Origin of the sequence: Streptomyces sp. CB01201, from assembly GCF_002803085.1 — a bacterium.
In the GTDB taxonomy this organism is placed as follows: domain Bacteria; phylum Actinomycetota; class Actinomycetes; order Streptomycetales; family Streptomycetaceae; genus Streptomyces; species Streptomyces hundungensis.
The window spans coordinates 368,017-424,485 of record NZ_NNBJ01000005.1 but is presented as its reverse complement, the minus strand read 5'-3'; the positions used below and the strand labels follow the sequence as shown (position 1 = coordinate 424,485).

Genomic DNA, 56,469 nt, shown 5'->3' with positions numbered 1-56,469 from the left:
TCGTGCCGTCCGGCTTGGTCACCGCGCTGATGGCGACCGGGGCGCAGTACGTGCCGTGGTTGGCGAAGGTCGCGTACACATTGGCCATCTCCAGCGGGGTCAGGTCGTTGCTGCCCAGCGTGAGCGAGGGGACCACCTGGAGCTTGGTGCCGCCCGCCTGTGCCGTGATGCCGAGCGCGTTGGCCATCTTCGACACATCGCACAGCCCGGTGTCGGCCTCCAGTTGGGCGAAGTAGGTGTTGACCGACTGGGCCATGGCGTCCGGCATGGCGAAGGGCCCGGTCAGGGACTGGCTGTCGTTGTGGACCTCGCCGTTCTCCGGGTAGGTGTTGCCGGCGCAGTCGGACATGGCGGGCCAGGGCATCGAGTACGGCGCCGGGTACTGCTGGCCGGGGCTGGTGCCCTTCTCCAGGGCCGCGGCGGCGACGATCGGCTTGAACGTGGAGCCGGTGGGGAAGCCGAGGCCGCCCCCCATGTTCGTGCCGACGTTGAGGTTGATCTCCGTCTGGTGGTCACCCAGGCCGTAGTCGCGGCTCTGCCCCATCGCGACGATCTTGCCGGTGCCGGGCTGGACGAGGCTCATCACGGCGGCGGCGTCGTCCGTGGTGTACGCGTGCGAGGTGACCGAATCCTGTAGGGCCTTCTGCGCCTTGGGCGACAGGGTGGTGTGGATCTGGAGGCCGCCCCTGCTCCACAGCGCCCGCCGGTCGGTCGCCGTCCTGCCGAAGGCCGGGTCGGTCAGGACGATCCTGTGCACGTAGTCGCAGAAGAAGCCCTCGCCCTGGTGGGCGGTGATGCAGCCCTGGCGTGGCTTGCTGACCTTGAGCCTGATCGGTACGGCGATGGCCTGCTGGGCCTGTGCGGTGGTGATCGAACCGTACTGGGCCATCTTGTTCAGGACGGTGTCGCGGCGCTGTTTGGCAAGCCGGGCGTTGGTGACCGGGTCGTACATGGACGGCGACTGGACGAGCCCGGCGAGGAGGGCGGCCTGGGGCAGCGAGAGGTCCTTGGCGTGGACGCTGAAGTAGCGCTCGGCGGCGGCCTCGATGCCGTAGGCCTGCTCGCCGAAGAACGTGATGTTGAGGTAGTTGGTGAGGATCTGGTCCTTGGGCAGCGTCTGCTCCAGCTCGATCGCGTAGCGCAGTTCCTGGATCTTGCGCCCGATGGTCTGGCGCTGGGCTTCGAGCACCGCCTTCTGGTCACTGCCGGCCTGCTCGACGAAGACGTTCTTCACGTACTGCTGGGTGAGGGTGGACGCGCCCTGGGACACGGCACCGCTGGCCGCGTTCTTGTTGAGGGCGCGCAGCACGCCCTGGAGGTCGACGGCTCCGTGCTGGTAGAAGCGGTTGTCCTCGATGTCGACGAGCGCCTTGCGCATCACCGGGGCGATCTGTTCCGCGGGTATGACGGTGCGGTCGCGGTCGTAGACGGTGGCGATGAGCCCGCCGTCGGCGTCGTATATCTGGGACGCCTGGGACAGCGGGGGTGTCTTGAACTCATCGGGCAGGTTGTTGAAGCTCTCGGCCGCCGATTTGGCCCCCACGCCTAGCGCCCCCGCGACCGGCAGCGCGATCCCGGCGGCCATGCCGCCCGCCAGAGCGCTGACCCCGAGAAACTTGAGGACACGGGTGAACGGGGATGCGGGCGGGCGCGGGCGCGTGAAGGGCATACGGCGAAACATACTGACCAGACCTATGAATCGCGTCAAATAATCGTCTTTGAAGCGTGATTCCGGCCGCTCGCCGGCGGGCCGACGGCAGCGGGGCCGCACACGGCGGGGTCGGTCGCGGTGGCGCCGGTCGCGGTGGGGCCACGCGCGGCGGGTCGGTCGCGGTCCGGTCGGCCGCCGGGGCGCGGATGTCCCGGGCACCGGTGATTTACTGCGCGGTATGGATCGAGCACGCACGCCCACGCCCGGCTCGGACGTGCCGATCGCCGCCCGCACCGCACCCCCCTTGGACCCCGAACTGGGCCTGGCGCTCGCCGCGTTGGGGGCGGCGGCAAGGGAGCCGATCACCGCCGACAACCTCGCGGAACGGCAGCGCCTCGACGCCCGCGCCCGGCCCCGGCCGACGGCCGGCGACCTCGCCGCCGGCGGCCGCTTCGAGGTGCGCGAGCTGCGTGTGCCGGGGCAGTCGGGCGGGCCGGACGTGACGCTGGTCGGCGCGCGGCCCGCCGGGCTCGCCGGGCCGCTTCCGTTGCTCTACTACCTGCACGGCGGCGGCATGATCATGGGCAACGCCTGGTCCGTGCTTCCCCGGGTGCTGCGCGAGTGGGCCCTCCCGCTGGGCTTGGCCGTCGTCTCCGTCGAGTACCCGCTGGCGCCGCGGTCGCGGTATCCCGTCCCGGTCGAGGCCTGTCGCGCGGGGCTCGGGTGGGTGGCCGAGCACGCGGATGCGCTGGGCGTCGACGCGGGCCGGATCGTCCTCGCGGGCAAGAGTGCCGGCGGCGGCCTGGCCGCGGCGCTCGCGCTGCTCGCCCGCGACCGGGGCGGCCCCGAACCGGTCGGGCAGCTGCTCCTGTCCCCGATGCTCGACGACCGCGACGGCACCCTCTCCAGCCATCGGCCGGCCGGGTTCGACCCCTGGGACCGGACCTCCAACTCCACAGCCTGGCAGGCCCTGTTGGGCGATTTGTACGGAGCCGTCGACCTCTCGCCGTATGCGGCACCGGCGCGTGCGACCGATCTGTCGGGGCTGCCGCCGGCGTACCTCGACGTCGGGTCGGCCGAGACCTTACGGGACGAGGTCGTCGCCTACGCCCAGGGGATCTGGAGGGCAGGCGGCGAGGCCGAACTGCACGTGTGGCCCGGCGCGTTCCACGGCTTCGACACCGTCGCACCCCGGGCGGCGCTCAGCCGGGAGGCGCTGGGCGCCCGCACCCGCTGGCTCCGCCGCGTCCTCACCCGGCCCGCCCCGGGGGCCGGGGGCGCCTGAGCCGTCCCGGCGGGCCGGCGGGGACCGGCGGCCTCAGCCCGCCAGCGCCGAACCGCAGTTCCAGCAGAACCGCGCCGCGCGTTCGGTGGCCAGGCGGCCGCACTCGGGGCAGACCCGGTCGAGGAGGCAGGCGCTCTCGCCGTCCTCCACGCCCGGCGGCGCCCCGATGGCGAGCCCGGGCCTGCGCGGGTGCACGGAGAGGTAGCCCATGCCGTCGGCCCCGGCGGCGAGCGCCCGGCGCGAACCCTTGGGCAGCCAGAGCGCGGTCACCGGGCGCAGCGGCTGGGTGCCCGACTCCGTACGGAGTTCACCGCCGCCTTCGAGGACGACGAGCAGGACGTCGAGCCGGAGGTCGGTGTGCTCCTCGATGCCGCGCCCGGGCGGCAGTCGCAGCAGGTTGGCATCCAGGTCCCGCCCGCTCTCGGCGAGCCGCCACAGGGCGCCCCCCGTCTGCGGGGACGCCGCCGCGAGCGCCCGGCCGAGGTCGGCCACCAGCCGCGCGCCTTGTTGTTCCCTCACTCCGCCACCCTCCCACGGCCCAGGCCCGTCCCGTCGGCCACCCCCGTCGCCCGCGCCCCGTCGAGGACACCGCTCGGATCCTGCGGTGGGCCGGCCCGTCTCAGGACGTCTCCGGCCGCCGGCCGGGCGGCAGCGCGCAGGCCGGGGTGCCGCCCGGCAGGTGCTCGCGGTGGTCGGCGACGAGCCGGTAGAGGCCGTGGGCCGGCCGGCGGAAGGGCGGCAGGGTGAGCAGCGCCCCGGGTACGGGCCAGGCGCCGCGCGCGCTCAGCAGGAGTTGGGCGACGGCCTGCGCCCCACCATGGACCGCACCATCGGGCGTGATCCACAACAGCTCGTGCTCCGCCCGGCGTTGGGACGTACCCAGCGCGTCGAGATCCGCGAACTGCCACGGCGTGATCTCGCAGCGCGGCCGGACGCTCCGCTCGACGAAGCGGACGCAGGAGGTGCAGAACGCGCAGTCGCCGTCGTAGACGAGTACGGGACGGTTCCTCATGGTCGCCATCACCCCTTCCTGATTCTCGACAGCCGGCCTGCGCAGACGAGTTGGCGCGGGTCAGCCGCGTGCGGACAAGGCGTGGGAGAGCGCGCCCATGCTGATGTCGACGACCGTGCGGAGCTGCTTCTGGTCCGCCCCCGTCCTGCTCAGGACGGCCAGCGACTGGTTGACCGCCGCCAGGTGGACCGCGAAGTCGTCGGCGACGCCGTCGGCCAGTCGCCCGGCGCTCAGGGCGTTCCGCAACCGCGAGCGCTGCGAGCCCAGAGCCTCGCTCGCGCGCGCGGCGACGGCGGCGCTGAGCACCGGCGCCGCCATCGCGGTCTGGGCGACCAGACAGCCATCGGGCACGTCGGGGTCGGCGATGCGCCGCAGGGTGACCTCGAAGAACGCCCGTACCGCCTGGAGCGGATCCTGGGAGGCGCGGGAAAGCGCCTGGTCGTACCTGTCTCCGTACCGTGCGGCGTAGCGGTCGAGGCAGCGCAGGTAGAGCGCGTCCTTGTCCCCGAACGAGGAGTAGAGGGAACTGCGGTTCAACCCGGTCGCCCTGGAGAGGTCGTCGACAGACGTGTCGGCGTATCCGGCCCGCCAGAACTGGGCCATCGCCGCGTCGAGTGCGATGTCCACGTCGAACTGCTTCTTCCCGGCCATCACGCACGCACCTCGCTCTTGGACCAGCCGTTGCGGCCTTACCGTTCCGACCCTGCCATCTTATCTTGAACCAATCAGTCCAAGATGCCGTAGGGTCGAGCCATGACCGACGACGCCATAGCCCCGAACAGCTCCTGCGGCCAGAACCCGGTCCCCGGGCTGCCCCTCCATGACCTCGCGGGTTTCACCCACCGCTGGGTCGACGCGGAAGGAATCCGGCTTCACGCCGTGGAGGGCGGCCGACCGGAAGGGCCCACCGTCGTCCTGCTCGCCGGATTCCCGCAGACCTGGTGGGCCTGGCGCGAGGTGATGACCGGCCTTGCCGAGCGATTCCACGTGATCGCGGTCGACCTGCCGGGGCAGGGCCACTCCGAGCGCCCTCGCGGCAGCTACGACACGCACACCGTCGCCTCTCGCGTCCAGGCCGCGCTGACCGCGCTCGACGTGTCGACGTACTGGCTCGCCGCCCACGACATCGGTGCCTGGGTCGCCTTCTCGCTGGCCCTGACGTACGAAGAGCGTCTGCACGGTGTCGCTCTGCTCGACGCCGGCATTCCCGGAATCACCCTGCCGGACTCCATCCCGACGGATCCCGAACGGGCCTGGAAAACCTGGCACTTCGCCTTCCATCTGGTGCCCGAGCTGCCCGAGACACTGCTCACCGGCCGCGAACGCGACTACGTCGGCTGGTTCTTGAAGACCAAAGCCCTGTCCCCGGACACCTTCGACGACGCCGAGATCGGCCACTACGCCGCCGCCGTCGCGGCCGAGGGAGGCCTGACGGCGTCCCTCGCCTACTACCGCGACGCCGCCGAATCGGCGCGCAGGAATCATGAGGCTCTGGAACGGGGGCACTTGACCGTCCCGGTCCTGGGAATCTCCAGTTCCCACGGATCCATCCCCGACATGGCCGCCTCCATCGGCCCGTGGGCGCGGAACACGACCGGCGTCTCGATCCCACGGGCCGGACACTTCATTCCCGACGAGCAACCCGCCGCGACGGTGGACGCGTTGACCGCGTTCATCGATCGCGAGGGCGCCGAGTAGGGCCGGACGTCACCGTTCCCCGGCGAGGTCGAGATCTGCCTCGGGAGCGGCGACCACGGGGGCGGGCACGGGAGCGGGGCGGCGCCAAGGGCGCGCGACCGGTGCCGAGATCGCCCGCCACCAGGGGTCGGCCGGAACCGTCCCGGCAGGTTCGAACGGCTCGCCGGGCCGAGGCACCGCCACGGCCTGCCCGGCCTCCTCCGCCGCGTCCAGCGTCCACTCACCGGGCTCGGCCCAGGCGTGCGGCGCAAGGTTGAACGTGCCCCAGTGGATCGGCATGATCACGCCGTGCGCGGCGCCGCCCTGGAGGTCCAGGTGGGCGCGCAGACCCTCGGCGGGCGTCATGTGGATATCGGGCCAGAACTCGGAGTAGGCCCCGATCTGGATCATCGTCGCGTCGAACGGCCCGTGCTCCGCGCCGATGTCGCGGAAGCCGCCGAAGTAGCCCGTATCGCCGCTGTGGTAGATCCGGTGCCCGGCCCCGGCCACCACCCAGGACGCCCACAGGGTGTGCTGCTGGTTGCGCAGGCCGCGGCCGCAGAAGTGGCGGGCCGGGGTCGCGGTGAGCGTGAGGCCGTTGACCTTCGCGGACTCGTTCCAGTCCAGCTCGTGGATCCGCTCGGCGGGCACGCCCCAGTGCTCCAGGTGGGCACCGACGCCGAGCGGCACCGCGAACACCGTGCCGGTGCCGACGAGGTCGCGGATCGTGGGCATGTCGAGGTGGTCGTAGTGGTCGTGCGAGATGACGACCACGTCGACCGTGCCGAGCGCGGCCAGCGGCAGCGGGACGGGATGCAGCCGCTTGGGTCCCGCGAAGGGGAAGGGCGAGCAGCGCTCACCCCACACCGGATCGAAGAGGACCCGGCGCCCGTCGATCTCGGCGAGCACACTGGAATGCCCCATCCAGGTGAGCCGGAGTCCGGTGGCAGGCGGCTTCGCGATGTCCGCGAGGGTGGTGGGGTGGACCGGGATGGTGCCGGTGGGAGCGCGGCGCGCCCGCTGCTCCTTGGCGAGGAACTGCTTCGCGAACTCCACGGTCGAGCCCGAGGGCCGGGTCCGTGCGCCCTCCGGATTCTGGAACACGCCGTCCGCGAAGTTCGGCGAGCGGCGGATGCGTGCCATCCGCTCCCCCGCCGGGTCGGCGCCGAACGCGTCGGCGCGCAGCTCGCGGAGTCTGGCGCGAAGGGGAAGCAGAGATCCAGCGCCGCTCACGGCACCTCCTGGAGTTCGGGGTGTTTCCATTATGGGCAACCGTCCCGTTCGCACTCGTGCGGGGACGGTCGCACCGCCGCGCAGCCCGTCCGGGCCGTACGCGACGGGCAGCGGCGGCCTCAGGCCCCGCCCCGGCGCGGCTGTCCGTACGCCCGCTCCACCCGCAGCCGCAGGACGAGGCGCCGGTCACGGACCATGGCCGCGCGGAAGTCGTCCCAGTCGGGGTGTTCGCCCTGGACGTCCCGGAACAGGGTGATCAGCTCCTCGACCGTCGCGTCGTGCGGGTCGGCGGCGACCGGGGTGAGGTCGGCCGTGCCCTCCACGACCGTCCACGCCCAGCGGTCGTCACTGGTCACGTGGTAGCTCGCACGGGCATCGCGGCGCAGGTTCCTGGTCTTGGCCCGGTCGTCGGTGAGCGAGACCCTGATGACGCCCTCGGCCGGGTAGTAGTGGTGGTTCACATTGGAGAGCTGGGGCCGCCCGTCCCGTTTCAGGGTGACGAGCACTCCGCCGTCCTGCTCGCCGACCAGCTTCAGCAGATCTTCCTGAGACACCTCGATAGCCGTCATGGCTGGTGAACGCCCGACCGCGCGGCCGGATTCCCGGAGGCCGCCGAGGGCTGCTGCGATGATGCGGGGATGATCACTCCGATACCCCCCGTCGTCCCCGCGGGACGTATGGCCCAGCACCAGCAGCCGACCTTCGTTCTGCCCGGCGGGCGCGAGTTGCGCCCCTGGCGGGAGACCGACGCGGACGTTCTGGTGGCCTCGGGCCTCGACCCGGACATCGTCCAGTGGAACCGCGTCGAGCAACTGTCACCGGCCGCGGCCCGCGGGAAGATCGCCGACTGGGGCCGGCGCTGGACCGAGGAAGCCGCCGCGATCTGGGCGATCTCCCGGCGCGACGACGACCGGGCCGTCGGTCTGATGGGGATCGGCGACTTCGATCTCCGGGGCGGCAGCGCGGAGATCCTCTACTGGCTGCTCCCGGCCGGTCGCGGCGAGGGCGCCGCGCTCGACGCCACCGTACGGGTCAGCCGGTGGGCCCTTGAGGAACTCGGGCTGCACCGGCTGCGCCTCACGCACTCCGTGGGCAACCCGGCGTCCTGCCGGGTGGCACAGCGAGCCGGGTTCGCCCTGGAGGGCACGATGCGCAGCGCCCTGTTGCACGCGGACGGCTGGCACGACGAGCACCTGCACGCCCGGGTCGCGGGCGACCCGTGGCCGGCCGGGAGCTGACGCCGGCGAATTCGCGACCGGGCCATTCGCCCGCCGAGCCCCACCGAGCCCCACCGAGCCGCGACCGGGCCGGTCGGCCGCCGAGCCCCGCCGAGCCCCACCGAGCCGCGACCGGGCCGGTCGGCCGCCGAGCCCTGCCGAGCCCCACCGAGCCGCGACCGGGCCGGTCGGCCGCCGAGCCCTGCCGAGCCCCGCTGACCCGAGGCCGGACGAACACCGGCCCCGGCCACCCGGCGATTCGGCCACCCGGCCACTCGGCCACTCGGCCACCGGACCGCCCCACTATGCACTCCATGTATACACCTCGCGTATAGTCGGCCCGAGGTTCCCACCAGGGGATCTCTCGACGCACCCACCGCCGTGGAGAGCACCGCCATGCTCAAAAACACCGCACGCTCCATACGCACGCGGGCCGCCGCCGGATTGGTCACGGCCGCCGCGCTGACCCTGGCCCTAACCGGCTGCGGCCAGGACTCCACCTCCCCCGAGGAGGCCCGCGGCCAAGCCGTCGGCAAGACCGCGGCGAAGACGGCCGGAGCGGGCTCGCAGAGTTCGGTGGACTGTGCCACCGCGAAGTGCATCGCCCTGACCTTCGACGCGGGGCCGGGCCCGCACACACCTCAACTCCTGGACACCCTCAAGGAGAAGAAGGTGCACGCCACCTTCTTCCTGCTCGGCAAGCGGCACGTGGACACCTATCCGGACACCGTGCGCAGAGCCGCTGCCGAAGGCCACGAGATCGCCAACCACACCTGGACGCACCGGCGCCTCGACCAGCTCAAGCCGGACGAGATCCGCTCCGAGCTGGACCGCACCCAGCAGGCGGTCAAGGCCCTCACCGGCCGTGAACCCACGCTGATGCGACCGCCGCAGGGCCGCACCAACAACGACGTGAAGGCCGTCACCGAGGAACTCGGCCTCTCCCAGGTGCTGTGGAGCGCCACCGCCAAGGACTACGACACGACCGACAGCGCCCTGATCCAGCAGCGCATCCTGGACCAGGCCGGACGCGACGGCATCATCCTGCTGCACGACATCTACGACGGCACCGTGCCCGCCGTGCCCGGCATCATCGACGCATTGCGCAAGCGCGGGTACACCTTCGTGACCGTCCCGCAGTTGCTCGCGCCCGGCACGCCCCGGCCCGGCACGCTCTACCGGCCCTAGGGGCCGCCCCGCTCTCGCACCGGCCGCTCGATTACGCCCACAGCAGGCATCCGTTCCCGACGGCCCCCGCGCGGGGCAGAGTTGGGCCATGAGAGTGCTGATGCTGGGCGGGACCGAATTCGTCGGGCGGGCCGTCACCGCGGCCGCGCTCACCCGCGGCCACGAGGTGACGGTCTTCCACCGCGGGCGGCACGGGCCACCCGCCGGGGCGGCCTCGCTGCACGGCGACCGCACCGCCGAGGGCGGCCTCGCGGCGCTGGCCGACGGGGAGTGGGACCTCGTCGTGGACACCTGGTCGCACGCGCCGGCCGCGGTGCGGGACGCGGCCGCGCTGCTCGCCGGGCGGGCCGGACACTATGTGTACGTGTCGAGCCGCTCGGTCCACCCGCATCCGATGCCGGCCGGCGCCGACGAGTCCGCGCCGGTGGTGACGGGCTCCCCCGACGAGTCGGGCGAGGTGGAGTACGCGCACGCCAAGCGCGGCGGCGAACTGGCCGCGGTCCGTGAATTCGGCGCGGAGCGAACGCTGTTGGTGCGGGCGGGCCTCATCCTCGGCCCGTGGGAGAACATCGGGCGGCTGCCGTGGTGGCTGGGCCGGGCCGCACGCGGCGGCGAGATGCTGGCGCCGGGCCCGCGCGATCTGGGGATCCAGTACATCGACTGCCGCGACCTGGCGCGGTGGATCCTGGACGCCGCCGAGGCCCGGCTCAGCGGCCCGTACGGTCTCGTCGGTCCGGCGGGCCACGCCACGATGGGCGCGCTCATCGACGCCTGCGTACGGGTCACCGGCGGACGGGCGGTGCCGCGCTGGACGGACCCCGAGCGGATCCTCGCCGCCGGGATCGAGCCCTGGCAGCACCTGCCGGTATGGATCCCGCCGGGCGAGCTGCACGACACGATGCACCGCTCCGACGTGACGAAGGCACTGGCCACCGGGCTGCGCTGCCGTCCCGTCGAGGAGACGGTCGCCGACACCTGGGACTGGCTCCGTTCGATCGGCGGCACCGCGCCCCAGCGCCCGGACCGCCCACCGGTCGGCCTCGACCCGGCTCTTGAGGCGAAGGTGCTGGCCGCCTGACAGCCGGGACCGCCACCGCGCCGCCGCAGTTCTGACGATCCGTCAGAGAGGCAGCAGATCGGGGCGCTTGGCCGACACAGCGTCGCCCGAAGACTCGCCGCGCAGCCGCCGTCCGATCCACGGCACGAGGTACTCGCGCGCCCAGTGGATGTCGTCGCGCCGCACCTCCAGGGTGCCCCGCGGCGGCAGCGGCGGCCACGGCTGGTCCGGGTCGGCCGGGACCTCAAGGCCGAGCACCTGGGCGGCGCGCAGCGCGACCCGGGTGTGCCCCTCGGCGGAGAGGTGCAGCCGGTCGCCGTCCCAGGCCCGCCGGTCCTGAACGGACTTGAGCGACCAGAGGTCGAGCACGGGGCAGTCGTAGCGGTCCGCGATGGCCCGCACATGCCCGTTGTACGTGGCGATCTTGCCCCGCAGGTGGCGGAGCAGGGTGACCCCCCGGGTGTCGAAGCCCGTGGTCACCATGACGGTGCCGACGGCCGGCTTCAGATCGGCCAGGGCACGCTCGAAGCGCTCGGCCACCTCGTCCGGGTCGGTACCCGGACGGATGATGTCGTTGCCGCCCGCGCAGAAGCTCACCAGGTCGGGCGCGAGTTCCTTCGCCCTGGGCACCTGGTCCTCGACGATCTGGTCGAGGAGCTTGCCGCGGACGGCGAGGTTGGCGTAGCGGAACGTCCCCTCCGGCCGCTGGTCCGCGAGGAGCACCGCGAACCGGTCGGCCCAGCCGACGAACGTTCCGTCAGGTCCGGGATCGCCGACGCCCTCGGTGAAGCTGTCACCGATCGCCGCGTACGACCCGAATGTGCCGCTGCTGAATGATCTCGAATCGTCTGCCACGAGCACTTATCCTCCACCCCGGCAAGTGACCTACGCCACCGTAGGGAGGGGTTGACGGTGGGTGATATAGACCACCCGGTCAGTTTCCCGGGTTCGGGAATAGGGTCCCGGAAACCTCACAACCAGACCTCGCCACAGGCCTGTTGATGTCACCGACGCGGCCCTGTGGCCACCTCTTGACCTCAACCGGACTTCAGGTCGGAGGCTTGGCGGCATGAACAACGACAGCACGTCCACCCGGGTCCCCCTGTCCGACGCCGCGCTCGACGAGCTCGCCGGGAGCGTGGCCGGACCCGCGGTGATCGTCGGCATCGGAGGGTCCACCCGATTCTCGCGCGAGATCTCCGGGACGCAGGACCGGCTCCTGCGCCGCCTCGTCCTGCACCACGGCTTCCGGGCCCTCGCCGTGCAGGACGGCGCGGGAGCCGGCGCCGCGCTCGACCGGTATGTCAGCGGCGGCCCGGGCTCGGCCGCCGACGCGCTCGCCCATGCGTGGCGGCCCCAGCGCACCGAGGAGACGGCCGCCGCCCTGGAGTGGATCCGGGCCTTCAACCGGGAGCACCCGAACGATCCCGTACGCGTCTTCGGAGTCAAGCCCGCCCAGGCGGGGCGGGACGACTACGACGCCGTCCTCGCGTACGCGCACGCCTCGGCGCCGCCGGAGCAACTGGCAGCGATGGAAGCCCACTTGGGGCCCATCCGCTCCGCCCATGACATCGACGAACACGTACAGCGGGCCCGGGGCACCCATCCCGGACGCCCCTTCGCCGAGCACGCCCGGGACGCGCTCGCACTCGTCCGCTCGCTGCCACGGACCGGCGCGTACGACGCCGTCGTGGCCCGCATGCGGCTGATCGTGGACTTCCACGAGCACAGCGTGGCCGGCCGGGGCGACTACGGGGGCGAGGCCGCGGTGTGGTCGGGCGTCATCGGGGACTTCCGGCAGCGGACCGGCGCGCGCGTGGTCTATTGGGACGGCATCGCCCACACCTCGGCCGCCGAGACGGTCCTGGGCATGGCCCCGGAGCGCGGCGCGCAGGCCACCGTCGGCAGCGTGCTGCGCGAGCGCTTCGGGGCGCGGTACGTGTCCGTCGCCGTGGGCTTCCACCACGGCGACCTCGGATCCGTCGTGGTCCCGGAGCCGGGCGCCGATCTGATCGACGCCCGGCTCGGCGCGCAGGAGGCGCCCGCCCACTGGCTGGACCTGCGGGCCGAGGATGTACGCCGCCACTGGGACGGCCCGGCGAAGGCCCGGGTCATCAGCGGGGTCTACGACCCGGGCCAGGACGCGACCGGGTACATCGGCGTCCCCTCCCCGGCCGAGGCCTTCGACGTCCTCGTGCACATCCGCCGGGTGTCGCCGGTGCGTTGGCTGCCCTGACCCGGCCCCGGACGCGGCGAAGGGGGCCGCCGCGGTGCGACGGCCCCCTCGGTGGGGGAATCAGCCGGTGAAGGCCGCGGTGCCGTTCGGGGTGCCGAGGCCGGTCGGGCCGTCGTAGCCCGCGCCCGCCTGGCACAGGTAGTCGCTACAGCTGCCGTTGGCGCCGGAGGTGACGTCGTTCAGGGAGCCGGTGTGGGCGTAGGGGAAGGAGGACGGGGTGGAGCCCCCGGCCGGGGCGCCGGCCAGCGCGTACACGCCGGCGATGATCGGCGAGGAGGCGCTGGTGCCGCCGTACACGTTCCAGCCGTTCGCCTGGTAACTGTCGTACACCGCGAGGCCGGTGGCCGGGTCCGCGACCGCGGACACGTCCGCCACGGCCCGCTTCGCGCAGCCGGTGTCGTTCTGCCAGGACGGCTTCGGGTCGTACGCCGAGCAGCCGGAGCCCGCGCCCTCGCCGCCGGCGCTGGATCCCCAGACCGACTCGGACCAGCCGCGGGTGCTGCTGTCCTGCTTCAGCGAAGTGCCGCCGACGGCCGTGACGTACTGGGAGGCGGCCGGGAACTCGACGCCGTAGCCGCTGTCACCGGAGGAGACGGTGATGGCGACGCCCGGGTGGTTGAAGTACTGGCTGTCGGCCGTGGTGTCGGAGGCGTCCTCGCTGCCGCCGTAGCTGTTGGACACGAACTTGGCTCCCATGGTCACCGCGCGGTTCACCGCGGCACCGAGGTCGTCCATGTTCGCCGACTTCGCCTCGACGAGCAGGATGTGGCACTGCGGGCACACAGCGCTGACCATGTCCACGTCGAGGGAGATCTCACCGGCCCAACCGGCGTCCGCGGTCGGGTAGTTGGAGCCGCCGTCCTGGTCGACCTTCTGGAAGCAGCCGTTCGCGGTGGTGCAGGCGGGCAGCCCGTACTGCGAGCGGTAGGTACCCAGGTCCTGCTCGGCGTTGGGATCGTCCTGCGCGTCGACGATCGCCACGGTCTGGCCCGAACCACCGCCGGCCGGAAGGTTGTAGGCCTTCTGGAGGTCGGCGGGGCCGAAGCCGGAGGGGGCGGCGTCGGCGGTGATGCCTCTGTGCTGCTTGACGTCCGTGCGCTCCAGCGCGAGGCAGTGCATGGTGCCGGCGGCCCGCGAGGCGCACAGCTGCTTGACGTTGGACGCCGGGTCACCGGCCTGCTGGGCGGCGGCGGACGGCGCCGCGGCCAGCAGGCCGCCCGTGACGAGCGCGAGAAGGGAGAGCAGCGCGGAGGCACCGCCCGATCGTTGCCCGAACCTGGTGGTCCGTATGTGTTGCACGGTTCTTCCTCCATGGGGGGATCGTCCGGGCCTGGGGCGGCCCGGACGCGAAGAAACGTCGGGTGCATGACAAATTGACGTTCGGAGACTGCCACCACGCGAAGTGGGGGCAGTCATGAACGTACCTACCTGCCCCACTGGTTGACAGGCGCCCCATGGCAAAGGCTTTCTCTCGACTATGAGGAGGCGTGTGTCGGGCATGGTGGAGCCGTGAAGAGGTCAGGGCGGAACGGGTAACCCTCTTGCGGGCAGGGCGGGTTGGAGGCAAGGGGGATTCGCGTGCTACTCCTTGCGCAGGCGGAACACCTGCGCGTCCAGATCGCCGCGCAGACCGGTGACGAGCCCCCGGTGGAGGAGCACGGCCCCGCTGTGGACGGCCCCGGTCTCGCGGCAGGCGTAGGAGGCGGCCGGGTCGAGTCCGCGCAGCCGGACGGCGGGCGGCGGCTCCCCGTGGTGCTGGGCCTGGAGCCAGACCAGGACGACGCTGTCGTCCCCCCGGGTGTACTGCACCGCGCTCAGGCCTCCTTCGGGTGCCCGCAACCGGTACTGGGCCCCGAGCTGCACGACGGGCCGGATCTCCTTGTAGAGCGCCACCCAGTCGCGCGCCTCGGCGCGTTCGGCGGGGCTCCAGCGGGTCAGATCGCCGCCGACGCCGAGCACCCCGGCCATGGCGCTCACGAAGCGGAACCGCAGGCTGCTGACGCGGCCGTTGAGCTGGGTGTTGGGGCTGTCGGTCACCCAGGCGGCCATGACCCGGGCCGGGTGCAGCTGACTGAAGCCGTACTGGATGGCAAGCCGGTCCAGCGGGTCGGTGTTGTCGGAGGCCCACACCTGATCGGTGCGCGAGAGCACCCCGAGGTCGACGCGGCCGCCCCCGCCCGAACAGGACTCGAAGGCGACGTGGGGGTGGGCGGCGCGCAGCCGGTCGAGCAGGGCGTAGAAGGCGTGCACGTGCTCGGTCCACAGCCGTTGCGGATAGGGCTCCCCCGGCCAACCGGCCTCCGTGAAACAGCGGTTGAAGTCCCACTTGACGTAGTCGACGGGCGCACTGGAGAGCAGGGTGTCGAGCCGCTGCCAGAGATGGTCCCGCACGTCCCGGCGCGCCAGGTTCAGGACGAGCTGGTTGCGGAACTCGGTTCGCTCGCGGCCGGGTTGGAACTGCACCCAGTCGGGATGGGCGCGGTACAGCTCGCTGTCGGGGTTGACCATTTCGGGCTCGACCCAGATCCCGAACCGCATCCCCAGGCCGTGCACTTCATCGGCCAGCGGCTTCAACCCATCGGGAAAACGTGCCGGATTGGGGGTCCAGTCGCCGAGGCCTGCGGCATCGTGGGTGCGGGCGCCGAACCAGCCGTCGTCGACGACGAACAGCTCCACGCCGAGGTCGGCCGCCCGGTGGGCGAGGGTGCGCTGCTGTTCCTCCGAGATGTCGAAGAGGGTGGCCTCCCAGGAGTTGTAGAGCACCGGCCGCGGCTCCGCGGCCCTCGGTACGACATGGGCCAGTTGCCAGGCGTGCCACTCCCGGCTCGCCCCGCCGAAGCCCTGCGCGCTCCACAGCCCGGCGAACACCGGCGAGGTGTACGCCTCGCCCGGGCCGAGCAGCACCAGGCCCGAATCGTCGTACCCCGCCCCGCCGTTGATCTGGACCCGGCCGTCGGGCAGGTGCTGTACGACGATGCGCCAGGACCCCGACCAGGCGAGCGCGCACCCGTACACCTCGCCGCTCTCCTCGGTCGCTGCGCCCTCGGCGTCCAGCGCGACCCAGGGCAGGTGCTGGTGTCCGGTGTGCCCGCGCCGGCTGCCGAGCACCTTCTCCCCCGGGGTGAGGTCCCCCCGTACCAGACGGGACTCGGCCGCCCAGCGGCCGTGCAGCTGGGAGAGCCGCCAGCCGTCGCGCTCGGGCAGCGTCCAGGTCGCGGCGTCCGCGCGCAGCAACTCCACTTCTCCTGCGGCCCCTTGATGGCTCGCGGTCGTCCAGCGTTCCACGATGTCGAAGGCATCGCGCATCCGGTGGTGCAGGACGATCGCGAGACCGTTCACCGGGTCGGTGAAGCCGAGTCGCAGTTCGTCCCCGGCGATCTCCGAGCCGGTGAAGTCCCAGGCGGTGCCGCGTTCCTGCCCGGTGCGCACCGACAGCGCGGGGCGCACGAATCGGGGCCCGCCCTCGACCGGGTACTCCTCGCGCCCGTCCAGACGCGACTCGAAGGGCCAGTGGGGCGGCAGCGGCTCGCGGGCCAGGGCTTCCGCGGCGGCGGCGGTGATCCGGGGGCCCCAGTGCAGGTGGAGGAGTTCATCGCGGTCCGTGAGATGCAGTGCGTAGCTGCTCGACCGCCCGGAAAGCAGCCAGAGGCGTCCGTTGTCACCGGTCTCGATCATCGCGCCCCCCAGATCCGCACACGTACGCACAGGATCGGGGGCGCGGTGTCCCCGCGGCAACGGTCCTGTCGGTGCCGACCGGAGATGGTTGCCTCAGGAATGCATGTCGTATCGTCGACAGACGCGCAGGACGCGCCACCCAGGATCGACGTCAGGAGTCCCCGTGACCCAGCAGATTCCGCAGGTTCCCGCGGCAGAGCCCGAGCTCTCGGGGGTGCGCAATTTCCGTGACGTGGGCGGGTTGCCGACCGTGGACGGGCTGCGGGTGCGCGGCGGGCGGCTCTTCCGCAGCGGGCACCTGGCGCACGCCACCGAGGCGGACGCGGCCTTCCTCGCCACGCTGGGCCTGCACACCGTCTTCGACTTCCGCAACGCCGGGGACCAGAAGCTGGAGGGGCCCGACATCGCGCTGCCGGGCGTGCGCAATGTGAACATCCCGCTGACGGACCCGGCCGACGGGGCCGAGTTCTGGAAGATGGTCCGCGACGGCGACCTCGACGAGCTGCGCTCGCTGCTGGGGGGCACCAAGGGCGCGGACCGGATGATCCACTCGTACCGCGAGATCATCACGCAGCGCACCGCCGAGCACAGCCGGGTGCTGCACGCCCTGGCCGAGGACAGTGTGCCCGCGCTCATGCACTGCGCCGCAGGCAAGGACCGGGCGGGCCTGTCCATCGCGGTGGCGCTGCTCGCGGTCGGCGTGGAACGGGACGCCATCGAGGCGGACTACCTCAAGTCCAACGACCCGCACCGCCGCTACAAGGTGCGCCGCACCAGTACGTCGGCGGACGCGATGTCCCCCGAGGTGATGGAACTCCTCAGCCCCCTCTTCGACGCCCGCGCCGGCTATCTGCACGCCGCGTTCGACACCATCGAGGCGACCTGGGGCACCACCGACCGCTACTTCTCCGAGGGCCTCGGACTCTCCCCCGAGACCCGTGAGCGCCTGCGCGACCGCCTCCTGGACGCCGCGGTCTGAGAGCGCTTACTTCCCGCCCACCTCGAAGAGCAGGTAGAGGAAGCCCGCGAAGATGTGCCCGGCGACGAGGTAGGCGAAGAGCCGCACGACCAGGCCGCGGGGGAACTTGGTCTCCGCGGTCTCCTCGATGCTCTTGCGCGGCGCCGGCGCCGGCGCAGGTTCCTCGGCGGGCGCGGCGTCGTGCTCGGACATCCCGGTCCCGTTCTCCATGGCGTGCCGTCCTCTCAGCTGTGCGGGTGGTGCGGATGCGGATCGGGGCTCTGCAACAGGGTGTGCACGAAGAGGAACTCCGCTCCCCCGCGCGAGGCGGCGGAGATCCGGTGCGGGGTCAGCGAGTCGAAGTGCGCGCTGTCGCCGGGGTCGAGTTCATGGGTGGCGTCCCCCAGGCTGAGCCGGAGCCGGCCGGTCAGGACGTAGAGCCACTCCTCGCCGGGGTGGACCCGCACGAGTTCGCCCTGGGTGCCGTACGGGACCTCGACGCGCAGCGCCTGCATCGCGCGGCCGGAGGCGCCGGTCTGGTGGTAGGTCCAGCCGTCGGCCTCGCGCGGTGCGGCGCGGCCGGCCCGGATGACGGGCTCGCGCTCGGGGGGCATCTCGCCGAGCAGCTCCGAGACCGTCGTACCGTAGATGCGGGCGAGCCCGAGCAGCATCGGCAGCGAGGGCTGGCGGCCACCCGTCTCCAGGCGGGAGAGGTGGGCGGGCGAGAGGCCGGCCCGCTGGGCGGCGGCCTCCAGGGTGAGGCCGCGGCGGCGGCGCAGTTCGCGCAGCCGGGGCGCGACGCCCGGAAGAGCCGCGACGTCGTCGTCGGCAGGAATGCTCATGCACTCCATTCAGGCAGGCCGTTGCCTCAGAGGCAAACTTTTTGCCTCTGAGGCAAAAGCGCGTGGCTCAGCGGTTGGCGACCGCCTGCTTCACCAGGGTCCGGCCGAAGTCCCACATCAGCCCGCCGCCGCCGTGCGCGTCGTCCATGACGGCGGTGAAGGCCGCCACGAACCGGTCCACCTCGCGTTCGGTGATGGTCAGGGGCGGGATCAGCTTGATGACTTCCAGATGGTCGCCGGAGACCTGGGTGAGGATGCGGTGCTTCTGGAGCAGCGGCACGACGACCATCTGCGCGAAGAGCCCCTTGCGGGCGGCCTGGAGCATGGTCCAGCGGCTGCGCAGCTTGAGCGAGGACGGCCGGCCGAACTCGATGCCGATCATGAGCCCGCGGCCCCGTACGTCCGAGAGCAGCTCGTAGCGGTCGATCAGGGCGGCGAGCCGGGTGCGCAGCAGGTCGCCGGTGGCGCGGGCGTTGGCGACGACACCCTCGTCCTCCATGACCGAGAGCACCGCGAGCCCGGCCGCCATCGCCTGGGCGTTGGAGCCGAAGCTCGCCGAGTGGACCAGGACGCGGTCCATCGACGAGTAGACCTTCTTGAAGATCCACTCCTTGCCGAGGGTCGCGCCGACCGGCACATAGCCCCCTGAGAGCGCTTTCGCGACGCACACCAGGTCCGGCTCCACGCCCTCGTCGTGCTGGTAGGCGTAGAAGTCGCCGGTGCGCCCGAGGCCGGTCTGCACCTCGTCGGCGATGAGCAGCGCCTTGTGCCGGTGCAGCAGCTCCTGCGCGGCGCGCAGATAGCCGGGCGGCGACGCGTGGACGCCCTTGCCCTGGATCGGCTCGACGATGAGGGCCGCCACGTCGCCGCGCTTCAACTCCCTTTCCAGCACAGCCAGATCACCGAGCGGCAGCGCGGTGTCGGGCAGCAGCGGGGCGAAGCCGTCGCGGAATCCGGACTCGCCGTTGACCGAGAGCGAGCCGGTCGTCAGGCCGTGGAAGGCGTGCGAGCAGTACAGGACGCGGGGCTTCCCGGTGGCGTACCGGGCGAACTTGAGAGCGGTCTCCACCGCCTCCGTGCCGCTGTTGCCGAAGAACACCCGGTCCAGATGCGGGCTGTGCGCGAGCAGCCTCTCGGCGAGCAGACCGGGCAGCGGCTGGCAGTCGAAGCGGGTCAGGTCGGCGAGCGAGGCGTCGAGGACGTCGTGCAGGGCCTTGCGCACGACGGGGTGGTGCCGCCCGAGGCCCATCACCCCGAAGCCCGCGAGCATGTCGAGGTAGTCGTTGCCCTCGGAGTCCCAGAAGTACGCGCCCTCGGCCCGCTCGTAGACCCGGTCGAAGCCGATGGTGTGCAGCATGCGCGGAAGCTGGTGGTTGAGGTACTTGGTGTGCAGTTCGTAGCGCTCGGCCCCGCGCTCGGCCAGGAGCCGCGCCAGGTCGAAGCCCTTGCCCTGCGGGGGGTGGGGGTCCGGCCCCTCGAAAGCGCTCCCCCCGGGTGCGCCGGCGGCAGGTCCCGCGGCCCCTTCGTCCTGCGGGGCCGGAGCGCCGGGTGCCCCGGGGTCCTCGACCCCGGGCGGCTCGGCACCCGGGGTCGGCAGCTCCTCGCCCCGCAGGGCCCCGGCGCCGGGTGCCGGAAAGGTCTTCGGGTCGCCGTCGGTCATGCGTCGCTCTCCTTCTCGGCCGCCGCGGCGGCTTCCTCCGTGGCCGCGAGCGCGGCGCCGATCCGTCCCGCGATCTCCACCGGGGTGAGTCCGATGTCGGCCAGTACCTCCCCGCGCTTGGCATGCGCGAGGAACTGTTCGGGAATGCCGAAGCCGCGCAGCGGCACATCCACCCCGGCGTCCCGCAGGGCCTGTCCCACGGCCCAACCGACGCCCCCCGTACGGACGTTGTCCTCCGCCACCGCGACCAGGCGGTGCCGCGCGGCGAGCGGGGGGAGCTGTTCGTCGACGGGTTTGACCCAGCGCGGGTCGACCACCGTGCAGGTGATGCCGCGCCCGGCGAGGAGCTCGGCCGCCTGGAGGCAGACGGGCGCGAGCACACCGACCGCCACGAGCAGCACATCGGCGTCCTCGTCCCGGCGCAGTACGTCCATGCCGCCGAGCCGGGCGAGCGCGGGGACATCGGGCCCGACGGACTCCTTCGGGAAGCGCACCACCGTCGGCGCGTCGGCCACGTCCACGGCCTCGCGCAGCTGGGCCCGCAGCTGGGCCGCGTCACGCGGTGCGGCGATCCTGAGGCCGGGCACGACCTGGAGCATCGACAGGTCCCACATGCCGTTGTGGGAGGCGCCGTCGGCCCCGGTCACCCCGGCCCGGTCGAGCACGAAGGTCACCCCGCACCGGTGCAGGGCCACGTCCATGAGCACCTGGTCGAAGGCGCGGTTGAGGAAGGTCGCGTACACGGCGACGACGGGGTGCAGTCCGCCGGTGGCGAGACCGGCCGCCGAGACGGCCGCGTGCTGCTCCGCGATGCCGACGTCCCACACCCGCTCGGGGAAGCGCTCGGCGAACCTGGTCAGTCCGGTGGGGTGCAGCATGGCGGCGGTCAGAGCCACGATGTCCGGCCGCTCGGCGCCGAGTTGAGCGAGTTCGTCACCGAACACGGCAGTCCAGGACGGGCCGTTGGAGGGCGTCAGCGGTTCGCATGTGAGGGGGTCCATCGCGCCGACGGTGTGGAAGCGGTCGGCCTCGTCGTCGAGGGCGGGCTGATAGCCGCGGCCCTTCTCGGTGAGGCAGTGCACGAGGACCGGCCCGTGGAAGCGCTGGGCCCGCCGCAGCGCCGACTCGACGGCCTCCGTGTCGTGCCCGTCGATCGGACCGACGTACTTCAGGCCGAGGTCCTCGAACATGCCCTGCGGGGCGAACGCGTCCTTGAAGCCCTTCTTCGCACCGTGCAGCGACTCGTACAGCGGCTGCCCGACGACGGGGGTGCTCTGCAACACGTCCTTGCCCCAGGCCAGGACCCGCTCGTAGCCGTCGGTGGTGCGCAGCGTGGCGAGGTGGCCCGCGAGGCCGCCGATGGTGGGCCCGTAGGAGCGCTCGTTGTCGTTGACGACGATGATCAGCGGACGGTCCCGGGCGGCGGCGATGTTGTTGAGCGCCTCCCAGGCCATGCCGCCGGTGAGCGCGCCGTCGCCGATGACGGCGACGACATGACCCTCCCGGCCGAGCACCTCGTTGGCCTTGGCCAGGCCGTCCGCCCAGCCGAGGACGGTGGAGGCGTGGCTGTTCTCGATGACGTCGTGCTCGGACTCGGCGCGCGAGGGATAGCCCGACAGGCCTCCCTTGGTGCGCAGCTTCGAGAAGTCCTGCCGCCCGGTGAGCAGCTTGTGCACATAGCTCTGGTGTCCGGTGTCCCACAGGATGCGGTCGACCGGTGACTCGAAGGCCCGGTGCAGGGCGATGGAGAGTTCGACCACCCCCAGGTTGGGCCCGAGGTGGCCGCCGGTGCGCGCCACCGCCGGGATCAGGAACTCCCTTATCTCCTGGGCGAGTTCACCGAGTTCCGCCTGGTCAAGTGCTTGCAGGTCCTGCGGCCCCCGGATGTTCTCCAAGATCGTCACGTTCGGGCCCCCACTTTCTGCTGCTGTTCAGCTCACGATCGACCTCGGGTTCGGCTCAGCCGGCTGCGCGGAGACGGGTGTGCCCCCGCCGAGCGCCGCCGGCCCGACCCGGGCGCGCCGCGCGGGGCGGCACACCGGCGACGGGCGGGCCGGCGGCGCGGTGAGCCCCGGGGAGACCGGCTCCCCGGGGCTCATCACCTCAGCCGCGGTTGCCCTGGACGGTCTCGCGGACCGCCCGCAGCGACTCCTTGAGCGACCCCATGGTCGCGAGCACGGCGGTCGGCTCGTAGCCGCAGTGCGCCATGCAGTTGGCGCACCGCTCGTCGCGGCCGCGTCCGTACTTGCTCCAGTCGGTCTCCTCGACCAGCTCCCGGTACGTCGGCACGTACCCGTCGCTCATCAGGTAGCAGGGGCGCTGCCAGCCGAAGAGCGAGTAGTTGGGGATCGCCCACGCGGTGCACGGGAAGTCGGCCTTGCCCTCCAGGAAGTCCAGGAAGAGCGGGGAGTGGTTGAGCCGCCAGCGCGCCCGGTTGCCACCGGAGAACGCCTTCTTGAAGAGCTCCCGGGTCTGCTCGACGCCCAGGAAGTGCTCCTGGTCGGGGGCCTTCTCGTAGGCGTACGCGGGCGAGATCATCATCTCGTCGACCTTGAGGTCGTCATTGAGGAAGTTGAGCACCTCGATGATGGTCTGCGGGGTGTCGGTGTTGAAGAAGGTCGAGTTGGTGGTGACCCGGAAGCCCTGCCGCTTGGCCTCCTTGATCGCCTCCACCGCCTCGTCGAACACGCCCTCCTTCGCCACCGACTCGTCGTGCCGCTCGCGCAGCCCGTCGATGTGCACGGCGAAGGCGAAGTACGGCGACGGGGTGAACTTCTCCAGCTTCTTGCGCATCAGGAGCGCGTTGGTGCACAGGAAGACGTACTTCCGCTTGGCCACCAACTGCCGCACGATCTCATCGATCTGAGGGTGCATCAGGGGCTCGCCGCCGGCGATGGAGACCATCGGCGCGCCGGATTCCAGTACCGCTCCGACGGCCTGGGCCACCGGCATGCGCTGCTTCAGGATCCCGGCCGGATGCTGGATCTTTCCGCAGCCCTCGCATTTCAGGTTGCACGCGAAGAGCGGTTCCAGCTCGACGATCAGCGGGAACTTCTCACGCTTGCGCAACTTCTGTTCAAAGAGATAGGTCCCGACCCTGATGGACTGGCGAAGCGGCATGGCCATCTGGCTCACCTCCTGGGGAGCAGCAAAGAACGGTGCCATTCAAAGAAAGCGGGAAGGACGGCACGAAGAACGCGGAAGGCTGATATTCCACCGCGCACCGTGCCAATCCGGACGAGTTCATGTTCTGGAGCGTCCACGACCACCCGTACGGCCGCAACCGGACGCGATCCGGCCTGCCGGGCGGCCCGCAGCGTGGCGGCGGACTCCATGTCCACCGCGATCGCCCCGGTCGCCCGCAGACCGGCCCGTTCCGGGCCGCGTACGACGTGGTCCGACCCGGTGAGCGGGCCGGTGTGGACCGTGCGGCCCGGCAGCGCTTCGGTGAGCGCCTTGGCGAGCACCTCGGCGCCGGTGCACACCGTGGTGCCGTCCGGGCCGCGGGTTTCCTCGGCGACGACCAGGTCCCCGGGATGCATCCCGGGGACGAGGCCGGCGCAGAAGCCTGAGGCGATGACCGCCGCGTCACGCATCCCGGCCGTGCCGAGGGTGCGGACCATCGCGCGTTCGGCGGCCGCGGGTCCCATGCCGCTGCGCAGCACGGTGACCGGGCCGGCCGCGCCGCCGTGGGCGCCGCGCAGCGCGAGCCGCTCGATGGTGAGCGCGCAGGCGATCACCAGCGGCACGGGCCGCGGGCCCTGGGGGGAGTCCATCAGCTCCCCTTGGCGGCGTTGGGGGAGAACGGTTCTCCATGGACGTACCGGCCGAGCGCGGTCAGCGGGAAGACCTGCCGGTAGAGGTGGTAGTTGATCGAGAAGTCCCAGGGGAACCCGGTACCCGTGAAGTACGGCTCGTCCCAGGAGCCGTCCTCGCGCTGGTTCTCCGCGAGCCAGGCGATGCCGCGCTCGGTGGCCTTCTCGTCCCGCTCCCCCGCGGCCAGCAGCGCGAGCAGCGCCCAGGCGGTCTGCGAGGCGGTGGAGGGGCCGCGGCCCCTCCATTCGGTCTCGCCGTAGGAGCGCAGATCCTCGCCCCAGCCGCCGTCGTCGTTCTGCACGGACTCCAGCCAGCCGACCGCCCGGCGGATCGCGGGGTGCGCGGCCGGGATTCCGGCGGCGACGAGCGCGGGCACCACCGACCCTGTCCCGTATACGTAGTTGACGCCCCAGCGGCCGAACCAGGCTCCGTTGGCCTCCTGTTCGGCCAGCAGCCACTCGATGCCGCGCCGGGTCCGCGGGTCGTGCGCCTTGCCCTCGTAGGCGAGCATCTCCACGACGTGCGCGGTGACATCGGCCGAGGGAGGGTCGATGACCTCGCCGAAGTCGCAGAACGGCAGCCGGTTGGGGAAGGCGCTGGTGTTGTCGGCGTCGAACGCCCCCCAGGCGCCGTTCTTCGACTGCATCCCGAGGTTCCAGCGCACCCCGCGGGCGATGGCCGCCTCGACCTTCTCCTGCTGGGGGTGCTTGACCCGGCGCAGCGCCAGGATCACTTCGGCGGTGTCGTCGATGTCGGGGTAGTTGTCGTTGTGGAACTCGAATGCCCAGCCGCCCGGCTGGAGTCGGGGTCGGCGCACGGCCCAGTCGCCGGGCCGGGTGATCTCCTCCTCCAGCATCCAGTCGGCCGCCCTGACGAGCGCTGGGTGGTCGCCCGGCACGCCCGCGTCGGCGAGGGCGATGGCCGCGAGGCAGGTGTCCCACACCGGGGACTGGCAGGCCTCGATCATCCGGGCGCCGTCCGCGCGCCACACCGCGAACCGGTCCAGGGACTCCAACCCGGCCCGCATCACGGGATGTTGGAGGTCGTAGCCGAGCAGATGCAGGGCGATCACCGAGTACACGGCCGGGGGCTGGATGCCGCCCCAGCAGCCGTCGTTCTCCTGGCGCTCGACGATCCAGCGGGCGGCGCTGCGCATCGCGGCCCGGCGCAGCTTGCGCGGCGCCACCTTGTGGTAGACGTGCAGCGCCTTGTCGAGCCGCTGGAACGCCCCGTCCCAACTCGCCACCGGGGCAAGGGGTTTGGCCGGATTGGGGTGACGGGCGTCGGTGTGCAGCTCGTCGAGCGCGAAGGGCGCGGGGCGCACCGGGCGCTTCGCCGAGACCACCGTCAGCGGCACGATGGTCTGCCGGGCCCAGCAGCCGAAGTCGTAGATGTTGAGCGGTACCCACGTGGGCAGGAAGATCAGCTCGGGCGGCAGCTCGGGCAGGTCGTCCCACTTCCACCAGCCGAACAGGGCCAGCCAGATGCGGGTGAAGACCCGGCTCGCGGCGATGCCGCCCTTGGCTCTGATCCAGGCCGCGGCGCGGGCCATGTGGGCGTCCTCGGGCCGGTCGCCGGCCAGCCTGAGCGCGACGTACGCCTCGACGGTGGTGGAGAGTTCACCGGGTCCGCCGTAGAAGGTGGCCCAGGTCCCGTCGTCGCGCTGCTCGCCCCGGATGAAGAGGGCGGCGGCGTGCAGGGTCTTCTCGTCCTGGATCCCGAGGAACTGACGCAGCAGCAGATCCTCGGCGTCCATGGTGACGTTGGTCTCCAGGTCGCCCTTCCACCAGCCCTGGGCGTCCTGCCGCGCCAGCAGGTGCTCGACGCCGCGCCCGGCGGCCTGCCGGGCGGCTTCGAGCACCGCGTCCGCGCCGGGGGTGGTCCCGGTTGTTGCACTGGCCGCGGCGGCCCGGGGCCGCGGGGCCCCGGTGCTTCCGTCGGTCGTCGCTGTCATGGCTTCCCCTTCGTGCAGTAGCTACTTCTGCTGTGCTGGGGTCTCCGTCGGAGGCGGCCCGGTCTCCCGGGCCGCTCCGGCGACTGCGAGTCATATGCGAATAGTGATCATCTCTTTCGGACGACGACGAAGTCCGCGAGCGCGGTGAGCTGGGTGCGGACCTTTTCCGGCATGTCGACGGCGTCGAGCGCCTGGATCGCGATGGTGTGCTGCCGGCGGGCCTCCTGCGAGGTCCACTCGCGGCCGCCGGCCTCCTCGATCAGGGCCGCGCGGGTGGCGAACTCCGCCTCGGAGAAGCTGTCGAAGTCGTTGCTCTTGGCGTCGGCGGCGAGCAGTTCGCCCAGCCGCGTGGAGGCCGGGCCGCCCGCGGCGAGCGCGGCGACGACCGGCAGCGACTTCTTGCGCTGGCGCAGATCGCTCCAGGTCTGCTTGCCCGTGGCGTCCGGGTCGCCCCAGATGCCGAGCAGGTCGTCGACGGCCTGGAAGGCGAGGCCGAGGTGGTAGCCGTACGCCTCCAGCGTGTCGGCCATGTGGTCGTCGGCGCCGCCGAGGACGGCACCGATGGAGACGGCACAGGCGAGCAGCGCGCCCGTCTTGTTGCCCTCCATCTCCAGGCACTCCTCGACGGTGACCCGCTCGCGGTGCTCGTAGGAGATGTCCTGGGCCTGACCGTCGATCAACTTCCTTGTGGCGGTGGTGAGTCGGCGGGTCGCGCGACCCGCCTCCACCGTGCCGAGTTCAAGGAGGACCTCGTTGGCGAGGGCGAACAGGGCGTCGCCGACGAGGATCGCCTGGGCGGGCCCGTGCACCTTCCACACCGTGTCGCGGTGGCGGCGCTGCTCGTCGCCGTCCATGAGGTCGTCGTGCAGCAGCGAGAAGTTGTGCACGAGTTCCACCGCGACCGCTCCCGGCACACCGACCTCGGCGGCGGCGCCGGCCGCCTCCGCGGAGAGCAGCGCGAGGGCCGGCCGTACGGCCTTGCCCCCGTCTCCGTCCGCCGGACGCCCCTCGGCGTCGATCCACCCGAAGTGGTAGGCGGCGACGGTGTCCATGGGAGCCGCGAGCCGGTCGACGGCCGCGCGCAGCTCCGGAGTCGACAGCGCGCGCCCCCGCTCCAGCAGGGCGGTGACGTCCACGGTGTCCACAGCCGGATTCGCCGAAGCCGAAGGCACAGTCGGCACAGTCTCTCCTCTTGTTCCAGTACTGCTAACAGTCATGCCGCCTCCTGAAGCGGATGAACATGGGGGCGGCCGAGGGCGGACAGGGCGGCGCCGGCGGCACTGAATCCGCTGCGCACGGCGCCCTCCATGGTCGCGGGCCAGCCGGTCGCGGTCCACGCGCCGGCCAGGTACAGGCCGTCCGCACGGGTCCGCGCCGACGGCCGCAGCCGTCCGACGCCGGGGGTGGGGGCGAACGTCGCCGTGCGCTCCCGGGTGACGAAGAAGTCGAGGATCTCCGCACCGCGCGCCGCGGGCAACAGCTTTTCCAGCTCCGGCAGATAGCGGGCGCGCAGTTCGGCCACGGGAAGCTCGATCTCGTCCCCGGCGTCCGACTGGGAGACGGCCAGATACTGCCCCGCGCCCTTGAGGCCCGAGGAGTCCGTCCGGTCGAAGACCCACTGCACCGGGGAGCCGAGCGCGGCGAAGAAGGGCTGCTTGAGCACCTTGCGGTCGTAGACGACGTGCACGTTGAGAATCGGCGCGGTGCCGATGCCGAGGAGCTTGTCCGGCTCGTCGAGGGCGCCCTCGGGCAGCAGGTCGTGGGTCTCCTTCTGCGGCACCGCGAGCACGACGACCTCGGCGTCCAGCGTCTCGTCGGCCAGCTCGACCCGCCAACTGCCCTTCTCCACACGGGAGACGGACTCGGCCTTGGTGCGCGTTTCGACGCGTACGCCCGCCGAGGCCAGGGCCTTGCGCGCGAGCGTGTCGTGCAGCTCGCCGAGCGGCACCCGGGCCCAGCCGATGTCGGCGGCGCCCGCCTCGGAGAGCAGCCCGGTCTTGAAGACCATGGCGGCAAGGCCCAGGGAGGCGAGCGGCGCGGTGGCGTTGAGGGTCGCCACGCCGACCAGGTCCCACAGGGCTTCGATGGTCCGGTCGGACTGGCCGTGCCGCCCGAGCCAGGTCGCGAAGTCCACGTCGTCCAGGGCCGGGTCGGCCGGGTCGAGCTTCTTGAGCGCGAGCGCGGCGCGCCCGACCGAGGCGCGCTCGGCGAGCGAGAGGTGCGGGTAGCCGGCGAGGCTGCGGGCGAGGTGCAGCGGCACCGGCAGCGGGTCGCGGCGCAGCCGGCCGAGCCGGGGCCCCCTGGGGTGCCCGACATCGAGGACGGGGACGTCCAACCGGGCCTGGACGGGGGCGAGTTGGGCCCCGCCGACCCGGTCGAGGAACCAGCGGTAGGCGGTGCAGCAGCGCAGATAGACGTGCTGGCCGTTGTCCACGGTGAGGTCGCCGCGCCGGAAGGAGAACGCGAGGCCGCCGAGCCGCGGGCGGCCCTCGACCAGGGTCACGCCGAGGCCCGCGTCGGCGAGTTCGAGCGCGGCGGTGATGCCGGCGAGCCCGCCGCCGATCACCACCGCGCGCTGGGGCCGCGTGTCGTTCATGCCGTCTCCCCCCGGGCCGCGCCGGTGCCCCGCACGCGACGGGCCGACGCAGTCGAGGACGCATCGCCGCACGGTGAAGTTGCACGTCGGGCCCGTGTCGTCGTCCTTGGCCCTTCGTCCGGGTGCGCGTGGTGCATCAGACGCGCCTCCTGGCGGTCTGCCGGGAGACGTACCGGGTGTCGAGACCGGAGAGTCCGCGTACCGCGACGTACGCCTTCTCCCGTCCGGGCAGCGATACGCGCCCGCGCAGCACCGCCTCCGGGTCGCGCTCGATGCGGTCGAGCAGCCTGCGGTAGATCCCGGCCATGGCGGCGACACAGGCGCCGCTGCGCCGGTCCAGCATGGGGAGCAGCCGGTAGCCCTCGGCGAACAGGGCCCGGGCGCGCCGGACTTCGAAGTGGACGAGCCCGGCGAAGTCGGAGCCGGGCGGCGGGACGGGCCGGTCGAAGCCCGCCGAGCAGCCGAACTTGGCGAGGTCGTCGGAGGGCAGATACGTCCGTCCGTTGCTGGCGTCCTCACGAACGTCCCTGAGGATGTTGGTGAGTTGGAGAGCGAGCCCCAGCGTGTCGGCGTACTCCGGGGCGCGTTCGATGCCCGGCGCGCCGGGCTGGGTGCCGAACACGCCGAGTGAGAGCCGGCCGATCGCGCCCGCGACACACCGGCAGTACGTCTTCAGGTCGTCCCAGGTCTCGTAGCTCTCGCCGTGCACATCCATCAGGACGCCGTCGATGAGCTCGTCGAGGCCGTCGAGCGGGATCGGGAACCGGCGTGCCGCGTCCGCGAGCGCCACCGCCACCGGGTCGGTGTCGTCCTCGTCGACGGCGCCGTCGCGGATGCGCCCGAGCAGCGCCCGGGTCTCCTCAAGGCGCGTTCCCTTGGCGTCGTTGGCCAGCGTTCCGTCACCGATGTCGTCGACCCGGCGCGAGAACGCGTACAGCGCGGACATCGCCTGCCGTTTGTCGGCCGGCAGCAGCCTGATGCCGTACGCGAAATTGCGCGCCTGCTGCCCGGTCACCGCCTCGCAATAGCTGTATGCGGCCTGTACCGGTGCTGACACGGGTGCCTGTGCCTCCACGGTCCGGCTCACCCCTCTCTACGCGCTCTTCGCAAGACGGCTCCCACCTCGCGCATCAGCCTTGCCCTGGTGGGCTTGGGCGGCCCCGGGAGTACGTCGTGGCCGGCGGCAGCGACCGCGTCGAGCGCGGCGCGTCCTCCGGCCACGAATCCGGCCAGCAGCAGCTTGAGTCTGCCGTGGACGCTACCCACCAGGGGGGTACCTTCATTCAGCAACGACCCGGCGCGTTCCGCCTCGAACGCGACCAGGGCGCGCACCGAAGCGCTCCCCGTGGGGGCGGCCAGATCGGCCTGTGTGACATGGAAACGGGACATGTCCTCGGCCGGCAGATAGATCCGGTCCCGCCCGAGGTCCTCCTTCACGTCCTGGAGGTGTTCGACGATCTGCAACGCCGTGCAGATCGCGTCGGAGCGACGGACGCGCTCCGGGCTCGTGGTGCCGGTGATGGCGAGGACGAGCCTTCCCACGGGGTTGGCGGAGAGCTCGCAGTAGGCGAGCAGCTCCTCATATGTCTCGTAGCGCCGGACCCGCTGATCCTGGCGGTTGGCCGCGATCAGGCCGAGGAACGGCTCGGGGGTGAGCGCGCGGCGCCGCACGGTGGGTTGCAGGCCCACGAGGAGCGGGTGGCGGGGCGTGCCGTCGAAGACGCGGCGCAGATCCGCCTCGAACGCGTCGAGCATGACGAGCCGGTCGTCGGCGTCGGCCGGGGCCACGCCGAGGCGGCGGGCGTCGGCGCCGCCGGGGGCGAGGTCGCCGTCACCGATGTCGTCGACGAGCCGGGCGAAGCCGTACACGGCCATCAGGTCGTCGCGCCAGGCGCGCGGCAGGAAGAAGGGGGCCACCGGGAAGTTCTCGTCCGCGGCCTTGTCGAGCGTGGCGCGCGAGGGGGTGCCGGTGCGCACGTCCCGGACTCGGGTCACCGGGTACCGCCCGGGGCGGGAACGGCGGCCGTCCCTTGGAGCTGGAGATCTTCCGTAGCCATGGCCGTCACATCTCCCGTTCTACACCGCCGACCCAAAACATCCTATTTCGGACACGCCGCCTGACCTCCCCGGACGGGGTGACCCGTCGTGCGAGGAGCCGGGGGCGTATTACCCCACTTGCCGCGAATCAGCACCGGTACAGCTTACGTTGTACAACGGCCGACAACACGTCGGGGTGTGGAGAGCATTACAAGAACACTCCAATCCGGCTCAACCTTCCCCGCATACTGGCAACTTGACGGGATCTTGACTGTCCGACCACACCTTAGGACGCGAAAGCCCCTGCCGGGGTTGATCGACAGGGGCTTCGGTCTGCGAGTCCGCCGGATGACGGTGCGTCAGCGGCCGGACTCCTTCTGGTAGGCCTTGACGACCTCGTCGGTCGGCCCGTCCATGAGCAGCTCGCCGCGCTCCAGCCAGAGCACGCGGTCGCAGGTGTCCCGGATGGAGCCGATGCTGTGGCTCACCAGGAAGACGGTTCCGGCGTGCTTGCGCAGCTCCCGGATGCGCTCCTCGGAGCGGATCTGGAACTGGCGGTCACCGGTGGCGAGGGCCTCGTCGATCATGAGGACGTCGTGGTCCTTGGCCGCGGCGATGGAGAACCGCAGCCGGGCCGCCATGCCGGAGGAGTAGGTGCGCATCGGCAGGGAGATGAAGTCGCCCTTGTCGTTGATGCCGGAGAAGTCGACGATCTCCTCGTAGCGCTCCCTGACCTCCTCGCGGGACATCCCCATGGCCAGGCCGCCGAGGATGACGTTGCGCTCGCCGGTCAGGTCGTTCATCAGGGCAGCGTTCACACCGAGCAGCGAGGGCTGCCCGTCGGTGTAGACCCGGCCGCTCTCGGGCGGCAGCAGACCGGCGATGGCCCGCAGCAGCGTCGACTTGCCCGAGCCGTTGGAGCCGATCAGGCCGATGGCCTCGCCCCGGTACGCGGTGAACGACACGCCCTTGACCGCGTGCACCCGGCGCATGCCCCGGGAGGCGCCGCCGGTCTTGTCCCTCTTCACTATGCGGCTCAGGGCGGCGGTGGCGCTGCCCTTCCCGCCGCCGCCGCCGTTGACGGTGTACACGATGTGCACGTCGTCGCAGATGACGGTGGGAATCCGCGCGTCCTCGACCGCGACGCGGTCCCTGATGTCCTCAGCCACGGCCATATCGCTCCTCAGCCTTCCAGAAGTACACGAATCCGAGGGCGCCCACGACGACGGCCCAGCCGACCGCGAGTGCCCAGACGTGCGGGGGCAGGGACCCGCCGCCATAGCCGTCCAGCAGTGCGTAGCGGGCCAGGTCCATGTAGACGGCGGCCGGGTTGACCTGGAGGACGTCCTTGAGCCAGCCCGGCTTGTCCTTCAGCACGGCGGTGATGCTGAACATCACGCCGGACGAGTACATCCAGGTCCGCATGATGAACGGCATCAGCTGCGCGAGGTCCGGCGTCTTGGCGCCGAGCCGGGCGAAGATCAGCGCGAGTCCGGTGTTGAAGACGAACTGGAGCGCGAGGACCGGGACGATCAGGATCCAGGTCATGCCCGGCATGAAGCCGGAGGCGACCACCACGATCATCAGGACGATCATCGAGAAGAGCAGCTGCTGGAGCTGCTGGAGCGCGAAGGAGATCGGCAGCGAGGCGCGCGGGAAGTGCAGCGCCCGCACCAGGCCCAGGTTGCCAGAGATCGCCCGTACGCCGGCCATCAGCGAGTTCTGCGTGAAGGTGAACAGGAACACGCCGGTCACCAGGAACGGGATGAAGACATCGTTGGGGATGCCCTTCCTCGTTCCCATGAGCACGCCGAAGATGAAGTAGTAGACCAGCGCGTTCAGCAGGGGCGTAGCCACCTGCCAGATCTGGCCGAGCTTCGCCTCGCTGTACTGGGCGGTCAGCTTGGCCGACGAGAACGACAGGATGAAGTGGCGCCGACCCCACAGCTGCTTGATGTAAGCGGTCAGCCCGGGTCGGGCACCGCTCACCGACAGCCCGTGCTTGGCGGCGAGGTCCGCCGGGGACAGGGTTGTGTCACTCACAAGTGGAAACTTTCGTGTTCAAGAAGTACGCCCGATGGTCTCAGAGCCCGAGACTCTCAGATGACGGGGGGACGGCCCAGCCGGGTGAGCTTGAAGACCGTACGCCACTTCATGGGACGGCGCGGTCCGCAGGGCGTCGTCCACCCCTCCTTGAACCCGCCGAACCAGGCCTTGAGCGCCGGGCCCGAGGGCTTGCGAGCCAGGGTCAGGAGCAGCCAGACCCCCAGGTAGACCGGGACCAGCGGGGCGGGCAGGTTGCGCCGGGCCAGCCAGACCCGGTTGCGGGCCACCATCCGGTGGTAGACCGCGTGCCGGGACGGGGCGGTCGTCGGGTGGTGCAGGACCATGTCCGCGCGGTAGTCGATCATCCAGCCGGCGTCCAGCGCCCGCCAGGCGAGGTCGGTCTCCTCGTGCGCGTAGAAGAACTCGTCCGGCAGCCCGCCGACCTCCGCGAACACCTGGGTGCGCACGGCGTTGGCGCCGCCGAGGAAGGTCGTCACGCGTGAGGAGCGCATCGGGTCGGCGGCACGCAGCCTCGGCACGTGGCGGCGCTGGGTGACACCGGTCTCCGGGTCGGCGATCCGGAAGCTGATGATGCCGAGCTCCGGGTCGGCCGCGAAGGCCTGGCGGCACAGCTCGGCGGTGTCCTGGTGGGGCAGCAGGCCGTCGTCGTCGAGGAAGAGCAGCACGTCCATCTCGGCGCCCGCGGGGCCGAACGCCTCGATGCCGACGTTGCGGCCGCCCGGGATGCCCAGGTTCTCCGGCAGCTCGACGGTGCGTACGCCCTCGGGGACGTCCGGGACCGGGGCACCGTTGCCGACCACCACGACCTCGACGCGGTCGCCGTCCTGCTTGGCGACCGAGTCCAGCAGGGCGCGCAGTTCGGCGGGGCGGTTGCCCATCGTGATGACGACGGCGCCGACCTTCAGGGGAGCGTTCACTTGAGCCTGCTCGACGCGAGGATGGACACGAGGTGCAGCACCGTCTGGAGCAGCGCGATGCCGGCCAGCACCGCGACGCCCAGGCGGGAGAAGTACAGGTCGCCGCGGACCTGGTCCACGATCGCGAGGACCAGGATCAGCAGGGACGCCTCGATGCCGAGGACGAGCCGGTGGAACTTCAGCGCGGCCGCGGCCCGGCGGGCCAGCGCCACACCGGAGGAGCGCGGGGTGGCCGCCGCGTCCTTGACCAGCGGCAGACCGCCCTGGTGGCGGGCCACGCCGACGAGGTCGGTCTCCGCCTTGATCAGGATCGCGCCGAGGGCCGCGAGCGTGCCGAGGAAGGCCCACAGCCAGTCGATGCGGCCGGGGCCCCACAGGTCGGCGGCGCGCAGGCCGAAGCCGACCAGGACCGCCGCGTCGCACAGATAGGCACCGACGCGGTCCAGGTAGACGCCGGACAGCGAGAACTGCTTCTTCCAGCGGGCGACTTCGCCGTCCACGCAGTCGAGCAGCAGATAGCCCTGGACGGCGACGACACCGAGCACGGCGCCCCAGACGCCCGGCACCAGCAGGGCCGGGGCGGCGAGGACCCCGCTCAGGGTCATCAGATAGGTCAGCTGGTTCGGCGTGACCTTGGTGGTGACCAGGACGCGGGTGATGCGCAGCGAGATCTCGCGCATGTACAGACGGCCGCCCCAGTGTTCGCCACTGACCCGGTCCTTCACACCCGCCGGGTGCACGACCGGGCGGAGCTCAGCTACGGATGGTCTTGGCATAGTCGGCGTACGCGTCCCTGATCTGGTCGGTGGACAGGTCGAGGTGCTCGATGATGGTGTAGCGGCCGGGCCGGGTCTGCGGGGCGAACTCCACGGCCTGGACGAACTCGTCGGCGGTGAAGCCGATTTCCTCCGCCGTGACCGGCAGGGCGTGCCTGCGCAGCACCTCGGTCATGAGGCCGGACTCGGCCTTCGCGCCCCGCAGGTGCATGGCGAACGCGGCGCCGAGGCCGCACTGTTCGCCGTGGCTGGCCGCGCGCTGCGGGAAGAGCAGGTCGAAGGCGTGGCTGATCTCGTGGCAGGCGCCGGACGAGGGCCGGGTGTCGCCGCTGATCGACATGGCGATGCCGGACATGACCAGGCCCTCGGAGAGCGTGACCAGGAAGTCGTCGTCGCCGACGGTGCCCGGGTGGCGCAGGACCGCCTCGCCGGCGCTGCGCGCCATGGCGGCGGCCAGGCCGTCGACCGGCTCACCGGTCTCGCGGTGCGAGAGCTCCCAGTCCGCGATGGCGGACAGGTTGGAGATCGCGTCACCGATGCCCGAGCGCACGAAGCGCGGGGGCGCGTCCCGGATCACGGCGAGGTCGATCAGGATGGCGATCGGGGTGGGCACGCCGTAGGAGCCGCGCCCGTTGTCGTTGTCCAGGGTGGAGACCGGCGAGCAGATGCCGTCGTGCGAGAGGTTCGTGGCGACGGCGACCATCGGCAGGCCGACGCGGGCCGCCGCGTACTTCGTCACGTCGATGATCTTGCCGCCGCCGAGCGCCACGACCGCGTCGTAGCGCTTGCCGCGCATCGCGTCGGCGAGCTTGACCGCCGCGTCGATGGTGCCGCCGTCGACCGGGTACCACTCGGCACCCGGCAGCAGGGGGCCGAACTGCTCGCGCAGTTTGAGCCCCGAGCCGCCGCTGATCGCGATCGCCAGCTTGCCGTTGGCGGAGATGCGCTGGTCGGCGAGGACGACCGCGAGGTCGTCCAGCGCCCCGCGCCGGATGTCGACGACAACCGGCGAGGGGATGAGCCGAGTCAGTACTGGCACGCGATCTCACGGCCCTTCGCCAGGTCGTCGTGGTTGTCGATCTCGACCCACGACACCTCGCCGATGGGGGCCACGTCGACGGTGAAGCCGCGGTTGACGAGCTCCTGGTAGCCGTCCTCGTAGTAGAGGTCGGGGTCGCGCTCGAAGGTGGCCTTCAGGGCGTCGGCGAGCTCCTCGGCAGCCTCGGGCTCGATGAGCGTGACGCCGATGTACTCGCCGGTGGCACTCGCCGGGTCCATCAGCTTGGTGATGCGCTGGACGCCCTTGCCCTCGGCGGTGATGACCTTCATCTCCTCGTCGGCGAGGTTCTTCACCGTGTCGAGGGCGAGGATGATCTTCTGGCCCTGGCCGCGCGCGGCCAGCAGGGTCTTCTCGACCGAGACGGGGTGGACCGTGTCGCCGTTGGCGAGGATCACACCGCGCTTGAGGACCTCACGGGCGCACCACAGGGAGTAGGCGTTGTTCCACTCCTCGGCCTTGTCGTTGTCGATCAGCGTGATCGCGACGCCGTACTTGGCCTCCAGGGCCTCCTTGCGGGCGTAGACGGCTTCCTTGCGGTAGCCGACGACGATGGCGACCTCGGTCAGGCCGACCTCGGCGAAGTTCTTCAGCGCGATGTCCAGGACGGTGGTGTCACCGTCGACAGGCACGAGGGCCTTCGGGAGCGTGTCGGTGTAGGGGCGCAGACGGCGTCCGGCACCGGCTGCCAGTACGAGGCCAATCATGCTGTTTCTCCTTCGTCATGTACGGCAGGTGCTCCGGAGGACACCCAGAAGCGGATGGACTCCACGAGCACCACGAGCGCGATGACCGCCGCGAGGGCGGTGAGCGCCAGGGTGAAGTCTGTGTCTCGCGTGGCGAGGACGGCGGCGAGCACCGTCACCAGGAGCGTGCGGCCCTCGTGGCCGCCGATCACCCGCACCAGCCACTGCGGCGGCGCGCCGGACCCGCCCTTGATGCGGTAGACCGTGTCGTAGTGATGGTAGGCGACCGCCGCGACGAGCCCGAAGGCCGCGGGAAGCGCCCCGGCCACGTCCGAGCGGGCCGCCAGGATCAGGACCGTGCAGTACTCGGCCACCCGCAAGAGCGGCGGTACGAGCCAGTCGAGGGGGCCCTTGAGGGGCCGGGCGACGGCAAGTCCGGACAGCACCGCGTAGAGCGCGGCGGCGCCGATCACCGGGCCGCTGCCGACGGGCAGCGTGAGGGAGGCGGCCACGACCAGCAGGGCGCCGACCGCCGCGAGGACCGGGGCGCCGGGGATCCGGGGCGCCTTCGCCGCGACCAGCTGTGCGAGCGGGCCGCTGTCGGCGAGCTCGGCGAGGGCCTGGGCGGCCCGGTCGGTGCGGGGGGCGCGGCGGCTCACGGAGCGCAGGACGCGTCCCGCGGTGGTGTAGCAGGCGGCGAAGGCACAGCCGATGAGCAGCGCGTAGAAGACGATGCGGGGCGTGGTGACGGCGGTCAGGACGGCGATCATCGCCCAGCGCTCGCCGATCGGCAGCACGATCATGCGCCGCGCCCACACCGTCCAGCCGACCGAGTCGAGCCGGTCGGAGAGGGCCGCGGTGGGGCTGGTGTTGGCGGTGCCGTCCGTGCCTGCGACGTGTGCCTCGTTGAACGAGAAGTCCACGACGTGGCGGCAGGTCTGGAGCACCATGGCGCCGAGCGCGAGCGCCCATACGTCGTCACCGCCGCGGGCCGCGCCGAGCGCGAGGCCGGCGTAGTAGGCGTACTCCTTGGCACGGTCGAAGGTGGCGTCGAGCCAGGCCCCCATCGTCGAGTACTGGAGCGAGTAGCGGGCGAGCTGCCCGTCGGTGCAGTCCAGGACGAAGGAGAGGATCAGCAGCACCCCGGCCGCGACGTACCCGCCGCGGGTCCCGGTCGCCGCGCAGCCGGCCGCGATCAGGGCGGTGAGCAGCGAGGCGGTGGTGACCTGGTTGGGGGTGAGTCCCCGGCGGGCGCACCAGCGGGCGAGGTAGCGGGAGTACGGGCTGATGCAGTGGGTGGTGAAGAACCCGTCGCGGGACTTCACGGCGTTGCGCAGCCGCACGGCCTCGTCGTCGACCGCGGCGACGGCCCGGCTCGCCTCGGCCGCGGCGACCTCGTCGGCGGGGACGGTCGCGACGAGCGAGCCGAGCTCCGGGTGGTGCACGGCGGTGCCGTCGGCCTCGATGGCGGCCGCGATGTCGTCGGTGAGCACCGAGGTCGTCCGCACCTGGGCAGCGGGCGCCGAAGGGCCGCCGGACAGGGCGCGGGCGAGCGCCGGGCGGGCCGCGGCCTGCACGGCGAGGGCGCCCGGGACCGAGGCGGCCGGGAAGCGCGGGTCGGTCAGGGCGAGGCGCAGCGCGTGGACGTGGCCGAGGAAGCGCGGGTCGACCAGGGCGACACGTTCACCGGCCGGCACCTCGGCGAGCAGACGGGGCAGGTCGTCGGGGAGGAAGGCGTTCTGCACGTCGAAACCCAGCGTGCGCAGATCGGGTCCGAGCTGCGATCCGGGCACCGGCGGACCGGTAAGGATGGCGGTCGACAGACGAATTCACTCCTTGCGACTGACATGGCGGAAGTCACGGCCCGGCCCGGCACGGGGGCGGGCGGCACGTCGGCAGAGGCTATCGGATGCTCGGAACCGGGAATTCACTGGCCGTTTACGGCCGATGAGGCCCGGGACCGCCCGTTGCGCGGGCGCCGCGATCATCATGGTCGATCAAGGGCGCAGCCCACAAACCGCGTTCGAACACCGCCGCGGAGCCCGGGCCGCGAACCCTGCGACCAGGCCCGCGAATTGATCACCCCAACCCTCTGACCTGCAAGCATTTCCGCAGGTCAGAGCACATGACAACGGTGTTCAGTGCCGTGTTGCACATACCCCCTACCCGTAGTTCACTGACCCCTCGTACAGAGACATCGGGATTGATCGGCGACGGATCCGGGAGGGCCTTCATGGGGGCTGGGCACGACCACGGACACACACACGGCGGGCCGCCGCCGACCGGCACCGCGGCCGCCGCCTACAAGGGAAGGCTACGGATCGCGCTCGGCATCACACTGACCGTGATGGTGGTGGAGATCGTCGGCGGTCTGCTCGCGGACTCCCTCGCACTCGTCGCGGACGCGGCGCACATGGCGACGGACGGCCTGGGGCTCGCGATGGCGCTGCTCGCCATCCACTTCGCCAACCGCCCCGCCGAAGGCAACCGCACCTACGGGTACGCCCGCGCCGAGATCCTCGCCGCGCTCGCCAACTGTCTGCTGCTGCTCGGGGTGGGCGGCTACGTCCTGTTCGAGGCGGTCACGCGGTTCGTCGAGCCGGCCGACACCGCGGGCGGCACGGCCGTGGTCTTCGGCCTGATCGGTCTGGTCGCCAACTCGGTCTCCCTCTCGCTCCTCATGAAGGGGCAGCAGGACAGCCTCAACGTGCGCGGCGCCTTCCTGGAGGTCCTCTCGGACGCGCTCGGCTCGGCGGCCGTGGTGGTGGCCGGTCTCGTCATCATGACCACGGGCTGGCAGGCGGCCGACCCGATCGCCTCGCTGGTGATCGGCCTGATGATCGTGCCGAGGACCGTCAAGCTGCTGCGTGAGACCCTCAACGTGCTCCTGGAGTCGGCCCCCAAGGGGGTCGACATGGCGGAGGTGCGGGCCCACATCGTGGAACTGCCGGGCGTGGAGGACGTACACGACCTGCACGCCTGGACGATCACCTCGGGGATGCCGGTGCTCTCGGCGCACGTGGTGGTCAGCCAGGAGGTTCTCGACTCCGTGGGGCACGAGAAGCTGCTGCACGAGTTGCAGGGGTGCCTGGGCGACCACTTCGACGTGGAGCACTGCACGTTCCAGCTGGAGCCCGGCGGCCACGCCGAGCACGAGGCGAAGCTCTGCCACTGAACGCGCGGTTCCGGCGGCCTCGCGTGGGGCAGGACATGCGGATGCCGGTCAATGGCGGACACGCCGCTTTTGTACGGCAGACTGAGCAGCCGAGGACCGAAGCGAAGGATGGTTATGCCGAGCACACCAGCCACCACGGCGAACAACTCGTCGAACGGGACCACGGGCGCCACCGCACCAGAGATCATGCTCGAACTCGTCGACGAGAGCGGCAGCACCATCGGAACCGCGGAGAAGCTCTCCGCCCACCAGGCGCCCGGGCAGCTGCACCGGGCGTTCTCCGTTTTCCTCTTCGACCCCGCGGGCCGGCTGCTCCTCCAGCGGCGGGCGCTCGGCAAGTACCACTCCCCCGGCGTCTGGTCCAACACCTGCTGCGGCCACCCCTACCCCGGTGAGTCCCCGTTCGCGGCGGCCGCCCGGCGGACCTACGAGGAGCTGGGCATCGCCCCGTCGCTGCTCGCCGAGGCGGGCACCGTGCGCTACAACCACCCGGACCCGGAGTCCGGCCTGGTGGAGCAGGAGTTCAACCACCTCTTCGTGGGCCTGGTGCAGTCGCCGCTGCGGCCGGACCCGGAGGAGGTCGGCGAGACCGTGTTCGTGACGCCCGAGGAGCTCACCGAGCGGCACGCGCGCGACACGTTCTCGGCGTGGTTCATGACCGTGCTGGACGCGGCGCGGCCCGCGGTCAAGGAGCTCACGGGGCCCGACGCGGGCTGGTGATCCCCGGCAGGGGGGCCAGCGGGAGTGCGGCCCAGACGATCTTTCCGCCGCTCGCGGTCTGCTCGACGTCGCACACCCCGCCGGCCTCCTCGGTGATCTCGCGGACCAGGAGCAGGCCCCGGCCGCCGGTCTGCGCGTAGTCGGCCTCCAGGGCCTTGGGCCGGTAGGGATGGTTGTCCTCGACGGACACCCTGATCCACTCGGCGCCGATGGCCACCTCGACGGCGACCTGCGGCGAGAGCAGGGCCGCGTGTCTGACCGCGTTGGTGACCAGCTCCGACACGATCAGGAGCAGGCCCTGGATGAGGTCCTCGTGGGCCGGTACGCCCTGGCGGCGCAGCAGGTCGCGCACCGCGTGCCGGGCCTGCGGCACGGAGGCGTCGACGGCGGGCGCGGTGAACCGCCACACGCCCTCGTACGCCTGCTGCCGCGCCGGGGCCGCGGGTTCGGGCGGCAGGCTCCCGCGGATCTCCATGTTTCCGGCACCACCCTCGCGGCTCGACTGCACACCCGTCTGCTGAAGAGTGTCGGGAGTGCGTTGGTCCGGACCGAGGGACTGAACAGAAGTCAGCGTCTATCGACGCTTTTTGATCCCCGATGGCGCAGAAGGTCATCTCTCGGGCTGGTTCCGACCCTCGTCTGACGGCTTTGCCATGGCTTGCGGGGGTGTCGGAGACATCGGAGGGGTGCCCTTGCCGCCCTCTTCCGTGGCCACCGCGTCACTCACGAGAGTGACGATTCTGCGTCCGCCCACTCCGATCGCGATCAGCCCCAGCCCGTCGAACAACAGGGCCAGCGAGAAGAAACAGCCGATGACGTACCGGCTGTTGCTCGGCCAGTTCGCCAGCACCAGGATGCCCAGGAGGACGCCGAACGCGCCCTGCACCAGCGTCCAGCCGAACTGCGGCCCGCGCACCACCACACTGCCCGCGAGGCGGAAGACGCCGCCGGTCAGGAACAGCAGGGCGGCGAACATCGTGAGGGCCTCTGCACTGCCCTCGGGACGGCGGATGATCACCACGCCCGCGGCGAGGTTCAGGGCGGCGACCACCACGGCCAGCCAGAAGAAGCCCGAGCCGCGCGACTGGATCGCGTGCGCCAGGCCGATCACGCCTCCGATCAGCAACAGCCAGCCGAAGAGCAGCATCGTGGTGAGGGTGGCGAACTCGGTGTAGGCGAGGCCCACCAGGCCGGCCACCACCAGGATCGCCCCGAGCAGGGCGAGCAGTCCGAAGCTGCGGCTGAGCTTGCGGCCCTCGCGCCCGACGTTCCGGCGGGATTCCCCATGGGGCTCGGGTCCGTCGTTCTGCCTGGGTCCGGCCATCAGCGTCTCCTAGTCGATCCGCGTGCGACCCCCTTGTGATCATAGGTTTCGGCAGCCCGGATAGCATCCGGCGCATGCAGCCGCAGCTGGAGCAGAGCCTCTCCGAGGGCGTCGCCACCGTCGTGATCAGCCATCCCGCCAAGCGCAACGCGATGACCTCCGCGATGTGGCGGGCGCTGCCGCCGCTGCTCGAAGCCCTGGCCGCGGATCCACGGGTGGGGGCGCTGGTGCTCACCGGGGCCGGGGACACGTTCTGCGCGGGCGCGGACATCTCCACGCTGCGCGAGCCCGGCGAGGACCCGAAGGCGCTCGCGGTACGGGCCGAGGAGGCGCTGGCGGCCTTCCCCAAGCCGACACTCGCCGCCGTGCGCGGGCACTGCGTGGGCGGCGGCAGCCAGCTCGCGGCCGCCTGCGATCTGCGGTTCGCGCAGGAGGGGGCGCTGTTCGGTGTCACCCCGGCGAAGCTCGGCATCGTCTACCCGGCGTCGGCGACCCGCCGGCTCACCGCGCTCGTCGGGCCGGCGACCGCCAAGTACCTTTTGTTCTCAGGGGAGTTGATCGACAGCACCCGGGCGCTGCGCACCGGTCTGGTGGACGAGGTACTGGCGGCCGGCGAGCTGGACGAGCGGGTGGCCGCGTTCACCCGGATCCTGGTGTCGCGCTCGCGGCTCACCCAGGCGGCGGCGAAGGAGTTCGCGGACGGCAGGACCGACCGGGACGCGTACTGGGCCGCCCAGGAGCACGGCTGCGGCGACACCGCCGAGGGCATCGCCGCGTTCCTGGAGCGCCGGGCCCCGCGCTTCGGCTGGCAGCCTCAGCCCTGAGGGACGCCCCTGGCCCTGAGCTGTTCGACCAGGTCGGCGGGCGCCTTGTGCGGCGAGCCCGCGTCGTAGGGCGGCTGCGGGTCGTACTCGATGAGGAGCTGCACGGACTCGGCGTGCCGGTCCCCGGCGATCTCGCCGAGCAGGGTGAGGCCCATGTCGATGCCGGCGGACACCCCGGCCGCGGTGACGTACTTGTGGTCGAGGACCACCCGCTCCTCCGTCGCCCTCGCGCCGAACCCGCGCAGCTCGTCCAGGGCGAGCCAGTGCGAGGTGGCACGCCGGCCGCTGAGGAGCCCGGCCGCGCCGAGCAGCAGCGAGCCCGTGCACACCGATGTCGTCCACGTCGTCATGACGTCCACCCTGCGCAGCCAGTCCAGGACCGGCCCGCCCTCCAGGTGCGGCGCGACGGCCTCGGGCGGGCCGCCCGGCACGACCACGATGTCCGGCCCGACCACCTCCGCGAGCGACTTCCCGGCGACCAGGGTGAGGCTCCCGCTGTCGTTGCGCACCGGCCCGGCCCGCTCGGCGACGAACACCGTCTCGGCGCCCGGCAGCCGGCTGAGCGTCTCGTACGGGCCGACCGCGTCCAGGGCGGTGAACCGGTCGTAGAGCAGGATCGCGATCTGCATGTGCTGGGTGTCCTTCGGGTGGGTGTCCTTCGGATGTGGGGCGAAAGGTCAGTGGGGGTCGGCCCGGGAGAAGCGGCCGGCCGCGCGCAGCTCCTCGACCAGCTGGGCCGGGGCCTTGTGCGGCGAGCCGGTGTCGTAGGGCGGCTGCGGGTCGTACTCGGTCAGGAGCTGCACGGACTCGGCGTACCGGTCCCCCGCGATCTCGCCGAGCAGGGTGAGGCCCATGTCGATGCCGGAGGAGACACCGGCGGCCGTCACGTACTTGCCGTCGATGACGACCCGCTCGCCGGTGGGCCGTGCCCCGAACGTCGCGAGCAGATCGAGGGCCAGCCAGTGCGAAGTGGCGCGGCGGCCGTCGAGCAGCCCGGCCGCGCCGAGCAGCAGGGAGCCCGTGCACACCGACGCCGTCCACGTCGTCGTGGCGTCGACCTCGCGCAGCCAGTCCAGGATCACCGGGTTGTCCATCTGCCCGGTCTGCCCGGGCCCGCCCGGCACCACCACGAGGTCCGGCCGCCGCACCTCCGCGAGCGTCCGGTCGGCGACGAGGCCGAGACTGCCCCCGTTGTCGTTGCGGACGGTCCCGGCCCGCTCGGCCACGAACACCGTCTCGGCGCCGGGCGCGCGGGCCAGGATCTCGTACGGGCCGACCGCGTCCAGGGCGGTGAACCGGTCGTAGAGCAGGATCGCGATCTGCACGGGGGCCTCTCAAGGGTGGTCGGGGCGGGCACGCGCGGGCCGGTCAGGGCTGGGCGGGGGCGGGGCGGAAGCGGCGGCGGTACTCGGCGGGGGCCGTCCCCAATGTTTTGACGAAGGCACGGCGCATCGCCTCGGAGGTGCCGTAGCCGGCGGCGCGGGAGACCTCCTGGATGCCGTCCGGGGTCTCTTCCAGGAGGCGGCGGGCGTACTCCAGGCGGACACGCTCGACGTAGCGGCCGGGGGTGGTGCCGGTCTCGGCGTGGAAGGCGCGGGCGAAGTGGCGGGGCGAGAGGCTGGCGCGCTGGGCCAGGGCCTCCACGGACAGGTTCCCGTCGGGGTGCTCGGCGATCCACTGCTGGAGCTCGCGCAGCGGCTCGCGGCGGGCCGTCTGCGCGGCGAGCTGGGCACTGAACTGCGCCTGGTTCCCGGGCCTGCGCAGGAACACCACCATGGCGCGGGCGATGGCCAGGGCCACGTCCCTGCCGTGGTCCTCCTCCACCAGGGCGAGCGAGAGGTCGATTCCGGCGGTGACCCCGGCCGACGTGGCAACGTTGCCATCCCGCACGAAGATGGGGTCCGGCTCGACCTCCACGGCCGGATAGCGCTGGGCCAGCCGCCGGCACAGCGCCCAGTGGGTGGTGGCCCGGCGCCCGTCGAGCAGCCCGGCCTCGGCGAGCAGCAGCGAGCCCGTGCACACCGAGACGAGCCGTCCGGCGCGCGGGCCCTGTGCGCGCAGCCAGTTGACGAGGCGCGGGTCGGGCGCACTCGCCCCGTCGCCGCCGGGGACGAGCAGGATGTCGGCCGGACCGGCGTCCGCGAGCGCGCAGTCGGCCATGAGCCGCAGCCCGCTGTGCGAGGTGACCGGCGCCCCGTCGAGCGAGGCGAAGCGCAGCCGGTAGGCGGCCGGGTCCCCGAGGGCGCGGCACGCCGCGGCGAACACCTCGGCCGGTCCGGTCACATCGAGACTTTGGACGTTGTCGAAGAGGACGACCAGGACGGAGCGCTGCGTCATACGTCCATCCTTGGGCCGGGGGCCGATGGCCGCAATGACAAGAACCCCACCTTTCCTGCCATCGGGGCCGGGGCCGCCGGGCGGCGTCGGCGAGCGGACCCGCCCCGCGCGGGCGACCTGGCCCGCCCCGCCCCTTCACCCCGTACCGACCAGTCGGTAACGTGCGGGCATGAGCCCTCTCGCCCCGCGCGCCGGACGCCACTGCCACAGCCCCGTCAACTCGCTGCACGCGACCGTCTACTTCTCGGCCGACTTCCCCCGCGAGCTGGCCCGGCTCGGCGTCGAGGACCGCAGCGCCGCCTACTTCGCCGGGCGGGCGGCCGCCATGGGCGCCGTGGGGCCCGGCGTGGTGGCGGCCACCTTCTACAACTTCAAGCACGACCTCGTCGCCCGGCATCTGCCCGCCGTGTGGGACACCGCCGCCCCCGAGGCCGTGCTGGCCGCACGCCTGCGGGCCGTCGACCGCACCCTGCGCCGACTGCTCGGCGAGGAGGCCATCGCGTCGAAGGAGATGATGGAGGCCGCCCGGCTCGCGCTGCGCGCCACCGAGGGCTGCACCCGGCATGCCCGCCCCCTGTACGCCGCCCACGCCGACCTGCCCGTGCCCGAGCAGCCGCACCTCGCCTTCTGGCACGCCGCGACGCTGCTGCGCGAGCACCGGGGCGACGGCCACCTCACCGCTCTGCTCGACCTGGAACTCGACCCCCTCGAAGCACTCGTGAGCCACACCGCGACCGGCAAGGGCATGTCCCCGCACTGGGTCATCGCCACCCGCGGCTGGGAGCGCGCCGAGTGGGACGCGGCCGCCGGACGACTGCGCGAGCGCGGACTCCTGGACGCGGAGGGCGAGTTGACCGAGGCGGGCGTGTCGCTGCGCGCCGAGCTGGAGGACCGCACCGACCGCCTCGACCTCGCCCCCTACGAACTTCTCGGCGAGCAGGGCGTGGCACGGCTCACCGAACTCGCCAAGGGCTTCACCGTGGCGGCGGCCCTGGCGGGCGGCTTCCCGGCCGACCTGGTCGGCAAGAGCTGACCTCGGGCCCGAGCCGTTCTCTTCGACGAGGACCGGCCGCCGGCAAGGGCTGATCGTCGATTGTCGGTGCCGCCTGCCACAATGGCGCCCCAGGCTCAGCGAGAAGGCGGTACGGCACGTGACGACGTCCATCGAAGGCAGGATCGCCGAGGAACTCGGCGTACGGGAGCGGCAGGTGAAGGCCGCCGTCGAGCTGCTCGACGGCGGGTCCACCGTCCCGTTCATCGCGCGCTACCGCAAGGAAGCGACCGAGATGCTGGACGACGCCCAGCTGCGCACCCTCGAAGAGCGGCTGCGCTATCTGCGCGAGCTGGAGGACCGGCGCACCGCGATCCTGGAGTCCGTGCGGGAGCAGGGCAAGCTCACCGACGCCCTGGAGGCGCAGATCCGGGGCGCCGACACCAAGGCCCGCCTGGAGGACATCTACCTGCCGTTCAAGCCGAAGCGGCGCACCAAGGCGCAGATCGCCCGCGAGGCCGGTCTGGAACCGCTCGCCGACGGCCTGCTCACCGACCCGTCGGTGGACCCGCTCGCCGCGGCCGCCGCCTTCGTGGACACGGACAAGGGCGTCGCCGACGCGGCGGCCGCCCTGGAGGGCGCCCGCTCCATCCTCGCCGAGCGCTTCTCCGAGGACGCCGACCTGACCGGCGAGCTGCGCGAGCGCATGTGGACGAAGGGCCGCCTCGCGGCCAAGGTCCGTGAGGGCAAGGAGGAGGCGGGCGCCAAGTTCGCCGACTACTTCGACTTCACCGAGCCGTTCACCGCGCTCCCCTCCCACCGGGTGCTCGCGATGCTGCGCGGCGAGAAGGAGGAGGTCCTCGACCTCGTCCTGGAGCCCGAGGAGCCCTCGCCCGAGCCCGGCCCCTCGACGTACGAGAACATGGTGGCGCGGCGCTTCGGCGTGGCCGACCGGGGGCGCCCCGGCGACAAGTGGCTCGCGGACACGGTGCGTTGGGCCTGGCGCACGCGCATCCTGGTGCACCTCGGCATCGACCTGCGGCTGCGCCTGCGCACGGCCGCGGAGGACGAGGCGGTCCGCGTCTTCGCCTCCAACCTGCGCGACCTGCTGCTCGCCGCCCCGGCCGGCACCCGCGCCACGCTCGGCCTCGACCCCGGTTTCCGTACGGGCGTGAAGGTGGCCGTCGTCGACGCGACGGGCAAGGTCGTCGCCACCGATGTGATCCACCCGCACGTCCCGGCGAACAAGTGGGACCAGGCGCTCACGAAGCTGGCCGGACTCTGCCGGGAGCACGCGGTCGAGCTGATCGCCATCGGCAACGGCACCGCCTCCCGCGAGACGGACAAGCTCGCTGGTGAACTCATCTCCAAGCACCCGGAGTTGAGCCTCGCGAAGGTGATGGTGTCGGAGGCCGGCGCCTCGGTCTACTCGGCCTCGGCGTTCGCCTCGCAGGAGTTCCCGGACATGGACGTGTCGCTGCGCGGCGCGGTCTCCATCGCCCGGCGTCTTCAGGACCCGCTGGCCGAGCTGGTGAAGATCGACCCCAAGTCCATCGGGGTCGGCCAGTACCAGCACGACCTGTCCGAGGTGAAGCTCTCACGCTCCCTCGACGCGGTGGTCGAGGACTGTGTGAACGGCGTGGGCGTGGACGTCAACACCGCCTCGGCGCCGCTGCTTTCCCGCGTGTCCGGCATCGGCTCGGGCCTCGCCGAGAACATCGTGGCGCACCGCGACACCAACGGCCCGTTCCGCTCGCGCCGGGCCCTGAAGGATGTGGCACGGCTCGGCCCGAAGGCGTACGAGCAGTGCGCCGGCTTCCTGCGGATCCGCGACGGCGAGGACCCGCTGGACGCCTCCAGCGTGCACCCCGAGGCGTATCCGGTGGTGCGTCGCATGGTGAAGACCGCGGGCAGCGAGGTCGCGTCCCTCATCGGCAACACCGGGGTGCTGCGCTCGCTGCGGCCGGACGACTTCGTCGACGAGACCTTCGGTCTGCCCACCGTCACCGACATCCTGCGCGAGCTGGAGAAGCCGGGCCGCGACCCGCGACCGGCGTTCAAGACGGCGACCTTCAAGGAGGGCGTCGAGAAGATCGGCGACCTGGCGTCGGGGATGGTCCTCGAAGGCGTGGTCACCAATGTGGCGGCGTTCGGCGCGTTCATCGACATCGGCGTGCACCAGGACGGCCTCGCCCATGTCTCGGCGCTGTCGAAGACGTTCGTGAAGGACCCCCGGGACGTGGTGAAGCCGGGCGACATCGTCAAGGTGAAGGTCCTCGACGTCGATGTGCCGCGCAAGCGGATCTCGCTGACGCTGCGGCTCGACGACGACGCGTCCGCGCCGGGCGGCGGCACGCCGAAGCGGGAGCGCGGCGAGCGGGGCGGCCAGGGGCAGGGCAGCCGGCCGCCGCAGCAGCGCCAGGGGCAAGGACAGGGACAGCAGCGCCGGGGCGGCGCCGGCGGCGACGCGCGCGGCGGCAACCGGCAGGGCGGCGGCCAGGGCCGCGCCCCGGCACCGGCTCCCGCCAACAGTGCGATGGCGGACGCCCTGCGCAAGGCGGGCCTGGTCGATCCGAAGGGGCGCGGCGGCCGCTGAGCCGGACGGCGACACGGGCGCGGGCGTACGTCAACTGACGTACGCCCGCGCCTGATTGACGGCGGATCAGCCCTCCAGGGCGGTCGGGCCGACCGTGACCGGCTCGGCGTTGCGGCGGGTCTTGGCCCAGCCGGTGCGACCGCGCAGGCTGCGGACGAAGCCGCGCGTCGAGACCACGAACAGGTGGTAGGCGTACAGCCACAGGGCGAAGCCCCACAGCACGCCCGTGACGCGGGAGGCCTCCGGGGCGTGGTCGCGCCGGTAGACCGGGCCCCACAGCACGAACGGGCCGATGGAGAGCGCCGCGAGCACCAGCGTCAGCGGCCAGGTGGCGAGCGAGCCGAGGCCGCCGAGCACCAGCATCCAGGCGCACATCACGAGGGTGAGCAGGTGCGCGACGGGCTGGAAGAACGTGTACAGCGTCTCCAGGACACCCGCTCCGGTGTACTGCCGCGAGGACAGGATCCGGGCGGCGTAGCGCACGCACTGGAGGTTGCCCTGGGCCCAGCGGGTGCGCTGGGTGAGCAGTCGGCGGGCGTGCGGCAGGCCCTCCTGGGAGACCCAGGTGTCGGCGACGTGCGTGACCCGGTAACCGGCCAGGATCATCTGCAAGCCGAGCTCGTAGTCCTCCAGGAGCGCGCCGCGCTGCCAGGGACGCCGCTCGGCGGCGGCGATCCGGTCGAGTGCCGAGAGCCGGGTGAACTGGCCGTTGCCGCCGAGCCCGACCGAGCCGGTACGGGCCCGCAGGAGCTGCATGCCGGCGTTGGACACGGCGAACTCCATGTCCTGGACGCGTACGAGGAGCCGGGCGAAGGCGTTGGCGATCCGGCCCCGGTCGGGCAGCGGGCGCTCGTCGTCGACGTTGCGCATCCGCACGCCGACCTGAACCCCGCCCACCTCCGGGTCGGCGAACGCGGCCGGCCCCGAGACGAGTTCGAGTGCGCGGGGATCGAGGCGTCCGTCCGCGTCGACGACGCAGACGACGACCCGCTCCCGGTCCGCCCCGCCGGGCAGGAAGTCCCCGAGCTGCTCGTAGGCGGCGTTCAGTGCGTCGCCCTTGCCGGTGCGCGCCTCGGGCCGCACCCGGCGTACCAGGTGCACACGCCGATCGCCGTCGGCGAGCCCGGCGACGATGAGCCCGGTCCGGTCGTCGCTGTCGTCGTCGATAACCCAGACGTGCGCCGACGGAAAGTCCGCGCGCAGCTGCCCCACGGTGTCACCGACCACGGCCTCCTCGTCCCGGCAGGGCACGAAGAAATGCCACTCGAACCCCTCGGCGTCCCCGGCTCCGGTCTCCGCCCGCCGCAGATAGGCGTGCCGGGCCCCGGCCCAGTAGAGCAGGAAGCACCCGAGCAGGAAGAAGGGAAAGAGGAAGAGGAGCAGGCTGTTGGGCATGGGGGTCCTTGGTGGTCGTGAGGCCGTGGGGGCCCTTGCAGGCCGTGGGGGCCCTTGCAGGGAGGGGGCAGGCAGGAGAGGGTGCTCGTTGGGTGTACGGGGGCCCGTGGTGCGGGGAACGGCGTGACCGGCCGCGTACGGCCCGCGGCCGAGGAGGCCCCGGGGAGCGGAACGGCCGGACCAGGCCGGACTAGGCCGCCCCCGCCCCCACGCGCGCCTCACTCCCGCCCAGCGCCGCAAGCCCCGCCAGCAGCGCGACGACCCGCTGCGAGGCGAGCCCGTCACCGAAGGGGCTGGGGAGGGCGGCGAGGCGGGCGCGGCCGGCCGGGCCCTGGGCCAGGCGACGACGCGCCGCCTGCCCCAACGAGGGCCCGGGGCGGACCAGTTCGGCGAAATCACCCATCGCCTCCGGCCGCTCCGTGGAGTTCCGTACGACCACGAGCGGCCGGCCGAGGACCGTTGCCTCCTCCTGCACGCCCCCGGAGTCGGACACCAGCAGCGCCGCGTGCCGGGCCAGGGCGAGGAATGTGCGGTAGCCCAACGGGTCGGTGACCCGGAGCGGTTCGAGGAGCGCGCCGAGCCCCGCCGACTCGATGCGGGCACGGGTGCGCGGGTGCAGCGGCACCACCACCGGCAACTCGGCCGCCAGCGAGCCCAGTTCGGCGAGGACGGCCCGCAGCGCCGCCGGATCGTCCGTGTTCTCCGGCCGGTGGACGGTCGCCAGGACGTACCCGTCACCTACGAGCCCGAGCCGCTCCAGCTCCGCGAACTGCTGCGCGCTGGTGGGCATGTGACCGCGCACCGCTTCCACGACCGTGTTCCCGGTCGTCTCGATGCGCCCGGCCGGAACCCCCTCCGCCAGGAGGTTGTCCCGGTTCGCGGGCGTCGCCGCGCACAGCACGTCCGCGAGCCGGTCGATGAGCACCCGGTTGTGCTCCTCGGGCATGTTCCGGTCATGGCTGCGCAGCCCCGCCTCGACATGGACGAGCGCGATCCCGCGCGCGTTGGCGGCGAGCGCGCCGGAGAGCGCCGCGTTGGTGTCGCCCTGGACGACCACGGCACGCGGCGGCTCGGCCGCGAACACCGCGTCGAGCTGGGCCAGGGCCGCCGAGATCTGGACCGCGCGGGGCTGTCCGCCGATGCCCGTGAGATAGGTCGGCTCGGGTATCGCGAGATCGGTGAGGAAGCGGCCGGACAGCTCCTCGTCGTAGTGCTGTCCCGTGTGCACGACATGCGCGGCAGGCCCCAGGAGGCGGATCAGCTCGGTCAGCTTGATCAGCTCGGGGCGGGTGCCGAGGACGACGGCGATGCTGCGGGGCGGCAGGGCGGGCACGAAGACTCCAGGAACTTTACCGGCGGGACGTCCACGAGAGTGGCCGGTGTCCGTTGCGCACCCGGATGGCGTTCGGTTGCCCGACGGTTGCGAAGCCGCCAACCGGACAACCCGGGCCTTTCGGCCCTGCCGCGGCCGGGACCTTCGCCCCGGAGGCCCCGCCACGCCGGGCCCGGACCCCCTGCCCGAGGCCGCATGCACCCGCACCCGGCGCGGGCGCCTCAGGCCTCGTGGTCGCCCCGGTACCGGTAGCCGAGCCCGCGTACCGCCTCAAGGGGGTCGGACTCAAGGCTGCCCGCCGCCTGCTGGAGCTTGCGCCGCACCCGCAGCACCGCGAACTTGACCCGCTCACGGCCGACGCCCTGGGGGTCGTCCCACACCTGGTCGAGCAGCTGGTCGGTGGTGACGACCCGGCCCCGGTTGCGGACGAGGACCTGGAGCAGCCGGTACTCGATGTCGCTGAGCCGCACCTCTTCACCGCGCCAGACCGCTGAGCGCCGCTCCGGCACGAGGCGCAGCGCCTCGTCGTGCGAGGCCCCGGCCCAGCGGGCGGGTGCGGCGCGGCGCAGCAGTGCCTCGACGCGGGCCAGCAGCTCCTCGTTGCCGAAGGGCTTGGGCAGGTAGTCGTCGGCCCCCGCCCGCAGCCCGCGCACCCGGTCGCTCTCGGCGCCCCGTGCGGTGAGCAGCAGGACCGGCAGATCGGTCATGTCGCGGGTGCGCTCCAGGACCTGCCAGCCGTCGAGTTCCGGCAGGCCGACGTCCAGGACCATCAGGTCGGGGCTGTCGGCGAAGAGCCGGCGCAGCCCCTCGCGGCCGTCGGCGGCGGGCACCACCTCGTATCCGGCCCGGGTGAACAGGATGCGCAGGGCCATCGCCACGTCGGGGTCGTCCTCGACGACCAGGATCCGTGTCATCGCCCGGCCCCCTCGGCGGGCGGCCCCGCGACGGGCAGCCGGATGCCGAACACCGCTCCCCCGCCCTCGGCGTCGAAGACGGTCAGCTCGCCGCCGTGCCGGCGCACGATCTCGCGGCTGATGGTGAGGCCGAGACCGGTGCCGGGGAAGCCGCCGGTCTCGGCGTTGGGAGCGCGTACAAAGCCGGAGAAGATCTCCTCGCGGTACTGCTCGGGCACACCGATCCCGGTGTCGGCCACATCGATGTGCCACCGGTCGCCGTGTGGAGCCGCGTCGATCTCGATGCGGCCGCCGGGCGGGGTGAACTTGGCAGCGTTCTCAAGGAGGTTGGCGAGTACGTGCTCCAGGCGGTGCTCGTCGCCGTGCAGCGGCGGCCCCTCCGCGCAGCGCAACACCACGAACACCCCGGCCCGCGAGGTGGTGGACATCCGGTCGAGCACGGCGTGCTGGAGCATCCGTGCGACGTCCACCCGGCCGAACTCCATCCTCAGCTGCGGAGAGCGCAGCCGGGCGGTGTCCATGAGTGTGGTCATGACGCCCTCCATACGGGCGGCGTTGCGCCGGATCGCGGCCAGGAGAGCGCTCTGATCGGTGTCGAGCGGGCCGGACGCCGGGTCGGCGAGGAGTTCGCAGAAGCTGAGGATCGAGGTCAGCGGGGTGCGCAGGCTGTGCGACGCGAGGGCGAGGAACTCGTTGCGCTGCCCGGCCAGCTCGGCGAGGGCCGCGTTGTCCCGCTCCCAGGCGTGCTCGCGGCGCTTGTCCTCGGTGATGTCCTCCGCCGTCCACAGCGATCCGAAGGGCACCCCCTCGGCGTCGTACAGCGGCTCCACGTCCCGCCGGATCACCCGGCCGTCGGTGAGAGCGATCTCGGCGGCCCGGTGGATATGGCGGGCGGCGATCGCGTGGGTGGTGTCGACGACCCAGCTGGGCCGGTCGGCGAAGGTGTCGCACACCGCGTCGACGACCGGGGCGAGCGGGGCGCCCGGGGTGGTCGCGACGCGGCCCGCGAGGGCGAACATCTCGGTGAAGCGCCGGTTGACGGCGATCACGATGTCGTCGCCGCCTTGAACGATGGCCGCCCTGGGCAGCGCTTCCAGGACGGCTTGGAGTCGGTCGCGGTGCACCCGCCCACCGTACGCTCGGGCCACCGGGCATCCCGGTCGCGAACGCGCGCGTCCAGGCTCCGGTGACCCGGGCGGAGTCAGAGCTCGGTGACCTTTCCGTCCGCGACTTCCAGGCGGCGGGACGTGTGGACCGCGTCCAGCATCCGGCGGTCGTGGGTGACCAGGAGCAGGGTGCCGGTGTAGGAGTCGAGCGCCGACTCCAGCTGCTCGATGGCGGGCAGGTCGAGGTGGTTGGTCGGCTCGTCGAGCACGAGGAGGTTGACGCCCCGGCCCTGGAGCAGCGCGAGGGCGGCCCGGGTGCGCTCGCCGGGCGAGAGCGAACCGGCCGGGCGCAGCACGTGATGCGCCTTGAGCCCGAATTTGGCGAGCAGGGTGCGCACCTCGGCGGGCTCCGTGCCGGGGACCGCCGCGCAGAACGCTTCGAGCAGCGACTCCTCGCCCAGGAACAGGCCGCGCGCCTGGTCGACCTCGCCGACCACGACACCCGAGCCGAGCGCGCCCTGCCCCGCGTCCAGCGGCAGCCGCCCCAGGAGGGCGGCGAGCAGGGTGGACTTGCCCGAGCCGTTGGCTCCGGTAATGGCGACGCGGTCGGCCCAGTCGATCTGGAGCGACACGGGGCCGAAGGTGAAGCCCTCGCGGTGCACCTCGGCGCCATTCAGCGTCGCCACCACCGCGCCCGAGCGGGGAGCGGCGGCGATCTCCATCCGCAGCTCCCACTCCTTGCGGGGCTCGTCCACCACGTCGAGGCGTTCGATCATGCGCTGCGTCTGGCGGGCCTTGGCGGCCTGCTTCTCGCTGGACTCGCTGCGGAACTTCCTGCCCAGCTTGTCGCTGTCGGTGGCCTTGCGGCGGGCGTTCTTGACGCCCTTGTCCATCCACGAGCGCTGCATCTGCGCGCGGCCTTCGAGGGCGGAGCGCTTGTCGGCGTACTCCTCGAAGTCCTCGCGGGCGTGCCGGCGGGCGGTCTCGCGCTCTTCGAGGTACGCCTCGTAGCCACCGCCGTACAGGTTGATCTGCTGCTGGGCCAGGTCGAGTTCGAGGACCTTGGTGACCGTGCGGGCGAGGAACTCGCGGTCGTGGCTGACGACGACGGTGCCGGCCCGCAGCCCCTTCACGAACGCTTCGAGCCGCTCCAGGCCGTCCAGGTCGAGGTCGTTGGTCGGCTCGTCGAGCAGGAAGACGTCGTAGCGGGACAGGAGCAGTGAGGCGAGGCCCGCGCGGGCGGCCTGGCCGCCGGAGAGCGCGGTCATCGGCTGGTCGAGCCCGGTGGTCAGGCCGAGGGAGGCCGCGACCTCCTCGGCCCGCTCGTCGAGGTCGGCGCCGCCCAGCGCGAGCCAGCGCTCCAGGCTGTCGGCGTACGCGTCGTCCGCGCCCGGGGCGCCGTCGACCAGGGCCTGGGTCGCGGCGTCCATCGTCTCCTGGGCGGCGGCGACACCGGTGCGGCGCGCGAGGAAGGCGCGGATCGTCTCGCCGGGGCGCCGGTCGGGCTCCTGCGGAAGGTGGCCGACGCTCGCGCCGGGCGGGGAGAGCCGCAGCTCGCCCTCCTCGGGGGTGTCGAGCCCGGCGAGCAGGCGCAGCAGCGAGGACTTGCCCGCGCCGTTGGGTCCGACGAGGCCGATGACGTCGCCGGGGGCGACCACGAGGTCGAGCCCGGCGAACAGGGTGCGGTCGCCGTGGCCGGCGGCGAGGTCCTTGGCGACGAGAGTGGCAGTCATGAGGTGTCCGATCCTAAGCCGTCACCCGCCCCGGCCCCACCCCGTCCCGCGCGCCGCACACGGGCCCCGGACACCGGCCCCCAGAACGAGCGCCGCGTGCCGGACGTCACGCCCGGCCATGGCCGGAACCGCACACCGCCTGCCGCGCACGATGCGAGACTCGCCGGTAGCCGGCCCCGCCGATCCCCCGGTATCCGGCTCCACCCGATCACGGAGGTTCCCGCACCATGAGCACTGCCGCGTCGCCCCGCTGGCTCGTCGCCGGGGCGCCGCGTCCCGGCGCGCCCAAGCTGTACTGCTTCGCGCACGGGGGCGGTTCGGCCACGGAGTACCTGCGCTGGGCGCGCGACCTGCCGGACGCGGAGCTGTACGCCGTGCAGCTGCCGGGCCGGGGCTCGCGGTACAACGAGACGATGTTCGACTCGATGGACGCGCTGGTGGCCGCGTTCCTCGACGAGGTGTCGCCGGGCCCGGCGCCGTTCGCGTTCTTCGGGCACAGCCTCGGCTCACTGATCGCGTACGAGATCACCCGCGCCCTGCGCGACGCGGGCCGGCCGCTGCCGTACCGGCTGGTCCTGTCGGGCTACCCGGCGCCGCACCACCGCCATGTGCGCGTCGCGGACCCGCTGCACCGGCTGCCCGACGACGAGCTCATCGACCGGGTCGCGGGACTGCACGGCGGCATCCCCCAGGAGGTCCTCGACTCGAAGGAGCTGCGGGAGCTGGTCGTCGGCGCGCTGCGGGACGACTACCGCGTCCTGGAGACGTACGCCTGGCGCGAGGCGGAGCCGCTGCCCGTGCCGATCACCGTGCTCGGCGGCAGCGCGGACCATGCGCGGGCCGAGCTCGACGCCTGGCAGCAGCACACCACGGCAGAGCTGACGGTACGTCAATTCCCGGGCGGGCACTTCTATTTGCGCGAGGATCCCGCTCCGGTACTGCGGGAGCTGGCGAAGGCCGTGGCACACACCACGCCCTCCGCCACCCCCCGCCCGGCTCGCTGAGCGGGCCCACGCGGACCCGAAACCGATGGCCGCGGCCGAGTCAGCGGCCGGTGCCCCCGGGCACCCGCTGCGTCATGCGCGGCACCGGAACGCCCCGGGGCGACGGCTGCTGAGCGCCGAGCCGCGCGGATGTCCCCGCCGTCGCCCGCGCGAAGGCCCGGGCGCCGCCGACGAACGGCACCGCGGCCGAGGTGCGTGCCAGGTCCACCGTGAGGGTCGGCCTGCTCGCCGCCGGCTCGATGAGCCCGTTGTCGGTGCCCGCGACGACCAGCGCGAGCCGGTGTCCGGCCGGTACGACATGGTCGGTGGCGGCCAGGTCGAGCGTGATCGTGTACGGCTTGCCCGGGGTCAGCGCCACGCCCTTGGCGGCAGCGGCGTAGTGGCCGAGATCGGCCCAGCCCCGGCTGAACACCGTGGCGCCCACGTCCGCCTTGTCGGCGGAGGTGGTGAGGTAGCAGGAGCTGTCACCGACCGTGCTCGCGCCCCAGCAGGTGCGGTCGCTTCCGGTGAGGATACCCTCGCCGTTGCCGGAGTAGTTGCGGATCGTGTCGGGCCCGAGGTCCACGAGGACCGCCGAGAGGTGGGCGCTGCTGGTGGTGGGCGTCGCGGTGACGGTCACCCTGGACGAACCGGACACCCGCAGGTCCCGGGTCAGCGGCTGGGTGACGAACCCGGCCTTCTCGGGGGTGGACCTGTCGATCGCGGCGGCCCAACTCGTCTCGTCCAGCGCCGGGTTGTCGGTGAACGTGGCGGTGGACTTGGCGGGAGCCGACTTCAGCGAGAGGCCGCCGACGCCCGCCACCGGACCGTTCACCGGGTGCACCTCGGTCGCGGCGGTGCCGGCCGGCGGCCACACGCGATCGGTGCCCCACTGGTCGGGATGGCGCTCGATGTCGGCCATCGGCTGCCGCTCGATACCGTTGTCGTAGCCGAGGAGGTAGTGGTCGAACCACTGGTGCAGGGTGTCCACCCAGGCGCCGCGCCGGTAGTCGAACGGGTCGACGTGGCCGGTCTGGGACAGCCAGATCTTGCGCTCGGCGCCGTTCCTGGCGAGCGCGTCCCACCACTGGCCGAAGTTCTTCGTACGGACGTTGAGGTCCTGCATGCCGTGCACGACGAACACACTGGCCTTCACCTTGTGGGCGTCGAGCACATAGTCACGGGCGGTCCAGAACGTCGTCCAGTCGCCGTTGCGCGGCGCCCCGTCGACGAGCTTCTGCTGCACCGCCGCACAGCGGGCCTGCGCGTCCGGGCTGTCCACGTAACCGGCCAGATCGGCCGGGCCGCCGTCGTAGAGGGCCGCGCCCTTGGCGAAGTAGTAGTCGTACCAGGACGAGATCGCGCTGATCGGCACGATGGTCTTCAGGCCCTCCACACCGGTGGCGGCCACGCCGTTGGCGATCGTGCCGTCCCAGCTCTT

At 72.2% G+C, this 56,469-nt stretch carries 51 protein-coding genes (1 of these 51 only partly in view); 13 read left to right on the top strand and 38 right to left on the bottom strand.

Annotated elements, in window-relative coordinates; translation table 11 throughout:
* Positions 1–1,669 carry the 5' portion of a transglycosylase domain-containing protein gene (locus tag CG740_RS14015; protein WP_159030293.1) on the bottom strand. 398 nt of this gene lie to the left of the window's left edge, so 1,669 of the gene's 2,067 nt are visible here — the first part of the coding sequence; its start codon is at positions 1,667–1,669; its stop codon lies beyond the left edge, outside the window.
* 220 nt (positions 1,670–1,889) lie between these two features.
* Here CG740_RS14015 and CG740_RS14010 point away from each other — a divergent pair, with 220 nt between their 5' ends.
* On the top strand, positions 1,890–2,936 hold the full coding sequence (locus tag CG740_RS14010; protein WP_100575402.1) for an alpha/beta hydrolase: 1,047 nt from the start codon (positions 1,890–1,892) through the stop codon (positions 2,934–2,936).
* A 33-nt stretch (positions 2,937–2,969) separates the two neighbouring features.
* Here the strand turns inward: CG740_RS14010 and CG740_RS14005 are convergent, their stop codons facing one another.
* The 3 genes from CG740_RS14005 to CG740_RS13995 form a co-directional block, all read right to left on the bottom strand.
* Positions 2,970–3,455: a hypothetical protein gene (locus CG740_RS14005; RefSeq protein WP_100575401.1), complete on the bottom strand. Its 486-nt coding sequence runs from the start codon at positions 3,453–3,455 to the stop codon at positions 2,970–2,972.
* A gap of 100 nt (positions 3,456–3,555) precedes the next feature.
* Positions 3,556–3,948, bottom strand: coding sequence for a thiol-disulfide oxidoreductase DCC family protein (locus tag CG740_RS14000; protein WP_100575458.1), 393 nt, complete (start codon positions 3,946–3,948; stop codon positions 3,556–3,558).
* Between the two features lie 60 nt (positions 3,949–4,008).
* A complete protein-coding gene (locus tag CG740_RS13995) occupies positions 4,009–4,599 on the bottom strand; it encodes a TetR/AcrR family transcriptional regulator (protein ID WP_199846435.1) in 591 nt (196 codons plus the stop codon).
* 102 nt (positions 4,600–4,701) lie between these two features.
* On the opposite strand from CG740_RS13995, the gene CG740_RS13990 reads away from it, so the two are divergent.
* Entirely contained in the window at positions 4,702–5,646 is a 945-nt protein-coding gene (locus CG740_RS13990) for an alpha/beta fold hydrolase (protein ID WP_100575399.1), read from the top strand.
* Positions 5,647–5,655: 9 nt separating this feature from the next.
* Here the strand turns inward: CG740_RS13990 and CG740_RS13985 are convergent, their stop codons facing one another.
* Complete coding sequence (locus CG740_RS13985) at positions 5,656–6,858, bottom strand: MBL fold metallo-hydrolase (protein ID WP_100575398.1); 1,203 nt, start codon at positions 6,856–6,858, stop codon at positions 5,656–5,658.
* Between the two features lie 119 nt (positions 6,859–6,977).
* Positions 6,978–7,427 (bottom strand): TIGR03618 family F420-dependent PPOX class oxidoreductase, encoded by a 450-nt coding sequence (locus CG740_RS13980; RefSeq protein ID WP_100575397.1) that lies wholly within the window; start codon positions 7,425–7,427, stop codon positions 6,978–6,980.
* Between the two features lie 69 nt (positions 7,428–7,496).
* Here CG740_RS13980 and CG740_RS13975 point away from each other — a divergent pair, with 69 nt between their 5' ends.
* From CG740_RS13975 to CG740_RS13965, 3 genes are all read left to right on the top strand, one after another.
* Positions 7,497–8,096 (top strand): GNAT family N-acetyltransferase, encoded by a 600-nt coding sequence (locus CG740_RS13975; RefSeq protein ID WP_100575396.1) that lies wholly within the window; start codon positions 7,497–7,499, stop codon positions 8,094–8,096.
* Between the two features lie 375 nt (positions 8,097–8,471).
* On the top strand, positions 8,472–9,263 hold the full coding sequence (locus tag CG740_RS13970; protein ID WP_100575395.1) for a polysaccharide deacetylase family protein: 792 nt from the start codon (positions 8,472–8,474) through the stop codon (positions 9,261–9,263).
* Between the two features lie 100 nt (positions 9,264–9,363).
* A complete protein-coding gene (locus tag CG740_RS13965) occupies positions 9,364–10,341 on the top strand; it encodes an NAD-dependent epimerase/dehydratase family protein (protein ID WP_100575394.1) in 978 nt (325 codons plus the stop codon).
* A gap of 42 nt (positions 10,342–10,383) precedes the next feature.
* Here the strand turns inward: CG740_RS13965 and CG740_RS13960 are convergent, their stop codons facing one another.
* On the bottom strand, positions 10,384–11,175 hold the full coding sequence (locus CG740_RS13960; protein ID WP_100575457.1) for an SGNH/GDSL hydrolase family protein: 792 nt from the start codon (positions 11,173–11,175) through the stop codon (positions 10,384–10,386).
* 214 nt (positions 11,176–11,389) lie between these two features.
* Here CG740_RS13960 and CG740_RS13955 point away from each other — a divergent pair, with 214 nt between their 5' ends.
* Positions 11,390–12,556 (top strand): erythromycin esterase family protein, encoded by a 1,167-nt coding sequence (locus CG740_RS13955; protein WP_100575393.1) that lies wholly within the window; start codon positions 11,390–11,392, stop codon positions 12,554–12,556.
* A gap of 60 nt (positions 12,557–12,616) precedes the next feature.
* Here CG740_RS13955 and CG740_RS13950 read toward each other — a convergent pair whose 3' ends face one another.
* On the bottom strand, positions 12,617–13,855 hold the full coding sequence (locus tag CG740_RS13950) for a S53 family peptidase (RefSeq protein WP_324901101.1): 1,239 nt from the start codon (positions 13,853–13,855) through the stop codon (positions 12,617–12,619).
* A 282-nt stretch (positions 13,856–14,137) separates the two neighbouring features.
* Positions 14,138–16,231 (bottom strand): alpha-galactosidase, encoded by a 2,094-nt coding sequence (locus CG740_RS13945; RefSeq protein ID WP_100575392.1) that lies wholly within the window; start codon positions 16,229–16,231, stop codon positions 14,138–14,140.
* A gap of 163 nt (positions 16,232–16,394) precedes the next feature.
* On the opposite strand from CG740_RS13945, the gene CG740_RS13940 reads away from it, so the two are divergent.
* Entirely contained in the window at positions 16,395–17,210 is an 816-nt protein-coding gene (locus CG740_RS13940) for a tyrosine-protein phosphatase (RefSeq protein ID WP_199846434.1), read from the top strand.
* Between the two features lie 6 nt (positions 17,211–17,216).
* Here the strand turns inward: CG740_RS13940 and CG740_RS13935 are convergent, their stop codons facing one another.
* From CG740_RS13935 to CG740_RS13850, 18 genes are all read right to left on the bottom strand, one after another.
* Positions 17,217–17,402: a DUF6126 family protein gene (locus CG740_RS13935; protein ID WP_234376254.1), complete on the bottom strand. Its 186-nt coding sequence runs from the start codon at positions 17,400–17,402 to the stop codon at positions 17,217–17,219.
* A 32-nt stretch (positions 17,403–17,434) separates the two neighbouring features.
* The gene (locus CG740_RS13930; RefSeq protein WP_100575389.1) at positions 17,435–18,031 is read right to left on the bottom strand and encodes a helix-turn-helix domain-containing protein; all 597 of its coding nucleotides are present in this window, start codon (positions 18,029–18,031) and stop codon (positions 17,435–17,437) included.
* 67 nt (positions 18,032–18,098) lie between these two features.
* Complete coding sequence (locus CG740_RS13925) at positions 18,099–19,691, bottom strand: aspartate aminotransferase family protein (protein WP_234376241.1); 1,593 nt, start codon at positions 19,689–19,691, stop codon at positions 18,099–18,101.
* Positions 19,688–21,595 (bottom strand): 1-deoxy-D-xylulose-5-phosphate synthase, encoded by a 1,908-nt coding sequence (dxs, locus tag CG740_RS13920; protein ID WP_100575388.1) that lies wholly within the window; start codon positions 21,593–21,595, stop codon positions 19,688–19,690. The genes CG740_RS13925 and dxs overlap by 4 nt, the downstream gene beginning before the upstream one ends.
* Positions 21,596–21,794: 199 nt before the next feature.
* Positions 21,795–22,817 (bottom strand): adenosyl-hopene transferase HpnH, encoded by a 1,023-nt coding sequence (gene hpnH, locus CG740_RS13915; RefSeq protein WP_100575387.1) that lies wholly within the window; start codon positions 22,815–22,817, stop codon positions 21,795–21,797.
* A 5-nt stretch (positions 22,818–22,822) separates the two neighbouring features.
* A complete protein-coding gene (locus CG740_RS13910) occupies positions 22,823–23,467 on the bottom strand; it encodes a phosphorylase family protein (protein WP_100575386.1) in 645 nt (214 codons plus the stop codon).
* Positions 23,467–25,461 (bottom strand): squalene--hopene cyclase, encoded by a 1,995-nt coding sequence (gene shc, locus CG740_RS13905; RefSeq protein ID WP_100575385.1) that lies wholly within the window; start codon positions 25,459–25,461, stop codon positions 23,467–23,469. The genes CG740_RS13910 and shc overlap by 1 nt, the downstream gene beginning before the upstream one ends.
* A gap of 107 nt (positions 25,462–25,568) precedes the next feature.
* Positions 25,569–26,678 (bottom strand): polyprenyl synthetase family protein, encoded by a 1,110-nt coding sequence (locus CG740_RS13900; RefSeq protein WP_100575384.1) that lies wholly within the window; start codon positions 26,676–26,678, stop codon positions 25,569–25,571.
* Complete coding sequence (hpnE, locus tag CG740_RS13895) at positions 26,675–28,057, bottom strand: hydroxysqualene dehydroxylase HpnE (protein WP_100575383.1); 1,383 nt, start codon at positions 28,055–28,057, stop codon at positions 26,675–26,677. Before hpnE ends, CG740_RS13900 begins: the two co-directional genes overlap by 4 nt.
* 136 nt (positions 28,058–28,193) lie before the next feature.
* Positions 28,194–29,144, bottom strand: coding sequence for a presqualene diphosphate synthase HpnD (hpnD, locus tag CG740_RS13890; protein ID WP_199846433.1), 951 nt, complete (start codon positions 29,142–29,144; stop codon positions 28,194–28,196).
* Positions 29,141–30,052: a squalene synthase HpnC gene (gene hpnC / locus CG740_RS13885; RefSeq protein WP_376231288.1), complete on the bottom strand. Its 912-nt coding sequence runs from the start codon at positions 30,050–30,052 to the stop codon at positions 29,141–29,143. The genes hpnD and hpnC overlap by 4 nt, the downstream gene beginning before the upstream one ends.
* Before the next feature lie 401 nt (positions 30,053–30,453).
* Complete coding sequence (locus CG740_RS13880; protein WP_100575381.1) at positions 30,454–31,269, bottom strand: ABC transporter ATP-binding protein; 816 nt, start codon at positions 31,267–31,269, stop codon at positions 30,454–30,456.
* Positions 31,256–32,137 (bottom strand): ABC transporter permease, encoded by an 882-nt coding sequence (locus tag CG740_RS13875; protein WP_100575380.1) that lies wholly within the window; start codon positions 32,135–32,137, stop codon positions 31,256–31,258. The genes CG740_RS13880 and CG740_RS13875 overlap by 14 nt, the downstream gene beginning before the upstream one ends.
* 56 nt (positions 32,138–32,193) lie before the next feature.
* A complete protein-coding gene (locus CG740_RS13870) occupies positions 32,194–33,039 on the bottom strand; it encodes a glycosyltransferase family 2 protein (RefSeq protein WP_376212829.1) in 846 nt (281 codons plus the stop codon).
* Positions 33,040–33,074: 35 nt separating this feature from the next.
* On the bottom strand, positions 33,075–33,854 hold the full coding sequence (locus CG740_RS13865) for a CDP-alcohol phosphatidyltransferase family protein (protein ID WP_100575453.1): 780 nt from the start codon (positions 33,852–33,854) through the stop codon (positions 33,075–33,077).
* Positions 33,832–34,893 carry an iron-containing alcohol dehydrogenase family protein gene (locus CG740_RS13860; RefSeq protein ID WP_100575378.1) on the bottom strand — a complete coding sequence of 354 codons (1,062 nt, stop codon included), beginning with the start codon at positions 34,891–34,893 and terminating at the stop codon, positions 33,832–33,834. Before CG740_RS13860 ends, CG740_RS13865 begins: the two co-directional genes overlap by 23 nt.
* Positions 34,881–35,618: a phosphocholine cytidylyltransferase family protein gene (locus CG740_RS13855; protein ID WP_100575377.1), complete on the bottom strand. Its 738-nt coding sequence runs from the start codon at positions 35,616–35,618 to the stop codon at positions 34,881–34,883. Before CG740_RS13855 ends, CG740_RS13860 begins: the two co-directional genes overlap by 13 nt.
* Positions 35,615–37,420 (bottom strand): DUF5941 domain-containing protein, encoded by a 1,806-nt coding sequence (locus CG740_RS13850; RefSeq protein WP_100575376.1) that lies wholly within the window; start codon positions 37,418–37,420, stop codon positions 35,615–35,617. The genes CG740_RS13855 and CG740_RS13850 overlap by 4 nt, the downstream gene beginning before the upstream one ends.
* A gap of 410 nt (positions 37,421–37,830) precedes the next feature.
* Here CG740_RS13850 and CG740_RS13845 point away from each other — a divergent pair, with 410 nt between their 5' ends.
* A complete protein-coding gene (locus tag CG740_RS13845) occupies positions 37,831–38,772 on the top strand; it encodes a cation diffusion facilitator family transporter (RefSeq protein ID WP_100575375.1) in 942 nt (313 codons plus the stop codon).
* Between the two features lie 114 nt (positions 38,773–38,886).
* On the top strand, positions 38,887–39,492 hold the full coding sequence (gene idi / locus CG740_RS13840) for an isopentenyl-diphosphate Delta-isomerase (protein ID WP_100575374.1): 606 nt from the start codon (positions 38,887–38,889) through the stop codon (positions 39,490–39,492).
* Here the strand turns inward: idi and CG740_RS13835 are convergent.
* Entirely contained in the window at positions 39,467–39,967 is a 501-nt protein-coding gene (locus tag CG740_RS13835; protein WP_100575373.1) for an ATP-binding protein, read from the bottom strand. The two genes, idi and CG740_RS13835, sit on opposite strands and share 26 nt — an antisense overlap.
* 135 nt (positions 39,968–40,102) lie before the next feature.
* On the bottom strand, positions 40,103–40,816 hold the full coding sequence (locus tag CG740_RS13830; protein WP_100575372.1) for an HdeD family acid-resistance protein: 714 nt from the start codon (positions 40,814–40,816) through the stop codon (positions 40,103–40,105).
* A 74-nt stretch (positions 40,817–40,890) separates the two neighbouring features.
* Here CG740_RS13830 and CG740_RS13825 point away from each other — a divergent pair, with 74 nt between their 5' ends.
* Complete coding sequence (locus CG740_RS13825) at positions 40,891–41,640, top strand: enoyl-CoA hydratase/isomerase family protein (protein WP_100575371.1); 750 nt, start codon at positions 40,891–40,893, stop codon at positions 41,638–41,640.
* On the opposite strand, the gene CG740_RS13820 is transcribed toward CG740_RS13825, so the two are convergent.
* Genes CG740_RS13820 through CG740_RS13810 form a run of 3 tightly spaced genes read right to left on the bottom strand, consistent with a single transcriptional unit; the run spans position 41,631 to position 43,977 of the window.
* Positions 41,631–42,269: a DJ-1/PfpI family protein gene (locus CG740_RS13820; protein ID WP_100575370.1), complete on the bottom strand. Its 639-nt coding sequence runs from the start codon at positions 42,267–42,269 to the stop codon at positions 41,631–41,633. The genes CG740_RS13825 and CG740_RS13820 overlap by 10 nt on opposite strands.
* 48 nt (positions 42,270–42,317) lie before the next feature.
* Entirely contained in the window at positions 42,318–42,965 is a 648-nt protein-coding gene (locus CG740_RS13815) for a DJ-1/PfpI family protein (protein ID WP_100575369.1), read from the bottom strand.
* 43 nt (positions 42,966–43,008) lie between these two features.
* Positions 43,009–43,977 (bottom strand): GlxA family transcriptional regulator, encoded by a 969-nt coding sequence (locus CG740_RS13810; protein WP_100575368.1) that lies wholly within the window; start codon positions 43,975–43,977, stop codon positions 43,009–43,011.
* Positions 43,978–44,146: 169 nt separating this feature from the next.
* Here CG740_RS13810 and CG740_RS13805 point away from each other — a divergent pair, with 169 nt between their 5' ends.
* Both CG740_RS13805 and CG740_RS13800 read left to right on the top strand, forming a co-directional pair.
* Entirely contained in the window at positions 44,147–45,010 is an 864-nt protein-coding gene (locus CG740_RS13805) for an SCO6745 family protein (protein ID WP_100575367.1), read from the top strand.
* Between the two features lie 118 nt (positions 45,011–45,128).
* A complete protein-coding gene (locus CG740_RS13800; RefSeq protein ID WP_100575366.1) occupies positions 45,129–47,564 on the top strand; it encodes a Tex family protein in 2,436 nt (811 codons plus the stop codon).
* 66 nt (positions 47,565–47,630) lie between these two features.
* On the opposite strand, the gene CG740_RS13795 is transcribed toward CG740_RS13800, so the two are convergent.
* The 5 genes from CG740_RS13795 to CG740_RS13775 form a co-directional block, all read right to left on the bottom strand.
* On the bottom strand, positions 47,631–48,959 hold the full coding sequence (locus CG740_RS13795; RefSeq protein ID WP_100575365.1) for a glycosyltransferase: 1,329 nt from the start codon (positions 48,957–48,959) through the stop codon (positions 47,631–47,633).
* Between the two features lie 190 nt (positions 48,960–49,149).
* A complete protein-coding gene (gene wecB, locus CG740_RS13790) occupies positions 49,150–50,292 on the bottom strand; it encodes a non-hydrolyzing UDP-N-acetylglucosamine 2-epimerase (RefSeq protein WP_234376240.1) in 1,143 nt (380 codons plus the stop codon).
* A gap of 221 nt (positions 50,293–50,513) precedes the next feature.
* On the bottom strand, positions 50,514–51,206 hold the full coding sequence (locus tag CG740_RS13785; protein WP_100575364.1) for a response regulator transcription factor: 693 nt from the start codon (positions 51,204–51,206) through the stop codon (positions 50,514–50,516).
* On the bottom strand, positions 51,203–52,330 hold the full coding sequence (locus CG740_RS13780) for a PAS domain-containing sensor histidine kinase (protein ID WP_100575363.1): 1,128 nt from the start codon (positions 52,328–52,330) through the stop codon (positions 51,203–51,205). The genes CG740_RS13785 and CG740_RS13780 overlap by 4 nt, the downstream gene beginning before the upstream one ends.
* Before the next feature lie 77 nt (positions 52,331–52,407).
* Entirely contained in the window at positions 52,408–54,045 is a 1,638-nt protein-coding gene (locus tag CG740_RS13775) for an ABC-F family ATP-binding cassette domain-containing protein (protein WP_100575362.1), read from the bottom strand.
* A 227-nt stretch (positions 54,046–54,272) separates the two neighbouring features.
* Between CG740_RS13775 and CG740_RS13770 the strand changes: the two genes are divergently transcribed.
* Positions 54,273–55,049 (top strand): thioesterase II family protein, encoded by a 777-nt coding sequence (locus CG740_RS13770; RefSeq protein WP_100575361.1) that lies wholly within the window; start codon positions 54,273–54,275, stop codon positions 55,047–55,049.
* Between the two features lie 40 nt (positions 55,050–55,089).
* On the opposite strand, the gene CG740_RS13765 is transcribed toward CG740_RS13770, so the two are convergent.
* Positions 55,090–56,469: CocE/NonD family hydrolase C-terminal non-catalytic domain-containing protein (locus CG740_RS13765; protein ID WP_234376239.1), on the bottom strand; the 1,380-nt coding region annotated here is incomplete at its 5' end.

What these genes read in the sequence shown, in the direction of transcription:
- CG740_RS14010 (WP_100575402.1), top strand. Translation starts at nt 1,890, where the DNA reads ATGGATCGAGCACGCACGCCCACGCCCGGCTCGGACGTGCCGATCGCC.
- CG740_RS14000 (WP_100575458.1), bottom strand. Translation starts at nt 3,948, where the DNA reads ATGAGGAACCGTCCCGTACTCGTCTACGACGGCGACTGCGCGTTCTGC.
- CG740_RS13995 (WP_199846435.1), bottom strand. Translation starts at nt 4,599, where the DNA reads ATGGCCGGGAAGAAGCAGTTCGACGTGGACATCGCACTCGACGCGGCG.
- CG740_RS13990 (WP_100575399.1), top strand. Translation starts at nt 4,702, where the DNA reads ATGACCGACGACGCCATAGCCCCGAACAGCTCCTGCGGCCAGAACCCG.
- CG740_RS13980 (WP_100575397.1), bottom strand. Translation starts at nt 7,427, where the DNA reads ATGACGGCTATCGAGGTGTCTCAGGAAGATCTGCTGAAGCTGGTCGGC.
- CG740_RS13975 (WP_100575396.1), top strand. Translation starts at nt 7,497, where the DNA reads ATGATCACTCCGATACCCCCCGTCGTCCCCGCGGGACGTATGGCCCAG.
- CG740_RS13970 (WP_100575395.1), top strand. Translation starts at nt 8,472, where the DNA reads ATGCTCAAAAACACCGCACGCTCCATACGCACGCGGGCCGCCGCCGGA.
- CG740_RS13965 (WP_100575394.1), top strand. Translation starts at nt 9,364, where the DNA reads ATGCTGGGCGGGACCGAATTCGTCGGGCGGGCCGTCACCGCGGCCGCG.
- CG740_RS13955 (WP_100575393.1), top strand. Translation starts at nt 11,390, where the DNA reads ATGAACAACGACAGCACGTCCACCCGGGTCCCCCTGTCCGACGCCGCG.
- CG740_RS13945 (WP_100575392.1), bottom strand. Translation starts at nt 16,231, where the DNA reads ATGATCGAGACCGGTGACAACGGACGCCTCTGGCTGCTTTCCGGGCGG.
- CG740_RS13935 (WP_234376254.1), bottom strand. Translation starts at nt 17,402, where the DNA reads ATGTCCGAGCACGACGCCGCGCCCGCCGAGGAACCTGCGCCGGCGCCG.
- CG740_RS13930 (WP_100575389.1), bottom strand. Translation starts at nt 18,031, where the DNA reads ATGAGCATTCCTGCCGACGACGACGTCGCGGCTCTTCCGGGCGTCGCG.
- CG740_RS13925 (WP_234376241.1), bottom strand. Translation starts at nt 19,691, where the DNA reads ATGACCGACGGCGACCCGAAGACCTTTCCGGCACCCGGCGCCGGGGCC.
- hpnH (WP_100575387.1), bottom strand. Translation starts at nt 22,817, where the DNA reads ATGGCCATGCCGCTTCGCCAGTCCATCAGGGTCGGGACCTATCTCTTT.
- CG740_RS13910 (WP_100575386.1), bottom strand. Translation starts at nt 23,467, where the DNA reads ATGGACTCCCCCCAGGGCCCGCGGCCCGTGCCGCTGGTGATCGCCTGC.
- shc (WP_100575385.1), bottom strand. Translation starts at nt 25,461, where the DNA reads ATGACAGCGACGACCGACGGAAGCACCGGGGCCCCGCGGCCCCGGGCC.
- CG740_RS13900 (WP_100575384.1), bottom strand. Translation starts at nt 26,678, where the DNA reads ATGACTGTTAGCAGTACTGGAACAAGAGGAGAGACTGTGCCGACTGTG.
- hpnE (WP_100575383.1), bottom strand. Translation starts at nt 28,057, where the DNA reads ATGAACGACACGCGGCCCCAGCGCGCGGTGGTGATCGGCGGCGGGCTC.
- CG740_RS13880 (WP_100575381.1), bottom strand. Translation starts at nt 31,269, where the DNA reads ATGGCCGTGGCTGAGGACATCAGGGACCGCGTCGCGGTCGAGGACGCG.
- CG740_RS13870 (WP_376212829.1), bottom strand. Translation starts at nt 33,039, where the DNA reads ATGGGCAACCGCCCCGCCGAACTGCGCGCCCTGCTGGACTCGGTCGCC.
- CG740_RS13865 (WP_100575453.1), bottom strand. Translation starts at nt 33,854, where the DNA reads ATGCCAAGACCATCCGTAGCTGAGCTCCGCCCGGTCGTGCACCCGGCG.
- CG740_RS13855 (WP_100575377.1), bottom strand. Translation starts at nt 35,618, where the DNA reads ATGATTGGCCTCGTACTGGCAGCCGGTGCCGGACGCCGTCTGCGCCCC.
- CG740_RS13845 (WP_100575375.1), top strand. Translation starts at nt 37,831, where the DNA reads ATGGGGGCTGGGCACGACCACGGACACACACACGGCGGGCCGCCGCCG.
- idi (WP_100575374.1), top strand. Translation starts at nt 38,887, where the DNA reads ATGCCGAGCACACCAGCCACCACGGCGAACAACTCGTCGAACGGGACC.
- CG740_RS13835 (WP_100575373.1), bottom strand. Translation starts at nt 39,967, where the DNA reads ATGGAGATCCGCGGGAGCCTGCCGCCCGAACCCGCGGCCCCGGCGCGG.
- CG740_RS13830 (WP_100575372.1), bottom strand. Translation starts at nt 40,816, where the DNA reads ATGGCCGGACCCAGGCAGAACGACGGACCCGAGCCCCATGGGGAATCC.
- CG740_RS13825 (WP_100575371.1), top strand. Translation starts at nt 40,891, where the DNA reads ATGCAGCCGCAGCTGGAGCAGAGCCTCTCCGAGGGCGTCGCCACCGTC.
- CG740_RS13820 (WP_100575370.1), bottom strand. Translation starts at nt 42,269, where the DNA reads ATGCAGATCGCGATCCTGCTCTACGACCGGTTCACCGCCCTGGACGCG.
- CG740_RS13810 (WP_100575368.1), bottom strand. Translation starts at nt 43,977, where the DNA reads ATGACGCAGCGCTCCGTCCTGGTCGTCCTCTTCGACAACGTCCAAAGT.
- CG740_RS13805 (WP_100575367.1), top strand. Translation starts at nt 44,147, where the DNA reads ATGAGCCCTCTCGCCCCGCGCGCCGGACGCCACTGCCACAGCCCCGTC.
- CG740_RS13795 (WP_100575365.1), bottom strand. Translation starts at nt 48,959, where the DNA reads ATGCCCAACAGCCTGCTCCTCTTCCTCTTTCCCTTCTTCCTGCTCGGG.
- CG740_RS13785 (WP_100575364.1), bottom strand. Translation starts at nt 51,206, where the DNA reads ATGACACGGATCCTGGTCGTCGAGGACGACCCCGACGTGGCGATGGCC.
- CG740_RS13775 (WP_100575362.1), bottom strand. Translation starts at nt 54,045, where the DNA reads ATGACTGCCACTCTCGTCGCCAAGGACCTCGCCGCCGGCCACGGCGAC.
- CG740_RS13770 (WP_100575361.1), top strand. Translation starts at nt 54,273, where the DNA reads ATGAGCACTGCCGCGTCGCCCCGCTGGCTCGTCGCCGGGGCGCCGCGT.